The 56,072-nt window shown below is 60.4% G+C and carries 60 protein-coding genes and 1 pseudogene (2 of these 61 cut by a window edge); 22 read left to right on the top strand and 39 right to left on the bottom strand.

The features are described 5' to 3' along the window. Together AC286M_RS00645 and AC286M_RS00640 are read right to left on the bottom strand one after the other, a co-directional pair. A protein-coding gene (locus AC286M_RS00645) for a hypothetical protein (protein WP_488202535.1) crosses the window boundary here: on the bottom strand, positions 1-198 show its 5' portion. 96 nt of this gene lie to the left of the window's left edge; 198 of the gene's 294 nt are visible here — the first part of the coding sequence; it begins with the start codon at positions 196-198; its stop codon lies beyond the left edge, outside the window. A gap of 36 nt (positions 199-234) precedes the next feature. Then, on the bottom strand, positions 235-837 hold the full coding sequence (locus AC286M_RS00640) for a hypothetical protein (protein WP_488202534.1): 603 nt from the start codon (positions 835-837) through the stop codon (positions 235-237). A gap of 152 nt (positions 838-989) precedes the next feature. Here AC286M_RS00640 and AC286M_RS00635 point away from each other — a divergent pair, with 152 nt between their 5' ends. Next, positions 990-1,751: a hypothetical protein gene (locus tag AC286M_RS00635; RefSeq protein ID WP_488202533.1), complete on the top strand. Its 762-nt coding sequence runs from the start codon at positions 990-992 to the stop codon at positions 1,749-1,751. On the opposite strand, the gene AC286M_RS00630 is transcribed toward AC286M_RS00635, so the two are convergent. The 8 genes and pseudogenes from AC286M_RS00630 to AC286M_RS00595 form a co-directional block, all read right to left on the bottom strand. Further along, the gene (locus AC286M_RS00630; protein WP_488202532.1) at positions 1,711-2,055 is read right to left on the bottom strand and encodes a hypothetical protein; all 345 of its coding nucleotides are present in this window, start codon (positions 2,053-2,055) and stop codon (positions 1,711-1,713) included. The genes AC286M_RS00635 and AC286M_RS00630 overlap by 41 nt on opposite strands. A gap of 11 nt (positions 2,056-2,066) precedes the next feature. Next, the gene (locus AC286M_RS00625; protein WP_488202531.1) at positions 2,067-2,639 is read right to left on the bottom strand and encodes a DUF7146 domain-containing protein; all 573 of its coding nucleotides are present in this window, start codon (positions 2,637-2,639) and stop codon (positions 2,067-2,069) included. A 61-nt stretch (positions 2,640-2,700) separates the two neighbouring features. Then, positions 2,701-2,796: pseudogene (locus tag AC286M_RS00620) on the bottom strand (primase-helicase zinc-binding domain-containing protein); the annotation flags it as partial. 314 nt (positions 2,797-3,110) lie between these two features. Then, on the bottom strand, positions 3,111-3,782 hold the full coding sequence (locus AC286M_RS00615; protein WP_488202550.1) for a VWA domain-containing protein: 672 nt from the start codon (positions 3,780-3,782) through the stop codon (positions 3,111-3,113). Between the two features lie 31 nt (positions 3,783-3,813). Then, positions 3,814-3,987: a hypothetical protein gene (locus tag AC286M_RS00610; protein ID WP_488202530.1), complete on the bottom strand. Its 174-nt coding sequence runs from the start codon at positions 3,985-3,987 to the stop codon at positions 3,814-3,816. A gap of 133 nt (positions 3,988-4,120) precedes the next feature. Next, positions 4,121-5,263: a hypothetical protein gene (locus AC286M_RS00605; RefSeq protein WP_488202529.1), complete on the bottom strand. Its 1,143-nt coding sequence runs from the start codon at positions 5,261-5,263 to the stop codon at positions 4,121-4,123. 48 nt (positions 5,264-5,311) lie between these two features. Beyond that, the gene (locus AC286M_RS00600) at positions 5,312-5,773 is read right to left on the bottom strand and encodes a DUF3150 domain-containing protein (RefSeq protein WP_488202528.1); all 462 of its coding nucleotides are present in this window, start codon (positions 5,771-5,773) and stop codon (positions 5,312-5,314) included. A gap of 150 nt (positions 5,774-5,923) precedes the next feature. Further along, a complete protein-coding gene (locus AC286M_RS00595) occupies positions 5,924-6,427 on the bottom strand; it encodes a DUF3150 domain-containing protein (protein ID WP_488202527.1) in 504 nt (167 codons plus the stop codon). A 424-nt stretch (positions 6,428-6,851) separates the two neighbouring features. On the opposite strand from AC286M_RS00595, the gene AC286M_RS00590 reads away from it, so the two are divergent. After that, positions 6,852-7,130 (top strand): type II toxin-antitoxin system ParD family antitoxin, encoded by a 279-nt coding sequence (locus AC286M_RS00590; protein WP_488202526.1) that lies wholly within the window; start codon positions 6,852-6,854, stop codon positions 7,128-7,130. Between the two features lie 90 nt (positions 7,131-7,220). Further along, positions 7,221-7,412 carry a type II toxin-antitoxin system RelE/ParE family toxin gene (locus AC286M_RS00585; protein ID WP_488202525.1) on the top strand — a complete coding sequence of 64 codons (192 nt, stop codon included), beginning with the start codon at positions 7,221-7,223 and terminating at the stop codon, positions 7,410-7,412. A gap of 210 nt (positions 7,413-7,622) precedes the next feature. On the opposite strand, the gene AC286M_RS00580 is transcribed toward AC286M_RS00585, so the two are convergent. From AC286M_RS00580 to AC286M_RS00545, 8 genes are all read right to left on the bottom strand, one after another. Next, positions 7,623-8,135, bottom strand: coding sequence for a single stranded DNA-binding domain-containing protein (locus AC286M_RS00580; protein WP_488202524.1), 513 nt, complete (start codon positions 8,133-8,135; stop codon positions 7,623-7,625). 212 nt (positions 8,136-8,347) lie between these two features. Further along, the gene (locus tag AC286M_RS00575; RefSeq protein ID WP_488202523.1) at positions 8,348-9,223 is read right to left on the bottom strand and encodes a hypothetical protein; all 876 of its coding nucleotides are present in this window, start codon (positions 9,221-9,223) and stop codon (positions 8,348-8,350) included. Positions 9,224-9,234: 11 nt separating this feature from the next. Continuing rightward, positions 9,235-9,486 carry a hypothetical protein gene (locus tag AC286M_RS00570; protein ID WP_488202522.1) on the bottom strand — a complete coding sequence of 84 codons (252 nt, stop codon included), beginning with the start codon at positions 9,484-9,486 and terminating at the stop codon, positions 9,235-9,237. A 793-nt stretch (positions 9,487-10,279) separates the two neighbouring features. Then, on the bottom strand, positions 10,280-10,900 hold the full coding sequence (locus AC286M_RS00565; RefSeq protein WP_488202521.1) for an AAA family ATPase: 621 nt from the start codon (positions 10,898-10,900) through the stop codon (positions 10,280-10,282). Positions 10,901-10,959: 59 nt separating this feature from the next. Then, complete coding sequence (locus AC286M_RS00560) at positions 10,960-11,604, bottom strand: hypothetical protein (RefSeq protein ID WP_488202520.1); 645 nt, start codon at positions 11,602-11,604, stop codon at positions 10,960-10,962. Positions 11,605-11,904: 300 nt separating this feature from the next. Continuing rightward, positions 11,905-12,039, bottom strand: coding sequence for a hypothetical protein (locus AC286M_RS00555; protein ID WP_268894769.1), 135 nt, complete (start codon positions 12,037-12,039; stop codon positions 11,905-11,907). A 426-nt stretch (positions 12,040-12,465) separates the two neighbouring features. Continuing rightward, on the bottom strand, positions 12,466-12,828 hold the full coding sequence (locus tag AC286M_RS00550; protein WP_488202519.1) for a hypothetical protein: 363 nt from the start codon (positions 12,826-12,828) through the stop codon (positions 12,466-12,468). Positions 12,829-12,833: 5 nt separating this feature from the next. After that, positions 12,834-13,496 (bottom strand): hypothetical protein, encoded by a 663-nt coding sequence (locus AC286M_RS00545; protein ID WP_488202518.1) that lies wholly within the window; start codon positions 13,494-13,496, stop codon positions 12,834-12,836. A gap of 448 nt (positions 13,497-13,944) precedes the next feature. On the opposite strand from AC286M_RS00545, the gene AC286M_RS00540 reads away from it, so the two are divergent. The 4 genes from AC286M_RS00540 (at position 13,945) to AC286M_RS00525 (ending at position 16,924) form a co-directional block, all read left to right on the top strand. Then, a complete protein-coding gene (locus AC286M_RS00540) occupies positions 13,945-14,817 on the top strand; it encodes a hypothetical protein (RefSeq protein WP_488202517.1) in 873 nt (290 codons plus the stop codon). A gap of 109 nt (positions 14,818-14,926) precedes the next feature. Further along, entirely contained in the window at positions 14,927-16,378 is a 1,452-nt protein-coding gene (locus AC286M_RS00535) for a UvrD-helicase domain-containing protein (RefSeq protein ID WP_488202516.1), read from the top strand. A 34-nt stretch (positions 16,379-16,412) separates the two neighbouring features. Continuing rightward, positions 16,413-16,709 (top strand): 3'-5' exonuclease, encoded by a 297-nt coding sequence (locus tag AC286M_RS00530; RefSeq protein ID WP_488202515.1) that lies wholly within the window; start codon positions 16,413-16,415, stop codon positions 16,707-16,709. A gap of 53 nt (positions 16,710-16,762) precedes the next feature. Further along, positions 16,763-16,924 (top strand): SRPBCC family protein, encoded by a 162-nt coding sequence (locus AC286M_RS00525; protein WP_159597394.1) that lies wholly within the window; start codon positions 16,763-16,765, stop codon positions 16,922-16,924. Positions 16,925-17,031: 107 nt separating this feature from the next. On the opposite strand, the gene AC286M_RS00520 is transcribed toward AC286M_RS00525, so the two are convergent. The 15 genes from AC286M_RS00520 to AC286M_RS00450 form a co-directional block, all read right to left on the bottom strand. Beyond that, positions 17,032-18,480, bottom strand: a complete 1,449-nt coding sequence (locus tag AC286M_RS00520; RefSeq protein WP_488202549.1) for a PRTRC system ThiF family protein — start codon at positions 18,478-18,480, stop codon at positions 17,032-17,034. Between the two features lie 110 nt (positions 18,481-18,590). Then, on the bottom strand, positions 18,591-19,310 hold the full coding sequence (locus tag AC286M_RS00515) for a PRTRC system protein B (RefSeq protein WP_488202514.1): 720 nt from the start codon (positions 19,308-19,310) through the stop codon (positions 18,591-18,593). Continuing rightward, a complete protein-coding gene (locus AC286M_RS00510) occupies positions 19,297-20,073 on the bottom strand; it encodes a PRTRC system protein F (RefSeq protein ID WP_488202548.1) in 777 nt (258 codons plus the stop codon). The genes AC286M_RS00515 and AC286M_RS00510 overlap by 14 nt, the downstream gene beginning before the upstream one ends. 24 nt (positions 20,074-20,097) lie before the next feature. Further along, positions 20,098-20,427 (bottom strand): hypothetical protein, encoded by a 330-nt coding sequence (locus AC286M_RS00505; RefSeq protein ID WP_488202513.1) that lies wholly within the window; start codon positions 20,425-20,427, stop codon positions 20,098-20,100. Between the two features lie 564 nt (positions 20,428-20,991). Next, entirely contained in the window at positions 20,992-21,321 is a 330-nt protein-coding gene (locus AC286M_RS00500) for a PRTRC system protein C (RefSeq protein ID WP_488202512.1), read from the bottom strand. Between the two features lie 11 nt (positions 21,322-21,332). Then, positions 21,333-21,710: a PRTRC system protein E gene (locus tag AC286M_RS00495; RefSeq protein WP_488202511.1), complete on the bottom strand. Its 378-nt coding sequence runs from the start codon at positions 21,708-21,710 to the stop codon at positions 21,333-21,335. A 95-nt stretch (positions 21,711-21,805) separates the two neighbouring features. Then, positions 21,806-22,261 carry a hypothetical protein gene (locus AC286M_RS00490; RefSeq protein WP_488202510.1) on the bottom strand — a complete coding sequence of 152 codons (456 nt, stop codon included), beginning with the start codon at positions 22,259-22,261 and terminating at the stop codon, positions 21,806-21,808. Then, complete coding sequence (locus tag AC286M_RS00485) at positions 22,212-23,108, bottom strand: hypothetical protein (RefSeq protein ID WP_488202509.1); 897 nt, start codon at positions 23,106-23,108, stop codon at positions 22,212-22,214. Before AC286M_RS00485 ends, AC286M_RS00490 begins: the two co-directional genes overlap by 50 nt. Further along, positions 23,080-23,550, bottom strand: coding sequence for a ParB N-terminal domain-containing protein (locus AC286M_RS00480; RefSeq protein WP_488202508.1), 471 nt, complete (start codon positions 23,548-23,550; stop codon positions 23,080-23,082). The genes AC286M_RS00485 and AC286M_RS00480 overlap by 29 nt, the downstream gene beginning before the upstream one ends. Positions 23,551-23,978: 428 nt before the next feature. After that, positions 23,979-25,073 carry a carbon-nitrogen hydrolase family protein gene (locus tag AC286M_RS00475; protein ID WP_488202507.1) on the bottom strand — a complete coding sequence of 365 codons (1,095 nt, stop codon included), beginning with the start codon at positions 25,071-25,073 and terminating at the stop codon, positions 23,979-23,981. 46 nt (positions 25,074-25,119) lie between these two features. Then, on the bottom strand, positions 25,120-25,575 hold the full coding sequence (locus AC286M_RS00470; protein ID WP_488202506.1) for a hypothetical protein: 456 nt from the start codon (positions 25,573-25,575) through the stop codon (positions 25,120-25,122). A gap of 751 nt (positions 25,576-26,326) precedes the next feature. Beyond that, positions 26,327-26,776 carry a bactofilin family protein gene (locus AC286M_RS00465; protein ID WP_488202505.1) on the bottom strand — a complete coding sequence of 150 codons (450 nt, stop codon included), beginning with the start codon at positions 26,774-26,776 and terminating at the stop codon, positions 26,327-26,329. Beyond that, positions 26,769-26,996 (bottom strand): hypothetical protein, encoded by a 228-nt coding sequence (locus AC286M_RS00460; RefSeq protein ID WP_488202504.1) that lies wholly within the window; start codon positions 26,994-26,996, stop codon positions 26,769-26,771. Before AC286M_RS00460 ends, AC286M_RS00465 begins: the two co-directional genes overlap by 8 nt. Positions 26,997-27,765: 769 nt before the next feature. Continuing rightward, entirely contained in the window at positions 27,766-28,767 is a 1,002-nt protein-coding gene (locus tag AC286M_RS00455; protein WP_488202503.1) for a recombination directionality factor, read from the bottom strand. A 63-nt stretch (positions 28,768-28,830) separates the two neighbouring features. Continuing rightward, on the bottom strand, positions 28,831-29,781 hold the full coding sequence (locus AC286M_RS00450) for a hypothetical protein (protein WP_488202502.1): 951 nt from the start codon (positions 29,779-29,781) through the stop codon (positions 28,831-28,833). Positions 29,782-30,078: 297 nt separating this feature from the next. Here AC286M_RS00450 and AC286M_RS00445 point away from each other — a divergent pair, with 297 nt between their 5' ends. Then, a complete protein-coding gene (locus AC286M_RS00445) occupies positions 30,079-31,005 on the top strand; it encodes a PD-(D/E)XK nuclease-like domain-containing protein (protein ID WP_488202501.1) in 927 nt (308 codons plus the stop codon). Positions 31,006-31,008: 3 nt separating this feature from the next. Here the strand turns inward: AC286M_RS00445 and AC286M_RS00440 are convergent, their stop codons facing one another. Beyond that, positions 31,009-31,134 (bottom strand): hypothetical protein, encoded by a 126-nt coding sequence (locus AC286M_RS00440; protein WP_488202500.1) that lies wholly within the window; start codon positions 31,132-31,134, stop codon positions 31,009-31,011. 152 nt (positions 31,135-31,286) lie between these two features. Beyond that, positions 31,287-32,636, bottom strand: coding sequence for a RepB family plasmid replication initiator protein (locus AC286M_RS00435; protein WP_488202499.1), 1,350 nt, complete (start codon positions 32,634-32,636; stop codon positions 31,287-31,289). Positions 32,637-33,460: 824 nt separating this feature from the next. Here AC286M_RS00435 and AC286M_RS00430 point away from each other — a divergent pair. From AC286M_RS00430 to AC286M_RS00415, 4 genes are all read left to right on the top strand, one after another. Further along, positions 33,461-33,823, top strand: a complete 363-nt coding sequence (locus tag AC286M_RS00430; protein ID WP_488202498.1) for a ParA family protein — start codon at positions 33,461-33,463, stop codon at positions 33,821-33,823. Between the two features lie 4 nt (positions 33,824-33,827). Next, positions 33,828-34,415 (top strand): ParA family protein, encoded by a 588-nt coding sequence (locus AC286M_RS00425; protein WP_488202497.1) that lies wholly within the window; start codon positions 33,828-33,830, stop codon positions 34,413-34,415. Between the two features lie 124 nt (positions 34,416-34,539). Continuing rightward, positions 34,540-35,202, top strand: a complete 663-nt coding sequence (locus AC286M_RS00420; protein WP_488202496.1) for a ParB/RepB/Spo0J family partition protein — start codon at positions 34,540-34,542, stop codon at positions 35,200-35,202. 25 nt (positions 35,203-35,227) lie between these two features. Next, entirely contained in the window at positions 35,228-35,446 is a 219-nt protein-coding gene (locus tag AC286M_RS00415; RefSeq protein ID WP_488202495.1) for a hypothetical protein, read from the top strand. Positions 35,447-35,482: 36 nt separating this feature from the next. Here AC286M_RS00415 and AC286M_RS00410 read toward each other — a convergent pair whose 3' ends face one another. The 3 genes from AC286M_RS00410 to AC286M_RS00400 all read right to left on the bottom strand — a co-directional run bounded on the left by AC286M_RS00410 (position 35,483) and on the right by AC286M_RS00400 (position 38,128). Further along, the gene (locus tag AC286M_RS00410; protein WP_488202494.1) at positions 35,483-35,668 is read right to left on the bottom strand and encodes a hypothetical protein; all 186 of its coding nucleotides are present in this window, start codon (positions 35,666-35,668) and stop codon (positions 35,483-35,485) included. A 73-nt stretch (positions 35,669-35,741) separates the two neighbouring features. Beyond that, positions 35,742-37,631, bottom strand: coding sequence for a site-specific integrase (locus AC286M_RS00405; RefSeq protein ID WP_488202493.1), 1,890 nt, complete (start codon positions 37,629-37,631; stop codon positions 35,742-35,744). After that, the gene (locus AC286M_RS00400) at positions 37,628-38,128 is read right to left on the bottom strand and encodes a hypothetical protein (RefSeq protein ID WP_488202492.1); all 501 of its coding nucleotides are present in this window, start codon (positions 38,126-38,128) and stop codon (positions 37,628-37,630) included. The genes AC286M_RS00405 and AC286M_RS00400 overlap by 4 nt, the downstream gene beginning before the upstream one ends. Before the next feature lie 397 nt (positions 38,129-38,525). Between AC286M_RS00400 and AC286M_RS00395 the strand changes: the two genes are divergently transcribed. After that, positions 38,526-38,795: a hypothetical protein gene (locus AC286M_RS00395; protein ID WP_488202491.1), complete on the top strand. Its 270-nt coding sequence runs from the start codon at positions 38,526-38,528 to the stop codon at positions 38,793-38,795. A gap of 135 nt (positions 38,796-38,930) precedes the next feature. Here the strand turns inward: AC286M_RS00395 and AC286M_RS00390 are convergent, their stop codons facing one another. Then, complete coding sequence (locus tag AC286M_RS00390) at positions 38,931-39,332, bottom strand: transposase (protein WP_488202490.1); 402 nt, start codon at positions 39,330-39,332, stop codon at positions 38,931-38,933. A gap of 228 nt (positions 39,333-39,560) precedes the next feature. Between AC286M_RS00390 and AC286M_RS00385 the strand changes: the two genes are divergently transcribed. The 9 genes from AC286M_RS00385 to AC286M_RS00345 form a co-directional block, all read left to right on the top strand. Continuing rightward, the gene (locus AC286M_RS00385; protein ID WP_488202489.1) at positions 39,561-39,788 is read left to right on the top strand and encodes a hypothetical protein; all 228 of its coding nucleotides are present in this window, start codon (positions 39,561-39,563) and stop codon (positions 39,786-39,788) included. Between the two features lie 217 nt (positions 39,789-40,005). Further along, positions 40,006-43,419: a type I secretion system permease/ATPase gene (locus tag AC286M_RS00380; protein WP_488202488.1), complete on the top strand. Its 3,414-nt coding sequence runs from the start codon at positions 40,006-40,008 to the stop codon at positions 43,417-43,419. Position 43,420: 1 nt separating this feature from the next. Continuing rightward, positions 43,421-43,645: a beta-barrel domain-containing protein gene (locus tag AC286M_RS00375; protein ID WP_488202487.1), complete on the top strand. Its 225-nt coding sequence runs from the start codon at positions 43,421-43,423 to the stop codon at positions 43,643-43,645. 133 nt (positions 43,646-43,778) lie between these two features. Continuing rightward, entirely contained in the window at positions 43,779-44,237 is a 459-nt protein-coding gene (locus AC286M_RS00370) for a toxin-activating lysine-acyltransferase (protein WP_488202486.1), read from the top strand. A gap of 1,134 nt (positions 44,238-45,371) precedes the next feature. Further along, entirely contained in the window at positions 45,372-46,088 is a 717-nt protein-coding gene (locus tag AC286M_RS00365) for a hypothetical protein (RefSeq protein ID WP_488202485.1), read from the top strand. 134 nt (positions 46,089-46,222) lie between these two features. Next, entirely contained in the window at positions 46,223-48,247 is a 2,025-nt protein-coding gene (locus AC286M_RS00360) for a hypothetical protein (protein ID WP_488202484.1), read from the top strand. Positions 48,248-48,500: 253 nt separating this feature from the next. Next, the gene (locus tag AC286M_RS00355) at positions 48,501-52,835 is read left to right on the top strand and encodes a hypothetical protein (protein WP_488202483.1); all 4,335 of its coding nucleotides are present in this window, start codon (positions 48,501-48,503) and stop codon (positions 52,833-52,835) included. Next, the gene (locus tag AC286M_RS00350) at positions 52,778-55,366 is read left to right on the top strand and encodes a hypothetical protein (RefSeq protein WP_488202482.1); all 2,589 of its coding nucleotides are present in this window, start codon (positions 52,778-52,780) and stop codon (positions 55,364-55,366) included. The genes AC286M_RS00355 and AC286M_RS00350 overlap by 58 nt, the downstream gene beginning before the upstream one ends. Before the next feature lie 488 nt (positions 55,367-55,854). Continuing rightward, on the top strand, positions 55,855-56,072 hold the start of the coding sequence (locus AC286M_RS00345; RefSeq protein ID WP_488202481.1) for an autotransporter-associated beta strand repeat-containing protein. 7,426 nt of this gene lie beyond the right edge of the window; only the first 218 of its 7,644 coding nucleotides appear in the window; it begins with the start codon at positions 55,855-55,857; the stop codon falls past the right edge of the window.

Raw genomic sequence — 56,072 nt, 5'->3', positions numbered from 1 at the left:
GCCGCGGGCAGCCAAGCGCCGATTCATCTCTTCCTTCAGGCGCGGCTCGTGCACGTTGGTGCCGGTCAATTCGTAGATGAGCTTCGTTCGGGTGGTCAGCTCCATGAGAACGTCGAAGCGATCATCCCAAGCAGGGTCTTCGAACAAAACCTTGCGGTTTCCAGAGGTTACGAGTGCGCGACCGGTGAACTTATCCATGATGCTTGCTTGTGGTTGTAGAGCTTTGATAGGGAGTCAGAGCACGCCGGCTTTCGAACGCTTGGACATTCCCATGTACATGGTGCGTTTGGCAGAACTCATGTCGCGCGAGGCGGCCACGGTGAAAAATTTGTCGGCGGCTGCAGGGAGCAGCACCAGAGCAGGGTTTGCCGCCAGATCCCAAAGATCATGGGGAGCCATGCGAGCGAGATAGTTTGCCTCTGCCGAACCCAGGTCAAAGAGCACACAGCCCTGTTCGTGTGAGGTGCGCAATGCATCGAGCCGGACGGAAAGCGCCATGAAGGCCTCTTGCAGATTGGCGACCTCAAGTTCGCCTGGCTGAACCAGCGCCGCCGCCGTGGACGGCTTCAGCCCCTCGTGCAGCACCATGGTGAACAGAGGCGCCCTGGTGTCCGCGATGCGAAGCACTTCCTCTTCGCTCAGGACCGCGAGCAGCTCCAGAAGCGCATCCTGCTCGGGAAACCAACGGGCTACTACACGGGCGTCCATGTCTGCAGTACTGCGCGCGATCTGCCAACGGCGCATCAGCGCCTTGTAGTTCTCGGCGATGATGGAGCGTGTGTAGTTGGGCAAACGCCAGTCGCCAAAGAGCTGCGAGTTCAATTTGGCCGTAAGCATTTCTTCTCTCGTCGTATATTCGTCAAGTTCATCCTCCCTCAGTGCCGTCCACGTTAAAGTTTCCGCTCCCGCTCCCCGATATGCTGAGCTGAGCAAAGGTCCTGCGTTCACATTTGATCCTGCCATGGCTCGCGCCCGAGGCATGCCCCTCCATGTCTGCTATCGACATCCTTCCGCAGCGCTTTAGGGCCCGATTGCGAATTTCTCTCGATGAGCTAGGGTTTCCCCCGACTTTGCGAGACAGAAGTCGTGCATTGGCAGTCTCGCTGGGCGTTCACGAGAGCGTCACCAGCGAGTTCTTGGCCTTCAACGCCACGGCGCTCCCGGATCTGGACCTGCTGGCGAAGATTTCGGAATTGACCCGCAAGCCCATGGGCTGGTTTCTGGACGCTGACGGCAGTAGTTTCCCGGCGAGCACGCGGCTCGTCCACTCACTTGGCTCAGGTCCGGACTTGGCACTTTCACTTCCGGACGATCTCGGCAGCATTGCCGTCGACGCCGACGACTCGCTGTACTACCTCCGCGCTACCCGCGACATGGGCTTCGGCGTCCAGAGCGGCGACTACTTGATCACGATCGAGGTGCTCGTCCATCCGATGAACATGACGCGCAATCAGATCTACCTGATCGGCGCGAGTGCCGGCTTCGACTTACGCAATTGCGTGGCACAAAGCCCGCTGCGTGCAAGTTTCTCCAGCTTCGATGGCAAGCACACCCTAGTCTTGAAGCCAACCATCGCGGCCGCAGACCGCCGCGATTCGGATTTCGTGGAGAACGGCCTGGGTGAAGGCATGCATCATTTCTCACAGTTGGTGTGCGTACTCAAGGCGGGCAAGAACATCCCGCGTGATAGCAGCGCCTACCTGTTCTTTCTCATAGCCATCGGGGCGGAGCGCTCTGGCAAGCGCGAATAGAAAAAGCCACCCGTCCGTAGACGGGTGGCTTCCTTCTTCGTTCGCAATGGCTGTGGGCGCGCTCGTACTGCGCGGCCCACTGGTTGGCCATGTCCTGGCCTTGCGATGCTGCCTTGATGACGAGCACCCGAACGCCGTCCTTGCGGATGCGCTGAGCGAGCTGCTCGCCGTAGAAGCTGCCAGGGCGGCGAAACTTCTGCACTCCATCAACGACACCGACTCGCTTGCGCTCATCGTGGTCCGCAAAGATCACCAGGCGCCGGATTTGCGCCTTGAGGTCTTGGGGCAGCTCGAACTGCGCCATCGCTGGGCCGTTCAGGCAAGGCCATACAGGCACTCGGGCCGCATCGCTGCTGCAAGTCCGGTTTCGATGCCTTCGCACACCGCCAATGTGTCGCCCACGGGCTGCATCATGCGAATGGCGAAGGAGTTGATGCCCAGGCCATAGTCGGTCTTCTTGACCAACGGTACGGCTGCCTTGTGACCATCCATTGTGAGGAAGGTCTTGTGCAGCTGCACCACCTCACCCCTGGCGTCTTGCGCGAGCGCAAGCATCGCTGGGTACTTGCCAAGTGAAACCGGTCTGCCGCCCTCCGTCTCCGGTGGAGACCAGTACTCCAGGCCCGGGTGATAGCGCAGCATTTGCGGCTTCACGTCCAAACCGGGCACCCTGTTGCTCAGGTAGCGCGAGACCGGGTCGCCGGCGGTGATCTCGCGCGCTTCGCTCCAGAAACGCTGGATGCGCTGCAGGTTGCGCTGTGCTTGGTCGGGCGAGAGGTCGTTGGTCCTGGCCACACGCGCCTCGCGCGCAATGGCCTGGATCTGTGCCCCTGCACCGAAATAGCTTCGTACGTGGTCTGCCGCTTCGCGAAACGATGCGTATCCCATGTGTTCCATCAGCATTCGAAAGCCATTTGCGTAGCTTCCACCACGGTGCACTGATTCCAGAACCCCGCAGCCCGCCGTTCTTCTTCGCCCATCGGAACCGGTCAGTGCCTCCGCAGAAGGGGCACGGTCCAATTTCGCGGGCTGAAGAAACTCGCATCCATGCCTGCTGCCGTGAGGATGTCCGGCCAGCGATCGTAGACGAGGTCCTCTGCTTTGATGTTCACGTCCCAATCTCCAAAGAAACTGAGGCATGCACCGTCCCAAGGGACAGGCTCGCCCCAGTGGGTGGTTGAATGCAGCGAGAAGGCTGCGATCTTCGCAACTGCGAAAACATGCCAATTCTCCAGGGCCAGAAACGCCCTGTCCAATGTCGTTGACCACGTCTGGCGCGAACGCCAGGGCTTGTTTCAGCCCTCGAGACAAGGACTGAAAAAAGCCCCCCTAATACGGGGAGCAAGGAGTTGATGAGCCTCAGGCCGCGAGTCTCAGAGCGAGCTTTTCGCGAAACAGGGCTTCCATCGCATCGGGTAGCTGTTCGGTACAGCTGATGCTCGTCGAGTTGGGAATGAAGGCTCGGATGCAACATCCGATCCCCACCCCAATTACCTCGACGTCGTTCTCGTAGGCCTCTTCAAGGGCCTTTGCCAGCAGATGAGGATCGTCCGGACCATCGTCGGTCACGACGACCAGCACGTGCTTTTCCTTTTTCTGCCGCAGCAAGTCTTGCAACTCACGCGCCACTGCAGCCCCCAGGGGCGTGCCCCCGGTCGCGACCAGGTTGGCGCAGCGCCGCACTGCCTGCTGGGCGGGTTGTCCAAAGGTCTGCAGTGACTCGGTGATATCGGTCTGGGCCGGGAACATCGCCACCGAAGTGGAGACGTTGCCGAGTCGCTGCATCGCCAGGCTGAACGCAAGCGTTGCCTCTGCGGCCGTTGGCAGCACCTTCGCCATGCTTCCCGAGCGATCGAGCAGCACCTTGACCGCGGCATCCACGCCGTTGCGCTTTGCCTTCACCCGAAACACTTTCGTGTCGCCGAGTGAGTTCAAACGCCAGAAGCGATTGACAGCCACCTGGCCACCAGCTCTGGCATACGACGTAGGCCTACGGCGCTTGTCCTGAAGCTCTCGCAACAAGACGCGCACCAGCCGCGACTGCACACCGTCCAAGCGAACGTCAGGACACTACGCCCAGGGGAACTGCAGCGGCGAGCGCCGTAGCACCTGGTGTTCCGTTGGCGACACCCGATTGCTTTGCGACGCCAGTCCGCTCCAGCTGCTGTATCGCAGCCTGCATCAGCTCCTCAAGGTCTTGGCCGTCCTCGCCGACATCTGCCAATCGCTTCGGCAAGCAGACGCAGCGTTTGCTCGTCCACCCGCGTCTCCTCCTGCATCTGTTGTTGCGGCTCCGGGATCTTGCCGTGCTGAGCCTTCGTAGGCCTCGCGGAGCATCTCTCCCAGGTCGTAGCTGCTCTTGGGTAGGGTCAGCGGCTGCTGCTCCTGCTTGGCGTCCAGGTCTGCGTCGGGCTGCGCGCAGCATTCTCCGCCTTCGCCTGCCTCACCGTTGGGTTTGTCCCCTGCAGGCTCGGATTCGCCAACCGAGTCGCTCGCTTCCGTTGCCGGTTGCCCTGGCGCCTCGCCCTCGTGGCTCCCTGACGATCCGCCAGAGGCTTTGGAGCCGCATGCATCCTCTGGCCCACTGGCGCCCTCGCCACTATCGGGTTGCTCGCTGCCTTCGCCATCCTGCGCTTCAGTCGTTTTGCCTTCTGCTTGCAGGGTACCCGCCGCCGATTGGCCGTCTTCGCCCGGGGCATCGTTGTTGTCGTCGGCGCCCTCGCCTTCGCCATCTTCCCCCTGCTGCAATTCGCTGCGGGGTTCGAGGGCCTGGCCATGCTCGCCGCTCTCCTGGTCTTCTTGGGCCTCGCCTTGGTTTTGCTGTTCCGATTCTTGGTCCTGGCCTTGATTCCCCCGTCTTCGGGTGGCATCTGTTCCTCGGGCGGCTGATCGCGCAGTTGGCGCTCAAGCCGCACAGCCAGGTCCTCGGTCTCAATGCTGGACGTGTGCGTTGCCAGTTCCGCAATCGCGGCGTCGATGACCTTTCGCTGATGCTCGCTGACCACTTGTGCCGCAAGCGCCTCGAAGGACTGCGCTCGTTCCTCAATCGCTGCGTACGGCGACAAGGCGCGCATACCGCGAATGATGACGTCGATCTGCAGCACCTTCGCGCGATCCTCCTCGCGCTGCAGGTCGATCCCATTGAGAATCGTGTCCAGCGCGTCATCGAAACCTCGCGCAAGGATCACGCCCGCACCGGGGAACAGCTTTCGCTGCTCCTTTTCCATTCGCGGGTCTTCCAGCAGGTTAAACACCCACTGTTGCTCGTTCGAAAGACGGTCAAAGCAGCCCACATCGGTGTGCAGCGCGTGTCCTGCCTCGTGTACCGCCATGCGCGTCAGCGCAGCGATCTGTGATTCCTCACCCGTGGTGGGTGTCGGTAGAGTGATGTCTCCATTCGCCAGCATGGATACGTGCTGCCCCCAAATGATGGTGGTGGCACGTCCCAGGATGAGCGACACGAAACCCGCAATGACCTTCTTGGCCGTTGCGACGTTGGTGTTGTTTTGCATGTTTGCTCCCAACGCCCTGGCGCGAGGCCAGGACGTCGTTGGATTGCGTTAGAACAGGCCGACGAACTCCGGCTGGAAGCCATCGTCATCGCCCTTCGGTTGCATAGGCGACGACGCATCCGTAGAAGCATCGACATCCACTTGCATTTCCTCCACGGGGGTGTTGTCGGGCTTGACGCCAATCAAGGCCTCGAGCGGGACTCTCGACTTGCTCGGGTGCGGTGCGCAGGATCGATTCGAACGCGTGCAGTTTGCGCCGCCCGTGTCCCTGACCAGCAATGCCGCCTGTTGCGCCGACGCGTTGTTCGACAGGGTCTTGGCCAACGTCCAGACGTGCATCAGGTGCACGCCCTCGATCGGGCCCTCATCCGGCAGCAATGCCAGCACGTGATCGACGATCTGTGCCAGCGGCTCCACGGTCGGGTCCAAGAAGCTGAAGCTCTTGAACTTCGCGCCGATTCGCTTGAGCGGGCCCAGCGTCTTCTGCGTGATCTTCTCGCGCTTGCGCACGGCACCGTAGAGCGTCCTTGCCCATCAGGTATTTCTCCATCAGGGTTTTGGCTTCTTCCGCTGCCTCAGGCAAACAACTCGCCTTTGAGGCCCGTCATCTGCTTGCCGAACTGCTGGTTGACCTCGCTGAACTCATCGCTGCTGGGCGCGCTAACGCGGCAGAGATCGGGACCCGAAGGAAAGGCGCCGCCCAGCCACGTATTCCGGGGTCGGAATGTCCGTGATCAAGTGCTCCCAGTCCTGGTTGTCGATACGCGAGCGCCACTGGCCGATACGCGCATCGAAGTCCTGGTACAGCTTCAGCGCCAGGTCATCGAACTTTTTCTTGATCTCGAGCAGACCACTGTGGACCAGATGGACCTTTCCCTCGGGGATACCGATGGTGCCCAGAAGCGGCAGTCCGTGCAGCCTGAGCAGCTTTTCGGCCTCGCGCTTGTACTTGAGAAACGGTGCCAGGTCTTCCGGGTCCGCAATCTTGATCGAGCCCAGCGTAGCCAGCGACTCCGGGGGGAGATGCGCCAGCTCGGGGTTCTTGGCCAGAAGGTTCTCCTTTCGGAGTCGCTTACGGCCAGACCAGAGGTGGATGTCCAGCGTGACGCACACGATACCGGTGGCGGTCGCCTGTTTGATGGTGGGAACGACTTGCGCGTTCATGTGGGTTGCTCCATGTAGAGCGGGAACCCACTTACCCCATGCGGGAAGTGAATTCCCGCGGGGATGTGATGATGAATGCAGGCGGTAAGACCTGCGTACGGCTATGCCGAACCCTTGCACTGTATGCTGCGGTGGCGGTGAGCGCAATCGACCTGGCCCACGCCATGAGCAGGCACGGGATGTTCGCCATGCACGCGCACACCCACCACCCTCGCACGTGCTATTTGGCACACTTGGGCGGTTGCGTCCCGCAATCGAACCCAGACCGTAGAACGGTCAGCTCAGATCGAGCTGCGCTGGCCGAATGCACAGCGCGGCGGCGAACTTCTCGCGCGAGGACTTGCGCAGGCTTTTGGCGGCAAGGAGCCTGGCCAAAGTTGCAAGCACTATCAATTTTTGATAGTCTTGGCTCAGAGGTTTTGCAATGCCATCCAGCTACGTTTTAGGAAATCACTTCGAAGGCTTTGTCCGTCAACAGATTGACTCGGGCCGCTACCAGAGCGCGAGCGAGGTCATCCGTGATGGGTTGCGCTTGCTCGAAGAGCAGACTGTCTTCAAGCGGGCAAAGCTGGAATCCCTTCGGGCCGAAATTCAGGCCGGTATCGTCAGTGGTCCTGGGCGGCCACTATCCGAGGTTCGTGCGGAGCTGAAAGCGCGCTACAAGGATCGGGGTAGCAAAGGCACACCGTCAAGTGCGGTGTGAGCTTTCGCCGCTGGCCGTCGCTGATCTGCGAGAGATCGGCGACTACAGTCGCAGGACAACCCGCGCCGTGCCGAAACCTTCGTCGATGAATTGATCGACCAGGCTGAGAAGATCACCAAAATGCCTAGTGGCTATACAGCGCGCGAGGATCTTGTTCCTGGCCTGCGCATGTGCTCCCATGGGCGATACATCCTTTTCTTCCGGATTATTGGATCTGTCGTCAGGGTCGAGCGTGTCTTGCACAGTAGCCGCGACATCGATACAGACGATTTCTCAGGTTGAAATAGGCAGTCTCGGAAGTTGTAGGCCCACGTCGGCCCAGCGACCCTCCTCCGTAATGACTGTCTAAAGACGCGGTTGTCTTCAGACAGTCCCCTCTTCGAGGGTCCTGCGAGGCCACCGACCAGTAGCCCCAAGTTGGGTTTAACTCCGAAAGCATCCCCAGCCGGGGGTGTCCCAGGCCAGGGGCTGATTTCGCTTAGACGAACCCAGTCACGTCATCAAAATCGGCAAAGCCGTCATTGCCGGAGCTGGATTCACCCGCGCCGGGGTGGCTGGCGCGCCGCTCTTGCGAGTGGGGATGCGCCTTGCGTCTCGGCCTTGTTGCGGGGGCCGCGTGCTCTGCTGCCCCTGTGCGAAGCCAGAACGGCTCGCGCCTGCTCCATTCATTCGCGTGTTGCCCGCTGCCTGTCTGCCAGCGCCGTAGCGATCACTTGTTGGTCGCTGCGAGCCAGTACCGTCCGAGCCTTGTGCGACAGGATGCGAGCTGCGAGGCCGTGCACCCTTGGCGTGCCAGGTCATCCGGTACTTGGTGAAGGATTTTTTCACCCCTGCGGCGTCGGTGTAAGACGACGTCTCCTGGGTGCCGCTGGCCGAGATGAGTTGCCCCTTCTCGGCCGTTTCGCAGAACTTCTCGGCCTCGCCGTCGAAGCAGAAGAATGTCACCGCTTCGGTGACTTCTTCGCCCTTCGCGAAGCGAGAACTCAGCAGGGCGGGAACTCGCACACCGCGCCGCCATTCCCGAGAATTTTCAGCTCGGGTTGATGAGCCAGTCGGCCATGCACATTGATCACGATCATCAGTTCACCTTCAGGTTCTCGACTTTGTAGAGGTTCTTGCTTCCTTGGCCGCCGTTGGCCAGCGAGACGGGAACCTTGCCCATGGGCGTGATCGACACTCGCTTACCAACTTCGCATCCTGCTGCCTCCAGCTCTCGCTCAGAGTTCAGCACCGCGCAGAGGAAGCTCTGCGCCGTTTTCCAGCAGGATGACCGCCTGAAAGACTTCGTAGGCATCCCGATCTCTTGGCGTCACGCGATGAGAGCCCGCCTGCAACAGCGTTCCAACGTAGGTAATGCCCACCGTTGGCAAAGGCGTAAACAGCTTCTTCTCCGTTGCGCCTTGCGCCGCGCGTACAGCGTTTGATGCATCCACCTTCACTGCGACCCTTTCGGGCGCAGCTGGGGCTTGAGCAACCGCATTCGTCTTGGCCTTCTGCTTGGTCTCGGCTTTCGCCACAACCTTTGCAGCCGGCGCCGACGAGCTTTGGCTGATCTCCGCTTTGCGTTGCTCCTTGCTTGGCTTGAGGCCTTTCAACCGAGCGTTACCCACCCGGTTGATCAGTTCCTCGGCCAATAGCACCGTTTCCTCCTTCACTTCCTCGATGTCAGCCTTCGGATCGAAGGTGGCATCGGCGAAAGTGAATCGGCGACCCTTCATGATCGCGCGCAGCAGCGGCTCGTTGATGATCAAGTCGCGCTTGACCGTCTTCGTCGCCTTGTACACGCGCAGGTTGAGAACGCCCACAGGGGGCTCCAGGCGAATCGAAATGATCCGGTCTGCAACCGTGAAGTCGGCCGACTGGAGCGGCTGCCCCAAACTCGGCACATTGCGCATTGGCTGCAGCTGACCCGCATCCTCGTTTTCGACCTGCACTCGTGCGGGCTTCTGCGAAGGAGCGGTGTTGATGTTGATCCCTTTGGCCGTCCTTCTGGCGGCCAAATCGATCGCGATTACCATCGGTCTCAGTACCCAGATGCCCGCTCGCAAGAGCGACATCAGCAGGTAGCCGAACAAGTTGATGAAATCTCGCATGTTGCTTCCTCTTAAAAGGCTGCCAGGCCCGCCTCGGCAATCCATCCTTGGGCGTCACCTGATTCGTTGATGTTTTCCGGCTGGCGCATCACTGGGGCCAGCATTGCGTCGCGGAGCGACCAACTGAGCTGTTCCATTGCGCGTTGAACCGTTTCTTCTTTGAACCACTCGCTGAGGAATTTCTTCCAGGCCAGCGGGTCGTTCATCGGTTTGGTTGTTGGCACCGCTCCCTTTTGACAGAGGACGAGTTGCTTGTTCTCCATCGCCCAGTCGGCAAGCACCAGCGCGAAGGCTGGGTGCGTTGCATGCAGCGGTGAAGATGCTGTTTCGCAAGTTCCTGGCGTTTGAGCCAGACTGCGGCTTGCCCACTGAGCACACTGACCATTTGCAGCTTCGTTTCCCAGGCTGCCGTCAGCGCGCTCAGGTCGTCTGAAAGCGACTTGGTCGCCATCGGCGCCAGTTCGCTGCCGTCCGGGCTCGGCGCGTCACGATGAGGACCTCACTGAACTCTCCGTAGACGTCGCCTTCCGGCGTCAGCGTCTGGTCCAGGTACTTGGTACGCGTTGCCCAGCACGTCAGCCCATGCGGACACGTTTCGTCGGAGGAGGCCAGCCGAGGGTGATGGCCTCCACGCGATCGAGTTTCAACGCCTTTCCGGGCTTGATCTCTGCCGTCCAGACCCTCCGGGGCCGCTTGCGCTGAAGCCCCACTGCCCTTTCGCGCTGTGTGTGTATACGTGGAGGACAGACTCTCATCTTCGACCTCAGCTGACCAGGTTCTCGTCGTAGCCGGCGGTACCAGCGTGATGGTCTCGCGGACCGCTCTGGACATGACCGGGCTCATGCGCACCGCCTGGCGGATTGCGAAGTGCAGCCCGCTTCGACCTTGCGTTTCGCATGACGCCCTGGTACATCACCGTGTACTTGGCCCACCGCAACACCGCTCGGGTGGAACAGGGGTTTGTTCCACGCCTGCAGCGTCGGCGGCCGGAAAGCCTCGCGCACCTTGTCGCCGGCGACCAGGACGCAGACCTTGGCGATCGGCTCGGCCACGGCCTTATCGACCCGGCCGGCGAGCAGGTGGCGAAGCACCAGGGCTTCTTCCAACTCGGGCTTGAGGTAATCGACCTCCGTGTAGGAGAACCGGATCATCGTCGGCCACGTCCTGCACGTTTCGTCCAGCGACTGCGGCCCGGCTGTCCACCGCGTTCTGCGTCGCGAAAAACCGCGTGCGCGGATGCGGTTTGATGGTTTCACCCGTTTCCGGGATCGTCCACGAATAGCCTTCCAGCAGCATGTTCAGCGCGGTTGCTTCGCCCGGATCCAGCGTGTTGTACTCATCGAGGAGCACCGAAGTGCCCTCACGACAGGCCGTCACCACAGGTCCGTCCTTCCACTGCAATCGACCTTCTTCGGTCGGAAGCAGCTGACCGATAAAGCGATAGCTCTCGGTCGTGGGCGAGCACGGGACCTTGTACAGCGGCACGTTCAAGCGAGCGTGCCACTGCTCGACCAGCGAGGTTTTTCCAGCTGCGGGGTCGCCCTCGATCAGCAGCGCTTTGAAGCCGCCGACCCAGAACATCGTGAGCTGGCGCATTCGATCCGCGTCGAAGACATAGGTCGCATCGCTGGGCGGCACACCCTTCATGCCAGGCTCAAGGCCTGGGATTTCAGGCATGCTCAGGTGCTTCCATCAACCCGAAAGTCGTTCGCACGTTGTACTTTCGGATCGCGGTGTTATTGGTTTCCATCGAAAAGTTCCTTAAAGACATTTCCAAGGCCAATCTCTTTGAGAACGGGGACTAAGCCGTCCTGCAAACGCTCAGTGCTGTAGCCGCAGATGCGGCAGCACTGCTCGAATGAGAAAGGTGTTGCGGATTGAGGCAGGATTGCCTCGACTGGCTGCATGCGATCGTCCTGGAGGAAGGCAACCATGGTGTTGGGAGCGAAGATCCACTGCAGGACCTCCTTCTTCTCTGCTCCGTTGCCGCGCGCTTGGAGTAACTTCAGCGAGTAGTGCAAGACTGCCTCGTGAAGCTCCTCAATGGCGGCATCGGACCACTCTTCGGACGTCTGAAATGCTTCGATCTGTTCAATGACATCGGCCCTCACGGGATCGACGTCACAGTTCAGCTCGTTACCTTCATTCGTGCCTCCAATTGGCATGTCCAGTAGACGGTCATCGATCGCATCGAAAAGACCCTGCTTTGCGGACTGCGCTCGAACCTGAAAGGTCCTAGCCGTTTCCCGCATCTGTGCTTTTTCTTTGCGTTCCGAATACGTCTTCCAGACTTGTTCAACAGCCTCGATTTCGTGGCTGAGGAACATCGGCAGGTGAAGCTGTCGGTACTGCTGCGTGGAGTCATACGCCGCGGCGCTCATAGGATTTCTCCCAGATGCCGGCGATGAGTGTGTCCATCGAGCCTCCAGCTCTTTAGCCGGAAAGCGCCCCTACCGGGGAGCTTGTCCCGGCGGGGTGGATGAGTGCGGCAACGCCGCTTGGTGATTGCTGGCACGAAGGCCAGCGCTACTCGATTTGCATCGAGAAGTGCTCATGGCAATGGCGCAGGCCAATGCCTTCAGCAGTTCTCACGCTGACATGCGAGGTGCGATTGAGGTTGGGGAGATTGGTGAGAACAAGGAAGGGCCAACGCCCTTCCTTTCCTCAGCGTGCGCGGCTGATCATTTGCCAGCTTCATCCAGAATCTTCTCGATTTGAGAATGACGATCCTGAACCTTGGAGGATGCGGTAGCACCCGTACCAATGGCGAAGTAAGCGACCAGCGACACAGCGACAACCAGCAGAACTGCTTTCATGGAGATCTCCAAACAAGGAAGCCCCAAGTAGCAATCCGCACCCAACGGGCAAAGGAATTGCCCAGTTGGGAAGTTGTGATGCGATGAGCCCACCGGAGTAGGAACATCAGTTGATGGCGTGCAGGTGGCACGCAACGCAGCTTTGCAGCTCCGTTCTTTTTCGACTACGTCGAGGAAGACGTCACGACTCGATCCACAAGCCGTCACGACTTTCCCGTGCGTCAATTCTACCTAGAGGGCATGAGCAAGGGGCCGAAGCCCCTGCCACGCGAGGCGCTCCGCGCCCCGTCATCTTTCTGTTGCTCTTTGGAGCGGCCCTCAGTGATCTCCCGAGCGCAGTTACTGATCGGAAGGTTCAAGTGTCCCATCTGCACCGCCACTGGAAACCAGACAGCAATGCCATTGTTGGCGTTGCTCGCTGACAGGTCAATCAACCTGGCTCACCATGTTCACGGCCATCAGGTGGGGCGTCTTCAGGAGCATGGCCACCGCCTTGAAGTGCTTGGCCTGTACACGCTGACCCAGGCCCTCGCCGGACTCTGCCGAGGAAGTCGCCAGCAGCATTGCATCGGCGGGGCGCGCCAACTGCCTTCCCAGCTGAAGTCCAGCCAACAACACCTCCTCACCCAGCAGCACGCGCATCGACTGCTTCGGCGCCAGGGACCCGCCGTAGGGGATCAGGTGTTCCCCGCGGGCACAAACGTGCTCAGACGAAGCACCGCCCCCAGCGAAATCCGGTTTGCGCCATCCGTGGGCACAGAACAGCACCGGCTCCCGGTCGTTGCGCACAACCGCTAGTGCCGGTACCGCATCGCCCGAACCGGCTGAACTGCCGCCTTGTGTGTCGATTTTGACGCGCATACCCAGGCCCACAGGAATTGCGCCAGCGTGAGCTTGACGGCGACTTCTCTTGCGAACGCCTCTGCCTCTGCCTGCGATTTCACGCCGAACGCGCCCACGCCGGTGATGAGCAGATCCGCGATGGCGGGTTGCCCACCCGGGTCTGCAAGTTGGCCGGCTGCGTTTTGCACCCTCTGCAGGCGTTGCTCCAGCGGCAGTGCTGCAGCCTCGCCGAGCTGGCCCCAATAACTGTTCAGCGCAACCGCCCGCGCCGCCTGAGTTGGCACTGCCGTGTGATCGCCGGCCCCCTTGGCTACCAGGATCACGCACAGGAGCATGCTCAGGCTGCGCGGCGACTCCAGGACCAGCCATCGCCTTGCTCGCGGCGATCTCGCTCCCTGCGTATCGCAGAAGACGAGCCCAGCGGTCATCACCGGCGCCACAACCAGTGTGACGACCCCCATGAAGCCGTCCCCTGCGCAATCGACGCAACCCCACAGCGGATGGGCCATCCCCATGAGACCGAGCGGAGTGGCGAGAGCGATGAACCAGACGAGCACGAGGCGAATTGCGGTGTGCGCCGCGCGACCTTTGCGATGGACCGGGCGAGTGCCCACAGCCCTGCGGCCACCGCCGACCCCAGGAGCCACGCGGCAAACATCTCAGTTGTGTGCCCCAGGCCGCGCTGCTGCTGCAAGGCTGCAACCGGCACGAAGCACAGAGCCCCGAGGTAGTAGGCCCATGCAAAGCCGAACGCCTGGCGTCGTTGTTCACTGATCCCAACGAGGAACGCAAAAGCAATGCAGAGTCCGGTCGCCCAAGGCAGCGCCACCCATGCAAGCGCCCAGAGGCGCCGGTGGCAGGCCATAGGAGCCATGACAGGCCCAATGCCGTTCTTTTGGCAGCCTGAGTTTTCGACTGGGTGTTCATCTGCCGGTGAACTTATCACGTCGAATCGCGGGTTCAAGGACCCAATCCACGTTCTTTGGGGCCATATGGGCTCGTTGGCCGGGGTCTTGGAAGTCGTTACGACACCTAAAGTCAGCTACGACATTTTTCAACCAGTTGGAGAGCCCCTCATGTCCCAAGCCCCGAGTCCCGGCCGAACTGGCCGCCCTCAACGAAGTCTCTGCGAAGCGCCAGCGTTCACTCCTGGATGTCTTCGGCAACGCTTTCGCCCACACCTTCCAGAGCCCCGTGGTCTTTCTGGACAACGAGCAGCTGCAGTCGCCCGTTTCCGTCCGCTTCTACAGGAAGGACTTCGCCTACCTGTCCAAGCAGCTGTACCTGGAGTACCAGTACCGCAGCTGGCGTGGCTTCAACGCCGAAACCCTGGAGCGCTACAACGAGGTGATCACCAAGAAGCTGGTCAACATCAACATCCTGATGACCAACACGATCAATCGTTTGGAGAAGCTGCTGCTACAGAACGGCGCAACTCTGGAGAGTTCACTGTTCCCGAATCCCCAGGCCCTGACCGTGCCGGTGATCGCCGCCCATGCCCGCTCCTACTTCCAGCTCCTGCGCGACCTTGACCGGGTGAACTTGCTGGCCGGCACTGCCAACCTGCTTGGCGTGATCGATTCTCAGCAGCGATCCGAGGCCGAGTTCATCTGCAAGAAGGCCGTGCGCGCTTTCCGATCGATCCTGCAAACTGAGGTGAGCAAGCTCTACCGAGAGGCGGACCGCATCATCCAGGAACAAGCCGCCGGCGGCAAGGTGAACGAAGCCATGTCGGCGATCGTCGCCGAACAGGGCAAAGAGATCGCAGCGTTCGCAGCATCGGCCAATGACGGCGCCGATGCCGACCGCGCGCTCGAGCTGGGCCCCACCGACGCCTCCCAACTCATCGACGACGCTGCCGCCGCATCGGTCGCTGCAACTGCCGCGAGCAAGGGCCGCAAGAAATCCGCAGCCACTGAGACGCCCGCCCCCTGACGACCTGGCAACCTTGTTTCGTCCAATCTTTTGACCCATTTCTGTTGGGGCCGTGGAGAACGCGGCCCCATTTTTTTTGCCCACAGTGCTTCCCTCCTGAGGTTTTGCGATGTCCTTCACCCCTCAACAGCAACAAGCCATTGACCATGACGGGCATTTGCTGATCGTCGCCGGGCCTGGCTCGGGGAAGACAACGACCTCGGTGGCCAAGGCGATGCGCATCCTTGCGGATCCCAATCGCCGCCTGATCATGGTGACCTTCACCAAAGAGGGAGCGGTCGAGATGCGCCGGCGCCTGGACGCGGCCCAGCAGAAAGCCGGTGGACGCCCCTTCAGCGAAGATCGTCTGATCATCTCGACGTTTCACAGCATTGCGATCAAACACCTGTTCCGCCACACGCCGCGCCAGAAGGTGTTGAGCCCCGCCCAGCAAAACATTCTGCTCAACGACGCCATCGGCTCGTTCATACCTCCCGGGGAGGAGCAAAAGCTTGCGCGCCAGATGTTCGAGTCCTACATGTATGCGGTTGACCGCTCCGTACTGACGCTCCCTGAGGCCGTCACACGGGTGATCGACCGCTACACGACTCGGCTTCGCGATAGCGGGCACACCGATCTTTACTCGATCATGCGCGACTGTGCGCTGCGGGTTCACTCGGGCACCATTCCGCCCCTGCCCTTCACCGACCTGCTCGTCGATGAGGGTCAGGACACCGATGACCTGCAGAAGCACTGGATCTTTGCGCACGCCAAGGCTGGGTGCAATGTGACCATTGTGGGCGATGACGATCAGTCCATCTACGAGTGGCGCCAGGCTCTGGGCTACGCCGGCATGAAGTCCTTCTTGGACACGTTTAGAGCCAAGCGCATCGAGCTCGGCGACAACTTCCGCTGCCGATCGGAGATCCTGTCGCACGCTGTGATGCTGGTGGGGCTCAACAAGTCCCGCTTGGACAAGACGCTGATGGCGCGCCGCGGCAAGGGGGGGAGCATCGGGGCGTACAACACCGCGAGCGCCGAACGCCAGGCTCTTGAGCTTGCCGGCCTGGTCTCCTCCACACCGCAACAGCACCAGAACGCCGTGGTGCTCGCCCGCAAGAACCGCTCGCTCGACCTGCTGGAGTTCGAACTTCGCGCCAACGGCGTCGAGTACATGCGCATAGGCAAAAGCATTTGGGACGATCCCAACATCGCCGGCTACCTGTCCTTCCTGCAGACCTTGCTGGACAACTCCCCCGTTGGCGTGCTCGGTGTTCTGCCGTACCACGGTATCAGCGAAGATCTCAAGGCCGAACTGTTGCGCTCCATGGATGGCAATGCTTCATCGTTCCTGGATGGCGTGGTACCCGACCTTGACCACGCGAGCGCCGCCGACCGCAAGTCCCTGCAGGGGTTGGCCAACAGCTGTTCGTACTGGCGAAAGCAGCTTCGAGCCTCACATATCGGGCTCAGCGGATCGGTTCGCGAGGTGATTCTGGAGGTGGGCGCCCTCTACGGTGGCTGGATGCCGCGACAGCAAACGGCCGACCTGGTCGACATCTGCGCTCGCATCCTGAGCTGACCTGAATGGCACGCTCTCCAGCCGCCTCAAGTTCGTGAGCACGAGATCCCGTGATCTCGGCAGCGTGCCCCTGGTACTCATGACCATGCACGGCTCCAAGGGCCTGGAGTTTGAGACTGTGCATGTGATCGATGCAAGCGCCGCAGACAGTGACTCGCACGTGGCCAACTACGAGGCCGAGCGCCGCCTGATGTACGTTGCCCTCACGCGGGCCAAGAATCGGTGCGTAGTGTGGTTCTCTGGCAAGCCTCACATGACGGTCACCGAGGCGCGCATTCCCGTGAAGCACCGCTACGATGACGTCAAAGCTCTTATTCTCGCCGGCAACTGATGCGCCGCATCCACGGTCCCCTTGAGATGAACTACGAAGGTAGGGATTGCCGCATGCTCGTCATCGAGGCTGACAGCCTCGAAGCGATGGATGAGGCGCGGCAGAACGCACGCGAGAAAGGGTGGACCGACTATCTGGACGGCCAGGTGCCCAGTAACGGCTGGTACAGCGCGTGGATGCTCAAACCGGCCGACACATCGCTCACACAAGGGTAAGCTGACAGCGCCCAAGCAGTTGCGCGCAGCTGAAGGTGTTGGCCAACGAAAAAGGCCCGAGCTGAGCTCGGGCCTTTTCTTTGATTCGCCTGTTGGCGTGCACCAGGTTAGGCCGTCACAGCCTCCTCCTGTTGTTCCTGTTGTACCTGTTGCTTCTTGCGTCGTTTGGCCACCATCGATGGCTGTTCGACTTTTCTGCGCTTGCCATCGCGAACGATGCCGAATCGCGCCCAGACCTCAGGATCAACCCGCAGAGGTGTCGCCATCATGCGGTTGAGGTTGATGAAGACCCCCTGAGTGTCCAGACGGCCCTCGGTGAAGAGCTTCCACAGAAGATTCGCTGCGAAGTCCGACACGGTGGGGTCGATGTATAGACTCTGTTTCTCAAGCGCTTCAGCAAGGGAACACGAAGGTGTGTTGTCCTTGTCTTCGGCCGACGCATCTATCAGGTCCGGGTAGAACTCGGCGATATGCGGCAGGCGCATCATGTCGTCATTGACCTTGCGACGCGAGGTGACCTGCCCAAGAACCACCTGCCCATCGGTGGCACGGTTACCCGTGTCCAGCCAGTAGCGGGTGCCACTCGCACAGTTCTCCAGGCCCCGCAGAATCGCAAGGCGCGCTGCTCGATTGTCAACGGCACCGATAACGAGGTCGAAGCGGTCCAGACTGGCTCGCGTCGACAGAATTGCCGGCTCGCTCTTCCAGATCACCCCCTCCAACGCCATGTTGGCCCGGTTGACCAGCACATCGCTCTTGAAGCGCCCCACATCGCCAGGGTAGAACGCCTGGCGCCCGATGTTGGCCGTGGATACCGTATCCGGGTCCACAACCGTCACATCCAGGCCCGCAGGGTGCCCCTTCGCGAGAAGTGCTCGATGCAGCGCGACGAGTTTTTCAAGCATTCGACTGCCCGTTCCACCCGCGCCCACCAGGAGCACGTTCACAGCGTTCGTCATGAGCTTTCCGTTGAGGACATGCATCTTGGTTCGGTTCAGCCATTGCACCTCCAGCTCGCCGGCCTTGTTCATCGACGCTTGCAGGTACAGCCCTGCCATGCACAACCGGATGGCTGAGCTTGGCGTGTCTCGGTCCAGGTTGCCCAGAACCGCGCTGAACTTCATCGCGCCACTGTCGTCTTGATCGTCGACACTGGAGAAGTAGGCCGCATGAAGTCCATGACTGTGCAAGTCGAGCACCAAGTGCTCATCGTCGACCAGCCGGACCTCCTCGAAGGCCACAAAGCTCGCATTTGCCCTCAAGCTCTTGCGCACCTCGTAGCGCCAGGCATCGCTCTCGCTGTTCCAGATCAGGGCTGCGGCCACCTCGTTGGGCAGCGCCGCTCGCGCGTCCGCAACGAACTGACGAATCAGGACAGCCGGTACTTTCGAACACAGAACCGACGCAGACTGATGTACCTCCCCATAGGGCAGGCGAAACCCTTCTGCGCACTGCGCCACCGGATGCACAAGGCGAATCCAGGGCAGGCTGATCTCGCGCATCAGTGCTTGGCATGAAGCCAGGAACCGGATGCCCGTATCGTCTCTTGCTTGCAGAGGCTCCAGCGTATTGGAGTCGCCACAAGGGGAAAGGCCTCAAGAATGGCCTTGTCCACGTCGTTCATCAGAACTCTCCTCGGGCCCGGTCATGCGGGCGCTCATAGAAATCAAGTGCCAACAGATCGTTGACCGTGAGGTTGATGTCCACCAGAACCCTCTCGGGGAAGGTCTTTGCTCGGTCGACTCAGTTGCTTCTTCCAGAACGCACACGGCTCCACCCCGAGGGTCAGCCGGTCCTTCTCGCGGAAGTTCGGGTGCGTGAAGTGCGACCCGAAGAAGAATCGCTCCCAGGCTTGAAGGTCTGTTCGCTGATCCTCCCCGGGCACCTTGGCGTTGCCCACGCAAACCTGCCCGCTGGACCACACGTTGAAGAACGGGGCCTGGTAGAGCTTGGTCTGCTTGGTCGGTACCACGTCGCCATTGAAGGCAAACACGTGCAGCGTGCGCTCGCCGGCCATGAAGACCAGCCCCGGCGTCGGGCAGCTTGCGCTTCCGCTGAACTGCACGACGCTATGGCTACTGGCCTGAAAAAACATCGCTCGCTTGCGCGGCGGCGTCCACCAGATCAGCCGGCCTAAGCCCTTGGCAAGGATTGCCGGGTCGTTCCATTCAATCGCAGGCCTGTCCTGGGGTTTGAGCCCCCCGATCAGGTCCTTGAAATCACCCTCGGTGAGGGGAGCGCCGGGGCGGATCATCGGGCTTCCGCTGATGACCTCGACACGGTGCTTGGTTGCATACGCCTGACGCGTCTCGCGCGACTCGTAGATGAGCAGCGCACTGGCCAGCCGATACTGATCCCCCACGCTTTGTGCTTCAAATTTCATCATCGTCTCCGTGGACGGGAAGGTGCAACATCAGCTCTTCGAGCAGATGCCACATGTTGAGAAAACCCTTGGTCTCGGTGACCAGATCAGCGAGTTGCTGATCGGTCAGCCCTTTGTCAAGGGGTATGGTCTTGCGTGCGAATGCCTCCATGACATCGCCACCGTTGTAGGCCAGCTCCTCGGCATGGCTTGCGGTTTCCCACAGCAGGTGCGGGTCATCCCACGCCACGAAGCACATCGCGCCGATCGACTCGACTTCGCTTCCGTTGGCGTTGCTGAAGAAGTTGAAGTCCGCAGCGTTGCGCTTCTTGCTCACCGCCGCTTTGAGAGCGACGGCGGCGTGCACGCACGCTGCCTGGGGATGCTGCGCATCGGCTCGAAGCCAGTGCTTGACCTTTGCCAGTGAAACGGGCGTGCCCTTGGCACGCTTGTCGCGTGCGGGTCGGTATGAAACGGTGCCCAGTAGGTGCTGGTGGCCGTCCACCGCTGCCAGGATGTCCGATGGCCAATGAACGTACTGCTCGCGCAGCGCCTCCATGGTCTCATCTGACACCGGCGTGCCCGGTTCGTAGTCGTGATCGCCCTCCTCCATGAGAACGGCCCGCGCGAAGCATTGATCCGTGAACTCGTCGAGTTCGGTCAGTCGGTAATCGAGGTGGTACGCCACCATCGGCATGTCGTAGCAGAACAGACCTTTGCTCTGCACCTGGTCTAGCACCGAGGTGATGAACCAGGCCGAGCCCGGGAAGTGCTGCCTCCAGAGGATCTACCACGGGTTTGAGGCGATCCGTCAGGATGTCCGCGGGCGTGCCCCGATGACAACTTGAAGTTGCTCGTCGGTCACCACAAAGGTGGGCGTGCCCTTCATTCCCTCTCCGGCGCGGGGGGTGAGCGCTTCGGTGTAGCTGGACCATTGCTGGGCCACCACTTCTTCCAACGTGTGCATCATCCCGCCTGGCAGCGCAAGGCCGCCAGCTTCTCCCGCCAGCGCTAGTCGGGCCAGAACGCGTTTGCGCTCTGTCGCTTGTTCCAAGGCGAAGGGGATTTCCTCGGAGAGCGCGGGAAGTGCGAAACAGCCCTGCACCGCAGACGGGGTAGGAGCGAGTTCCAAGGTTTCCATGGGGTCTCCAGGTATGGGAAACCCCACTTCCCCATTCGGGAAGCTGGTTCCCAATGGGTTGGTAATGGCGCGCCGGGTAACCGGTGCACGAGATCGCGTGATGCGATGACCGGAACGCACTCTCGCCGAGGGCGAAGCGCGCGTCAAAGCTTGTGGCTCACCACCGGCCCCGGTACGTCCTCAATTCGCCGCGGCGAGGGCAAGAGAAACCCGCCGTGGCTTGTGGCCAGGGCGGGATGTCGACTTTTTCACGTCAACGGGTTGTAGATGAGACGCCCATCGGAAGAACCATGGACGCCTCGTGGTTGCAGCTCATCAGCCCCAGATGCCGAAGGCACTGGAAGGCGTGCTGATCGCCTTGCCGCGCCGCTGGGAAGCAGTGAGCACAGCAGAGAGTCGGCCGGCGACTGCGTCTGAGCCGTCGAGCCTCGCTTGAGGCAGCGCAGCGCTGTTGCCGGCGCCGCTGGTACACAGCGCCTTCTCGATCAGCGCGCGGGCCTCCAGGGCGGGGCTGGCAGTTACCTCCTCGCGCCCCTTCGCGCCGGCGGCACGAATGAGAACTCCTCAGGTGGCCAAACCGTTCTCGGTCACAGGTCCCTCGATCACCGCGTTGTTGAGTTCGGGGAACTGCGTCGCGTTGAGAACTCGACGAACCTGATCCGGGGTCATCGCCTCGTTCGGGTCCGGCAGCGTCAGCGAGTTGTAGCGGTACTTACGGGTCAGGTTGATCACTTCCATGGTCGACCTCCCCCACAACAGCGATGCGTCAAGCGAACCGGAAGTAGCGGTGGCAACACCATCGCCACCAGCGCCCACCCGTTGCCCGGCTTCTTGGGTCGAACCTGATGGTCGGGCAGCTTCCCCGTCTTCCTGTTCGTCATCGTCACCCGTCATGAGCCCTGCGCTCATATCGCGCGGCTTCTTGGCCGGCGCGCTCGGAATGACACCCGGCTTGGTTGCCGTCTTGCCCGCCGCCGCTGCCTTCGCCTGATCGGCGAGAGCCTTGGCCGCGTCTCGCTGCCTTGAGTTCGGCCTGATACTGTTCGATCAGCCCGCTGATCGTCAGCTGCGTTGCCAGGTAGCTCTCCAGGAAAGCCGGCAGTTCGCGCATCCAGCTCGGCCGCAGTAGCGACCAGCGCCTTGGGCGTGAGCGTGATGCCTGCCTTGTTTTCCTTGGCCACCGGGATCAGGTCCAGCTGCATGTTCTGGCCGTTCGCCGAGAGTTTCATCTGGATCGTCACGCCAGCGGCAACGAGGGGAGCAAATTGTTGAAAAAGGTTCATGTCGTTTCTCGAAAGAGATGTGACAGGCCCCTTCCCACGACGGGAAGGGGTTCCCGTCGGGAGTTGTTGTTGAGACTTCCTCTGGTGAGGCGGACTTAGTTGCCCCAGCGCATCAGCGCCGGAACGGCACCCACGTACTGGAAGCCTTCGACGGCCAGCATGGCTTTGACGAAGTCCTTCTTCGGCCCGTTCTTGAGCCGGTCGTAGTGCTTACCCGCGGCATCTGCCAGTCCGATCTCGCTGCACACGGCATCGATTTCCGTCTTGGTCAGGATGTCCAGGAAGGTCTCGTTGAGCTTCCAGTACTGCTCGATCTTGATGTCCAGCGCCTTGAGGTAGCCGGTGACGTCGCTCATCGGCGCATTCGAACTCACGTTGGCCGCCAGGTGCTGCAGCGCCGTTGCCAGCGCGTTCTGCTCCAGGCCCAGGATCGAGGACAACAACGCGTGCGTGTTGGTCTCGGTCTTCAGCTTGATGCCCAGCGCCTTCTCGATGGCCCCGCTACTTGCGATTCGGTCCATGTCGGACGGGCGATGCAGCGCGAGGGTCATCAGAGCAGTGCTCGGTTTTGAAGCACGGGAAGCTTTTCAGCCGCTCGTTTGAACACCGCACGCCAGATGGTCTCGGCGTCCCTCCTTCCACCGCGCCACGGGGCTCGGCGCTTGCCACCACTTTCTTGGGTTGCGTCGTCGAGTTCCCGGCCTTGGGCTTCGCCGCGCTCGCAATGGTCGCCTGTGAGGCTTCCTTGGATTGCGGGTTCGCTGTCGGCTCTTGGGCGGCATTGGCTGCGTCCTGCTCGTCCTTGAGGGCTTTGGCGTTGGCCGTCACCTTCTCGTCGTTGCAGGTTGTTGAAGCAGCACGTCCTTGTAGACGAGGCCCAGCTTGTCCGGAACTGCGGAAACGCACGCGCCGAAGTAGCCCACCACAGGTGCGGCACGCTTTCGCTTGAGCTTCGCCGACGCCCTTCGTACCATCGGCTCGCAGGGGCTCCAGTGTCGCGTTCTCTCCCGGACGCACGATGCGCACAACCTGGTAGGTTTCGGTCAACGCCTTGGCGCGCGCTTGCAGCTCGGCCTCGGTCTTGCCCTGGTAACACTCCTCGTTCGTGCACAGCGTGAGCCACTGAACGAGGTCTCGAACATCGCTTGCTGCATGCCCGTGTTGCACTGACAGGAGCCGCACTCGGTGCGGTCGAAAATGGCCGCATTCAGGCTCTGCAGGGAGACCTCGGCCATGGCCTTGAGCTCCTCCACCGTGACCTTTCTGGTCCGCCTTGAGAAGTGCAGCGATCACCCGCTCCTGCACCTCCTTGCGAAGGGCAGCCAGGATCTCGACGTGGCCCACCATGATCTTGTCATTCAGGTAGGCGTCACGCACCTCTTGCGTTGCGTTCATCACCGCAAGTCGGCGATCGAGCTTGGCGCGGCTCCAGCCCAGGCGGCGTGCGGCTTCTTCGTCGATCGCCCTTGCACAACCCGAGCATGCGAGAGGCGCCTTCGGCGTCTTCGATGATCGAGGGATCCTCGCGCTCGTTGTTCTCCGCCAGCATGGCCGCCGTCGCCTCGGCGTCGGCCATGACCTTCACTTCGGCCTTGATCTTCGCTTCGGGGCCGAACTCTGCCACCACCGCCTTGAAGCGGCGGCCGCCAGCGATCAGCTGGAAGCTGTCGTCGGCGAGCTGTCGAAGCACCACGGGCTGGATCAGTCCTTGCACCTTGATGCTTTCCCGCAGGCTGGCCATCTTCTCCGGGTTGTACCGGCGGCGATAGTTGAAGCCCTCCATCACCTGCGACACAGGGATGAGGCGGCTTTGCGCATCAGGGGTATTGGTAACTTCCATGGAATCTCCAAAAAAAGGGATTCCACGGCCCGCTAAGGGACTCGAAGAATCCCAGAGAGGGTTGGTTTGTTGCGCACGCGAAGCGCGCGGTCCTCACAAAAGCGAGGGGTTGCGGCCATTCTAGGACCACCGGCCAGGCGGCGCTATCGACCTGGCTCAGCACGCACCGAGCTGGCGGTGCCGCGCCGGCGCGCGCAACCTACGATGGGCGCGGCGCCGGCTGGGGGCGGTTCTCTGCCCTGACGTACGCCCGTCCAAAAAGCTGGGCCATAGCCATGGAATGCCGGCTTTGGATTGCCGAGGCGTCTTCACCGCCTACGGCGGTATCGGCCACCGCGACGTACACCTCGACCGCCGCACGCGCCTCGCTCAACAGGCTCAGCCAGGGCTGAAACTCCTCGTGACCGAACAGCACAGCCGCGCGCGCCTTAGGGCTCAGCGCCAGCACATTGCCGCGCCCTGCGTGCTCCGATACGCTTTCCACTGCCTGACCAAGATTCCATTGGCTCCAAGGTGCGGTCTGTCGCGCTTTGGCACGCGCCGACCTGCCATCGGGGTAGAAGGCCACCAGGGCGTTCTCCTGCAGCCCATGCGGCCCTTGCAGGCGCATTCCGATGACGTGGGTCTGACCGCTCCTGCGAGCCGTCAAGAAGCATTGCATCGAGTTGGGGGTAGAGCGCCGGGCTGTACGTCCCCACGGCTGCAGCAGGCCACACAACGGTGTCCGGGCCGGCCTGCACGGTCAGATCCTGCGCAAGCTGCCCCATGCTCGCCATGCGGCGACGTATGGCCTCATCTGCCGTCTGTTCGCCCCACTCGGTTGTCACGCCCACCACGCCCACTGCATCCCCGTTCGAATTCCCATCGCGCGCGATCCCTATCGCTCCCAGCACCAGGCTCAGCACCAGTAAGGTGACGAGCAGCTGCATCGGGGCGGGCTGCTGGCGTGCGATCAAGTACACCATGCTCGCGGGCACGGCCACAGACAGCACCACTCCGAGCCAGGACGATCCGGGAAGGATGCTGGCCCAAGCGATCAACGGGTGCATTGGCAACACGACGGCTGCGGGCGGCAGCAACGCCACCAGCCAGGCAATCACGACTGCCAGGGCCATACGCCAGGGTTTTGCCGATCTGCTCCATCCCAGCGACCAGACTGCGCCTGCTATGGCTGCATACACGATGATGCTGGCCACCCCGAAGGCCACGCCTTCGCGCAGCCACTCGATAACGAACGAGGGCGGATGGCGCATGATGGCCAGCGAATACCCGGCGCCGAGCATGAATGCCTGCGCGCGGGTACGGCACAGCGCGAGCAGCAGCGGCAGCAGCGCCGCCATTGCCGGTGCCCGGCCCTGACCCCACGCCAGCGCGCTCAGCGCGGCCCCGATGAAAGCCGCGGCGACAAGCGCCGTCACTGTCATCTGCAATCCGCCGCCTGTGCCTTGTGCTCCGGTACGGAACAACCACCTGATGACCCCGTTCGGAACCGGATCAAAGGTCTCCTGAAACTGGCTACTCACGCCGATCCAACTCACGCGTGCGTGCTATCGAGGGGCTCGCAAGGCATCAGGCGCGCCTTGTTTGCCTTGCCATTCCGGGTCCTTGCCCCTTCAGTGCACCCAGCAGCCACATTTCATCGGTCATTCGAAAGCCGGTGACCTTGTAGCTCTTGCCAGTCACGAACCCGACCGTGACGCCTTCAAACTCTGCATTGATGGTGTAGCTGCACTTCGCGTAGCTCGAAATCGCCTCATCCGCATTGCTGCCGAGGGCCTTGTAGCCAGCCTTGATCCGCTCGATCTCTTCCTTGGGTGCCTTGGCACAGCTGAGATCGGTGACCTCATAAGAGGTGATCTTGTGCGCCATCTGTGTCCCGTTCTTCATGCGCCATGCCTTCACTTGTTCGATGCTCGGCGCCGGGGTGCTACTGCCAGGGAATTCGCATCCAGCGAGCAACGCGCTGGCAATGACTGCGGCACCGGCAAATGCACGGGCCATGTTGGTTTTGGTATGGATCTTCATAACGTCTTTCGTTTATTCGTTGGTGCAACGTGCATTGCACCGGTCCGTTTCAGGATCTCAAGAATGCTCGCGCTGTCAAGGTCGGTTTGATTCTTTAGCGCCGTCAGCACGATCACCGACCACTGTATACATCGGCCGGCTCCACGGCAATCGCAATGGCGCGCACGCCCTTTCGTACTTCACGAACAAGCGACCGCCCTGCTGTCGCAACTCCAGTCGTTTGTCCTGTTCTGGTCCGTGGTTCGCGAAGGTCAGTGCATCCCCGGCGCAGCCCATCAGCATCGCGCCCAACAGTGGCAACTCGCGCCGCGTGAACTGAAACCCTATCTTGTTGACCCAGTCGAAAGCGCGTGCACCCTTCGCCTCGGGAACTCCAGCTGAACCGTGAACTGCCCGCCATCGGGTTGGTCTTCCCTGCGCTGTTCAAGCTCGATCTTGAACGCCGCCTTTTCCAACCGCATGCACACCAGCGTCGTACCACCATGGTCCTGACCGCTCTCTCGATTGCGCTCCTGCACGCTCTGCCCGGATTGCTTTCCCGACCTGGCTGACAGCGCGCGGCGCGGGCGCGGGCGCTTGCAGCGTGTCTTTCGTCACTCGATTGGCATGGCTTGCTAACCGGATGAGCGCGAGCAACGAGTCAATCTCCCCCGCGCTCTCTCACGCCACCTTCGATGCGCCGAAGCTTTGCGAATAGGGCCTGCGCTGCACCACATCCGCATCCAGGCTATCGGCGTACGCCGCGCACGCCTCAACTGAAGTCGTCATCACCCCCCGGTCCGCGAACACCTGCTTCATCCATCTCGGAGAGATCAACGCCATGGTCCCTCGCTCGACTCAGTCGCGCTTCACCCTCTTCGACGCGCCCATCCACTCGCGGAACCTTCGAAGGTCTTGAACGCGCCGGCCGTGATATTGGCCTTTGCATTGACGGTCTCGGTGAGGAAGACCGCACCGAAAGCGTCCAGACTCGCTCGCGCACTCCACCGGGCTCAGCCTCAATGGTCCCGAACAGATAGGCATCGCCGTCGCACGCGAGCATGCCGCGCGCAACACCACCTGGCATGAGAACCAGGGGGCCGCCCTTCACCGAGAGCGTGCCGCTGACGATGCCTTCGACGACGACGCCGCCTTCACACTCCAGCGTTCCTTCGTACTTGGAACCCGGCGCGATGCTTTCATTGTTGGACTGGTTACGCAAGGCTGCACTCCTTCGCGCCGGCGAAGACCTTGCCCTGCTTGACATCGATGCTCTTGATCGTGTCGCCGCTGGGCAGCTTGTCGCCAATCTTGAATTGCTTGGGCAGGCGAGTTTCCGCGTCGGTGAACACAGCGGACTTTCCGTCCGGCGTGCCATCGGGCTGAGCAGCCCCCTGCCTGTAGTGGTTTTGTTGCGCTGGCGCTGCCTTCGGATCGCCCAATGAGGGCGGCGCCGATTTGGCACCTGCGGGGGCACTGAGGTTGCTGGCCCGCCTGGCTTGTGAGCCCTCTCTTCCGTCACATCCAGGATCACGGCTGGAGGCTTTGGTTCGTTGGACGCCTTGGCTGCCTCCTTGGTCGCCTTTGGGGGCTCGCTACTCGGTGTCTTCGCGCTTTGCGCAACTGGGTCTGCTCGCTTGTTTGAAGGCAACGGCGATGGCTCGGACTTGGGCAGCCCAATCGGCAAGGCCGCGACCTGGTCGGGCTGCGCAGCCGCCGCGGGCACGCCGATCGGCAGGCCTGCGCTATTTGCTTGGGGCACCGGCCCTTCGTGGGTCTGGATGACCAGCAGCTTGTCTTGCCCATTGGGCTGGAACGGCTCGTCCAGCGTGCGCACGCCTTCGCCCATCTTGACCACTGGCAACGCCGCCGGCTCGTGTTGATTTGCGGGGAAAGCGATGCCTGGGCGGGCTCTTCCTGGCGCAACAGCACCCCAATCGCGATGCCAGCCAGCGCGAGCGCCACCGCAGCGCATGCAAGGGTAGTGACGCGGGTCGTTACCGGCTTGGTGCCGCGTGCCTTGAGCACCAGCAGCCTGGAGTGCTTCTTCGGGCTGATGCGGCTCAACAGCGTTGTGGTGCCTTGCCACTTTCCATCTCGCCACTGCAGCGTCTTGGTGAGGTCAGGACGCGCTCGTGCCCTGTCCCACAGCCTTGCCCAGGTTCAACGTAAACGCCTCGCCCACGACGAGACGGGTGATATTTGCTTGGCTCATGGTTCGACGCTTTCGGGTTCGCTCGTTTTTGCTCGGCTCTCGCTGGCGCGGCGCACCGCATCCGCGATCACGCTACCCGCTGACTCTTTCGCGGCCTCTGTCGTTGTTGCTGATTCACTCTGCCGCTGCGCCACTCGCCGCGTGACACGTGTGGGTTCGTAGAAGTCGCTGACCAGCTGGAAGTCGTCGCTCAGCGTTTCAATCGGGTCTTGCTCGCCCGCAGCGCCCGCAAAGACTTCATCGAACTCGTCAATCAGGCCTTGTGCGCTGGCAGCATCACGGGCCTGCTTGACCAATGTCATTGCATCGGCGTCACTCGCGGCGTTGATCGCAAGCCGCAGCAGATCGAACGGCTGATAGTTGCTGGCCACACTGCTCGCCTTCCACATCTGCAGCTTCAGCGGGACGTGCCGCAGGCCAGCGAAGCGAAGCTCGATCATTCGCAGTTGCGCGGTGAGCGTGCGAAAGTTGTTGATCGAGGAAGACCGCACTTCGAAGACGCTGAGCAGATCGTCCTGGCCGTCAATCTGCACGACCATCTTTACTTGCCGCCTGCAGGCGTTGCTTGCCGCCTGGGCGAACGCGCAGCGATCTGGCCCGGGACAAGGCACTTGGGTGATGGTCTGCGTGGAGTCGCCCGCCTCGCTCTGGCGCCTTGCATTCTTGCCATCACCTGTGCACAGCGGTGCGCCGGTGCCGGTGTCATAGGCCCGGTAGTTCGCGGTGATGGCGTTGTCGGTCTTGTTGAAAAACATCTTCACCGGCACTTCCACGATGGCGTTGGCTTCCCGGTTCGCCTCGCGCTCCATCAGTCGGTCCTGGATCGGGTGCTTGGCAAGCGCAGGAGCCACCGCCCCCGATTCGCTCGCTTCGTGATGGCGCGCGCAGACGACCATCCCAGGTCGAGTCCGGATCGTGCCGGGTTCATCGCCGCCTTCGCAGTCGACCTTGATGATGCCTTGGGCGAAGGGGGTGATGGCGATGGTCTTGAGGTTCATGTGGACGGGCCTTCGGTGGTTCCTGAATCGGTTCGATCCATGAAAGCACGAAAGCCTGCTCTGTCAATGGCGCTTGCCGAGGTCCCGGGGTGGCTGCTTGCCGTCGCACGGCACATCCAAGACCGGCGCCAGCGAGGCCAGCACCTGCAGAACATCGTTCACACCGCGCAAGCCAATCTGGTGTTTTCGTAACGTGAACTGGGTAAGAGGCACCTTCTCGCGGTCGAGACGCAAGGCGATCTTGATGACATCGGCAGAAGTAGCGATGGGTGCAGCGCTCCAGCCAAGAATCTTGTTCGTTTGATCAAGTTCTGAAAGCCAAAGGCATACACCATCCACCACGGCGAACTGAACTCTATCGGGCGTGAGCACCAATGGCGGTGCCGAGTGCTGCGTGTGCTGCAGCGCGAATCCCACCACGTCGCGAAGGCGTTTGTCTGCGATGGTGCTTGGGGCAGGCAGCGCCGGCCAGCCGAGTTGACTCATCAGCACCATGCACAGAAAGCCCAGGCGCGGTGCCGAATCCGGATAGTCGATCGCCTCGGTAATTGTTGTCAGCTTGGCCTGGTCGTTGCCTGGCAGCGTGCGGTGCAAGTGGCTGCGCAAGACTTCAGGTCGCCAGGTTCCCACCCAGTCGAAGGGACGAATGCCGTTGAAGACAGTCTTGGTTACCTTCTTGGGAAGCCATCCGTCCAAAGCCTCACCAATGGCAAAGCTCGCCGCCTTCCAGTTCTTCTCGTTGGAGATCACATCCCCCGCTGCGGGTTCGATGACGGGCAGCAAGAACATCTCTGCGAAGCGCGCACGACCGTCGACCCGATAGGCAAGTCGAGAGACAAGCGTGGCCATCGCCTCCTGCGCCTTCTCCTGGTCATCCTGGCGCGCGACCACATCCCACATGCCTGCGTCATCGTTGCGCCGGATGGCGTAGTCAAGCTCCACTTGCCATTTGGCTTGGACAAGAACTGGGTGTGTGTGCATTCCTGTTGTCTGTGCGTTGCTGGGTACGTTCATTTAGGGCTTTCCTCCCATTGAAGGTATCACGCGGCAGCGACCATTCAAGCCCTCCTTTTGGGCCTGAATCGTCTCGTTGAGCGTGCTCCGTTGTACTTTTCTCCACGTGTCGTTTTGCAATCTGGAGGTACGAATCCACCTCCAGTTGCACGCATGCTACGGATGCTTCCTTTTGAGCATCTCAATCTGAAGTTGAGTCCCATGGCTGCTCGGACGAGTGAGCATGTACTCGGCGCTTCGGCTTGACTTTCGTGGTTCCCGTGTTTTCATGGTGAAAAGACTTTCTACCCTTGCCACATGGAAACCTTCACCGATTTCAGCACCGCTCTTGATCTTGTTGCCGCGGCCACCGAGGAGGCTCGCCCCCTGCCCGGCTTCGCGCAGGACTGCCTTTTGTTCAAAGATCTGCCAGCGCATCTCTACCACTCTGACCGGGACGCACTCAGCTGTTCGCTGCTCAAGCCCCTGCTCGTCTCTCCCGCCCATTTCCAGACTGCACTGACCGCCACGCACAGCGACAGCGACGCCAAGGACTTCGGCACCTTGCTGCATTTGCTTCTCTTGCAGCCCCATCTCGCGGGCCAGGAAGTGGCTGTGTACCCCGAGATAGTCCACCCCACGACCAAGGCCTACCGCGAATTCGTGGAAACCAACGCGCTCAAACTGGTGGTGGACGAGCCGACGTTCTCGGCGGCGCGGCAGTTGGCCGACAAGGTGCGTGAGACACCCTACAAGGGTCGCCCGCTGGGCCGCTTCATTGAGGAGTCGATGACCGAGGTGAGCATCTATTTCACTGAGCCCACTACCGGCCTGCGGCTGCGTATGCGCCACGACATCTATCACCCGGATATGGCGTTCGACCTGAAATCCACTCGCCATGCCAGCGTGAACATGTTCAGCCGCGATGCCGTCAAATTCGACTACGACCTGCAGGCCTTCATGTATTCACTTGGCCGCTCCCTATACGAGGGTACGAGCGACACCAAGCCGTTCGTGTTCATCGCTGCCGAAAGCAACGAGCCGTTTTCGGTGCACACGCTATCTGCCACTAACTCCTTTCTCACCAACGGTGCGAAGAAGTTCCAGGAATGCCTCGCGGTCTACAAGGCCTGTGCCGCCACCGGGCACTGGCCCGACCTCAGCAGCGACGGCGAGATCGAGATCGAGCACTGGCAACAGTTCACGCCCACGCGCGCCTGGGTGGCCGGGCATTCGGCAATTTGAGAATCAGCGAGCACGCTTAGCCATAGCATCAGCATTGCCTGGTGCGCCAGTGGCTTTTCCTTCTGTCGCGCCCTCTTCGTGCCGATCGCGGCTTTCTGGGACGTCGCGGAAGCGAAAGCGCGGCATCACCTAAATCGACTCGTGTCCGCGCTTGCGGATGAGCAGCTTCAAGCCCTGCTCCAAGAGCATTTGCACCGAACTGCCATCTTCACTGCGGCAGTGACTCTCATGGTTCGATCAACTGGGCCGGCGTCGAGGCCTCAAGGTGCCGCCTGGTCATCTCACCGAGCAGCACACCGGCAAGCGGCCCGCCGCCGAGGTATTTCCCGAACGCTTGCGCGACTGACGCTGTCGCAATCCCCCTTTCTTTTCATGCGCTCAAAGGCTACTTTGGCCAACGCGACCTGTTCATCTCGAGGAAGTGCTTCGACTTGGCGCCGTGCAACCGACTGCAGTGTCTCAACGGCGTCGACGATCTTGGTCTCGGACATCGAATGCAGCAGTTTGGGAAAGGATGATTGCTCCGTTGCGCGAGGCATCGATGTCGGCGACGTTTGGGGGTCACTTGCCACGATCTCATCCAACTCACCGAGGATGGTCTTCAAGTAAGCCGTGACATTTGAGAGCGGGGTCAGGTCTTCACGAGCCACGCGGTCCGCCAGCTTCGTGATCGCTGCCCTGAGAACATCATGGCCCCCGCGCACTGCTCGGGCAATCGTGGCGATGTCAGAGACGGAAACGCCCAGACCGGTGGCTTTTTCAAGGATGTCTGGCGGGACGCCTTCACCAGGTGGCAGCGCCCTCCTCTTCCTGCGGACCGCGAACTGAACCTCGGCGACGGCCTTGCCTGCGCGCTTCTCGATCAACTCGATCTCTAGGTCCGTTTTGGTGTTGATCTCTTCGATGGCATCGATAACTGACTCGGATTTCACTTTGCGCCACTCGCGCTTGGGCTTTGCCTCCTGCTCTGCAAGCGCGCTGTTCTTTCCACGGGACTTCTGAGGTGCGGAACGCACACTTCGCGCGGTCAACGCTTCTACCCACCAGTCGGGTGGTTGAGAGCAAGTGAGGCCAGTGGGGTTCGTCTTGTAGCGCGAACAGATCTCATAGAGAGCGATGGCGGCATAGCTGCGAAGAGCCCCGAGCACCTCGAGATCGAGCCGGGTGAAGAACGCGGGGTCCTTCAGGGCGCCGAGAACACGTGGAGGAAAGGCCCAGCTCACATGCAGCGCCCTTCCCTTCTTGATGATGGACGCTTCTGAAAGCAAGTTCATCGCGCCCCACTCCGCAGTGTCCGAATTTCGGTCAATGGACTGCCAGACAACCTCGGTGCGCAGCATTTCGAGCAGATGTGCACTCGCGTTGCTAGACCAGTCCGACGCATCGCCCGGCAGATGAGCGACCAGATCACTCAGCCTAGCTTCGAACGTCTCCTCAGCGAGCATTGGCGCCCCGGATTGCAAGCGCTGACGATATACATCGCCACCGTTAAGTAGAAGCGCATTGAAGAGCTTGCGCGAGACAGGGCTGAGCTTGCCGGCAATTGGCACCATCACCAGAAGCTCATTCGGCTTAGTGAGTGTGGTTTCCAACCGCTGGCGGTTTTCCAATGTGTCCGATATGTTTGCCATAGCTGGACAGATGATATCCTCAAAACCTTCTCCGGGTATCCCACGAAGGACGGACAGCGCGGACACTTGAATCGAGTTGGGCCCGATTCACCTTTCTGCAGTGGACGGATAACGCGGACACTTGGCGAAGTTTCAGCGTTCCACGTTGCCTGGACAAGGCCAGAAAGGGCGTTCTTTTCCGATATCGGCAAGGATTTCCCGACTTCGCTTGCTCAGCGTGGGCGCGTTCTAGCTGATGCCCTCGAAGACGGACAGCCCGGACACTTGAACGTATGGAGCGGACACTTGGACGGATAGCCCGGACAGTTAGACGGATAGCCCGGACACATCATCAAAAAAAACCTATATAAATCAATAACTTATATAGGTTTTCCACAGCCTTAATGTATTCAAGACTTATCTCAAGACTTCCTCAAGACGGGTGACCTTGAAATAGTTGAACAAGTCAGTTGTGGATAAGTGGCTTGCGTGGCGGTGCTTGAAACACCCATTTGGATGCTTGGCTCTGCTTTTCAGCACGTCAGTGAGATTCACCGAAAAATAGTGATTTCCTGATAAAGTTGCTGAATGAACAAAACACACTCGCTTATTCCGGAAATCGGCATTTCAGAACTTGACGCCGTTAGTGCAAACGCGTTGCACGTGGTCAGCCAGGTGAGGACCGCCATGCTCGCCCCTGAGGCACGCAAAAGCGCGCCAACCTACAACAGCACGCAGCTAGCCGAGCTGTGTGGCGTGGACAAGAACCGCCTGCAGTACCTGGTGCGCAAGGGTGATCTGTCCGGGGGCACAAAGGACGACAGCCCGCTCGTCGCGAGTGGACTTTGGCCGAGGCCCGCGAATGTATCAAGTCCTTCCGCGTAGAGAGCCTGAGGGACGCTGCCAAAGCGCCTGGCGCGGTGATCACCGTGGCCAACTTCAAGGGTGGCGTGTCGAAGACGACCACCGCTGCAGCGCTGGCGCAAGGCCTCTCGCTGCGGGGCCATAAAGTGCTGGTAATCGACTGTGACCCCCAAGGCTCACTCACCACGCTTTTCGGCGTGCTTCCCGACACCGAAGTCGAAGAGACAGACACCATCCTCCCGCTCTGCGCAGGCGATGCCGACTCTGTCATGCCAGCGATCCAGAAAACTTACTGGGATGGGATCGACTTGGTGGCCTGCTGCCCCCCTCCTCTTCAATGCTGAGTTCTTGCTGCCATCGCGCCAGAAGTCCGAGCGCGGCTTCGCTTTCTGGCGTGTGCTCGATGACGGTCTGACTGCCGCGCGCGATGCGTACGACATCATCATCATCGACACCCCCCCGTCCCTCTCCTACATCACCATCAACGCACTGATCGCTGCAGATGGCGTGGTGATGCCTTTGCCACCGAATGCGCTGGACTTCGCCAGCTCGGCTCAATTTTGGAACCTCTTCACCGAAGTGTGCGGAGGGCTGTTCAAGGCTGGTGGCGACGACAAGAAGTTTTCCTTCGTTGACGTGGTCCTCTCACGCGTCGATCGCGCCGACGCGGTAAGCGTCGCGGTTCGCCAGTGGATTGGGTCTGCTTACGGCCGGCATGTCATCCCGGTCGAGATCCCGAAGACCTCGGTCGCTGCCAGCGCAAGCGCCGAGTTCGGTACTGTCTACGACCTCGGCCCTTCGTCCGTCCAAGCAAAGACACTCAAACGCGCTCGTGATGCCTATGAGAGCCTGGTCGACTATGTCGAGCAGCAGGTGGCAGGCGTCTGGGCTCATTCCGCGGACGTTGTCTCCGCGGTCATCAAAAAGGAGGGCTGAGTCCATGTCTCAGAAGAAGCCAAACCTCAGGGATCGCGCTTTGGCAGCGATCGGGCCTGCGGGTTCTGCGCCGGCGCCGGCACCAGTAACGGCTCCTACGCCGCGCACCGGCCCCGGTGCTCTGATGGTTCATCTGGCGCGCGAGTCGGATGCGCAACGTGAGAACGATCGTCTTCGCGACGAGCTGAACCAGTGGGAGGGCGCAAAGGCGACGCGGCTCCTGGACCCGAAGTTGGTCGGCTGGAGTACGTGGGCCAATCGCGACCAAGCCAACTTCACCGGTGCGGACTTCCTGGAGCTCGAGCAGGAGATCGCTTCAGCCGGCGGCAATGTCCAGCCGATCAAGGTCCGAGTGAATAAGCCGGGGGGTGAGTACGAGTTCGAGATCGTCTTCGGCCACCGACGTCACCGAGCATGCCTGGAACTTGGTCTGCCGGTGCTTGCGGTGATCGACAACCTCGGCGAAGTCGATCTTTTCGTGCAGATGGATAGGGAGAACCGCAGCCGAAAAAATCTCAGCGCCTGGGAGCAGGGGATGATGTACCAGCGTGCGCTGGAGAAGGGGCTTTTCCCCTCGAGTCGCAAACTTGCAGAACAGGTCGGTGTCGACCTGGGTCAGGTGGGCAAGGCCATCTCGTTGGCCAAGCTTCCACGCGAGGTTGTAGATGCGTTTGCATCGCCGCTCGATCTTCAATTTCGCTGGGCGAAGCCTCTGGCTGACTCCCTGGAGCGCGATCTATCGGGACTTGTCCGCGCGGGCAAATATGGCGAAGGCTCTCGGTGCTAACCGGTCAGCGAAAGACGTCCTCGAGATGCTGCTTGCTGCCGAAGGTGAGGGGGGTGGAACGGTTCAACCCCCCCCGATCGTCATCCAGCGTAACGGCAAGGAAGCTGCCTCGATCGCGCTTGACGGAAAGGGGAGGGCGACCGTTTCGTTCGCCGCAACCGTCGTTGGGCCTGATCAGTTGAAGGCCTTGAGCGAACTGGTTGATGCGTTTATCGCCACAACACTGCCAAAGGCGACAAAGTAGGGCGTCGAACCTAGATAGGAAAGGGGGTTGAACCGTTCAACCCCCTTTTTTTTTGGCCAAGGAGGCATCGACCTTCATGGTGTCGGCGGGAATCATTTGCCGAGCAGGAGGGGTTGAACGGTTCAACCCCTCCTGACCTTCGGCAGGACCAGCCGGATTTTCTTTGCCTATGCCAAGATGAATTGGAGAGCTTTGCCAGCTTTCAAAGCTGTGGTCAGCCATTGGCGGCGACGAGCCCAATGATCAGGGGCGGGCAGGTTCTGGACAGAACGAACTCGGTGTCGGGGAAGAGGGGTTATTCAGTAACCTTCGCCCATGCCCGCTGTAGCTCTGCAGCGCGACGCTGCAGCGGCGCGCGACTATAAATGGACATCGTGGTATCGATGCGCGAGTGTCCGAGCTGTTGCTGGACAACGTCGTAGGGTGTGCCCAGCGCCACCGAGGTCGTCCCGAAGGTGTGCCGCAGCCAATGTGCTGATGCGCCTGGCAGGCGGCTTTGCTCTGCTGCCGATAGGGCAGAGCTGGCTATTGCGCGAGTGAGCCAGGTGCGGGTGGTCTTGTAAAGGGTCTGGTAGCTCACCGGCTTCATCGGGTCGGGCAGACTGGCCAGCACTGGAGCATTGCCAGGCGCAACATCAAGACTCTCCAGGCCGCGGCTGGCCAAATAGTCGTCTAGCACGTTGAGCGCCACATCGACCAGCATCACGTCGCGCGCTTTCTTTCCCTTGCTCACCACCCGCAAGAAAACCCCTTCAGGCTCCACCCGGATGTCGGAGATCTTCGCGGCCAGCAGCTCGGCGCTGCGCAGGCCCGTGGTTGACAGGAAGGCGACCACGAACCGAGCACGAGCGCGGGCAGGGGAGGGCGGCTGGCGCTCGATGAAGGCTCCGATCTCACCCATGGCCTTGAGTGATATCGCTTTGGTGTTGAGCGCACGGCTGTCTTGGGTCGAAGCCGTGCTCTGACCGGTCTTCTTCACGAGCTTCCACGGGTTGGCGCGCAAGTACTCGGCGTTGCACAGCCAATCGAACCAGCTCGCGAGGATGGTCATCGCTTGCCGCTGGCTCGCGGCGCTCAGCTGCCCTTTAAAGGGCGTCCAGCCTTCTTGGCCAGGAGACGCCTTGGCGCGAGAAATCCATCCCTCTGGCACATACGCGAGAAAGGTCCGGTAGGCCTGGGCGTCGTCGAGTTTGAAGTCCGCCAGGCGGCGTCCCGCACGCTCGATCTGCAGCCACAGCAGCAGCCGGCGGCCTTCGCGAAGGTAGGATTTACGGGTGGCTTGCGAGCCCGCGCAGGCCTCTGCCCAGGTGGCCAGCGCTTGCGGGTCGGTACGGATGGCGCCGATGTTGTCCGCGCGCCAGGCGGTGTTCAAATCGGAAGAGGGCGGGAGCAGGGCGTTTTCCGATGGGGTCTCTGGTTGGCTGCCAGGTCGGATTTGGGCTCGGTTTTCGGGTCGATCCACTACCGCTTTCGTGCGGCTTCCGTGCGAACCGATCAACGCCTGCGTCGGCGCCGCAAAGCCCATCGAGCGCCGGCGCGTGCTGCCCGGCAGGATGGCTTCGAGCTGCTGTGCAATGTGAACGGCCTTCGTGCGGCCCACGGCCGTGATCCCGCTGTACCACTGCCCACCCTGCCGCACACGATCGGCCAGCTGCTGCAAGTTGACGTAGCCCGCGCGCACCAGGCGCTGCGCCAGGTGATCCGCAAACCAGGCATCGACTTCATCGGTCGGGCGCGGCTGCGCCGTGGTGCGCCCGTCGACTTCCAGGCGGCGAAGGATTTCAACCACGCGCTGGCGGCTGCGCTCGCGCCGCTGCAGCTGCGCCTGCGCGGTTGAAGTTTGCTGCGTCGGCGGGTACTCGGCCTCGTACAACTCAAGTTGTTCGGCCTCGCTCCAGCCGTCCAGGTCTCGTGCCTCGATGAACTCGGACAGGCTAGGGCGCTTGGCCTGGCTGGGTGCCTGGCGGGCCTTCTCGCGGATACGAATGCCGATGAGCCGGTGGTGGCGCTCGCCGGCTTGTTTGGCCGCCAGGCGCAGCTGGGCGCTGAGCTCGTTGTGGGCGATGTGCGCCTCGCGCGGATCCTCGATGCCCAGGTAGGTGCGCGCGCAGGCCAGCACCTCCAGGCCGTCGGCGACGGCGCGCAAATACGCCAGGTGGTGGGGGCCGATGCGCGCACGGCTCATTTGAGATTGGCCTTTTCGGCGCGGCGGTGCGCGACGTAGGCATCAAAAATGTCGCGCCCGATCATGGCCATGGACTCGCCACTGGCGCGCTCGTAGCGGCTGCTGCGCGCGTCGATGGAAATGATGCAGTGGGCTGTGTTGGTGCGCTCGTCGGCCCCATCCAGGCGTGTGGACCGGTACCCGCTCAGCATGAAGTTCTGAGGCTTCACGTCGGCAAAACGCGGGTAGTTTTTCAGGACGAACAACCCGAGTTTTTCGCCGCCGATGAGGCTGTGGCACTCGTCCATGAGTTGTCGGTCGAGCTGGTGCGCCGCGGCGTCATCGCCCCAACGTGCCTGGGCCAACGCCTGCGCGCTCGCGGTGTCTTCCTCGAGCCGGCGCTGGTCGCTGAAGACCTTGTATTGATCGGCCCAGCGCGCGAACACGCCCAGATCTTCGGCCTGCCGATCCAGCACCTGGGCGGCCCGCTGCAGGGCCTGAAGATCGGCCGCGCTCACGGTGTCTTTGAGCTCGTCTGCGGTCTTGCGCAGCGTCGTCGCCGTGCGCTGGCGGCCGAGGCTTTGGACTTGAAAGAGGCGCCTCCATGGTATTTGGCGGTGGTGGCATGGCGCTCCACCAGGTCGACGCTGGGCTTGTGGCGCGACTTGAAGTCGGCGGGGACGCCAGGGTAAGTGCTTGTCGCCATTGGAGATTTTCGGGTCGGGGGGTTGGAATCGGTGTCTGACGCGGATTCGGACTGCACGATTTGAGGTAGAGATTATGCAAATAATCTTTACTTACTGCCGCACTAGTTCGCGGTCGGGTGAGATGGCCCGCCCCTTCAACTAATCGTATGTGATACCGCAATAAATATTGAAACTAAGCTGCAGCGCGGCCGAGACAACCTACGAAGGTATGCCGATTCGCGGCATTGAGCAACAAGGCGTGTCCGGCGCAGCGACCGGCCGGCGGCATGCCACAAAAACAACCGGGGTGATTGTTCAGTGCCGACTCGGGATGGACGAATACCTTCAGGTCCAGCAAGGAAGGCGTCGTACCTGGATTGAAGGCTCGCACAACTCCAGGCGTCGCCACAGCGGCCTGGGCTACCTCTCACCCCTGAACTTTGAAAGGAGCAACGAAGCCCTGTTTGGTGTTGTCGTGGATGTCGCGACACCACCCTAAACGGTTTGAGAATCAAACCAGTACCCGTCCACCGAAGTGGGTCAACTCCAACTCCAGGCCTCTTTTTAGCCGTTCATTGGCCTTCTTCAAGAGATCGCGTTCGAGCTGCAGTTGCCGGATGTCGCGGTGCAGGGATTAGAGCTGTTGCTCCAGATCCGCTCGTTCAGGTGATGGTGGTGAGGGGTTCCGGCGTTTCATGGATGCGGGCGCCTCGCGGCCGAGTAGCTGGTTCTTCCAGTTGTACAGCGTCGGCCTACATACGCCCAGTTTTTCTGCCACGGCTTGCGCACCTTCCTGCCGCGTGCAGAGCTCCATGACGCCCGCCTGTTTCAATGTCTCGGAATATCTTCGCCGGCCGGCGGTGCCAACGTCGACTCTCCTGCTCTCAGGAAGTGCGTCGCGAATCCAGGCGGTCAACGTACCCCGGCCTGGGTATCCCAATGCCCTCATCGTTGCAGCAATGCAGCGATCATGCGCAAGGTAGTGCGCAGTAGCCGCCTGCTTCTGATCCTGCGAGTACTTCGGAGGCCGGCCCATAGCCCTCAGGCAGAGCCGAACGTCGTTCGTACTCACGGTGCCAGCTCTTCAGGGCATTCTTGGTTGGGTAAACGAGGTGACGGATGGTTGCCCTGATGTGCTTGCCCAGCTTGATGTAGAGCTGGACCGCTCGAATTCTGTCTTTGTACGAATGCATGAACTACCTCCTGGTAGTCCAAGATTTCATCCGCACCCCCACTGGGTCAGTTTTCAGTGGAACACAACAAGATGGGTGCGCTCATGCGCGCTAATGGAATCGGCCATCGCCTTTGGGCCAAATCAGTCAGCGATCGTCGCAGACCACTAGCTAAGGGACCGTCTGAAAAAGGATCTTGCGCCGCTAAGCAGATCGGCGACAGCGCTGACGCAAAAGCGGTCAGCCGCAGTGCGATAGGTGTCAAAAAGGATGCGTCTGAGGGTGCCAAGACGACAATTCGTTCCCATTTTGCCCGTTGAAACGGCAATCCTCACATACTTGTCTCGCTAATGAAGTGGTGGGGACCACCCACACCAGTACGGGTGCGGTTTTTGCCCGCTCTAGCGATGGGGCGGGTTTTCTTTGACCGACAGAGCCTGCCACGTAGGCGGGTACCGCTCAGGATCACAAAAAGGCCGTTCTTTAGGTAGAACAATCCGCGTGCTGCCAAAAGGCAGGACGCCAGATGGGACGCAGATGACTCAAGCATCGCCGGGGCAGATTGCGCTGAATGCGCTGTGCATGATTGCACGTTTGCATCAGGTCGCAGCCGATCCGGCGGTACTGGCGCATCAGTTGAACCTGTCAGAAGGGGATCCTGTACGCAGTCGGGACCTGCTTCTGGGGGCAAGGAGACTCGGCCTGAAGGCGAAGCTCACTCACACCTCTACCGATCGTCTGGAGCTCAGTCCGCTGCCAGCACTTGCTCTCATGATAGATGGGAGCGTGGTGGTGCTTGCAAAATGTGATGGTCAACGAGTTCTCGTGCAAGACGGGGAAAATGCGCGTCCGGTGATCGACACCGTGGAAGCCTTTGGTGCCCGGTGGACTGGCGCGCTCATTCTCATCACGAGTCGGGCCAGCTTGGTGGGGGAGCTCGCCAAGTTTGACTTCAGCTGGTTCATCCCAAGCCTGGTCAAGCATCGCAAACTGCTCAGCGAAGTGTTGTTCATCAGCTTCATACTGCAGCTGTTCGCACTGGTCAGTCCACTGTTCTTTCAGGTGGTGATGGACAAGGTTCTGGTGCACCGGGGAGTGACGACACTGGACGTGTTAATCATCGGACTGGTGGTGATCGTGGTGTTCGAGAGTGTGCTCAGTGGCTTGCGAGCGTATGTCTTCAGCCACACAACGAGCCGCATTGACGTGGAGCTAGGTGCCCGGCTCTTCCGTCACCTCATCCAGCTACCACTTGCATACTTTCAGACTCGCCGGGTGGGCGACAGCGTCGCGCGCGTGCGTGAGCTTGAGAGCATCAGAGGTTTCCTTACAGGCAATGCCCTGACCGTCGTTCTCGACGTGGTGTTTTCGATTGTGTTCATCGCAATCATGCTTTTTTACAGCGTTACTCTGACGCTGATAGTTCTCGCCAGCCTGCCGCTTTATTTTGGCCTCAGCCTGGGGGTGATCCCCATCCTCCGGCAGCGCCTCGACGTGAAGTTTGCCAGGGGTGCTGAGAACCAGGCCATGCTGGTGGAGAGTGTCACCGGCATTCAGACGGTCAAGGCCTCAGCGCTTGAGCCGGCTTTCGCGCAGCGCTGGGACAACCAGTTGGCGGCCTACGTGTCGGCAAGCTTCAAAACTCAGAATCTCGCAGGATGGGCCAATGAGGGCGTCAACCTGATCGGGAAGCTGGTGAATGCGGCCACATTGTGGTGGGGCGCGCACCTGGTCATGGATAACCAGCTGACAGTCGGTCAGTTCATCGCCTTCAACATGTTTGCTCAGCGCGTTGCTCAGCCTATCATGCGAATGGCCCAGCTATGGACGGAATTCCAGCAGGTGGGCATCTCGATGGCCCGCTTGGGTGACATCCTGAACACGCGAACTGAAGTACCGCCGACAAGCGCGGCGCAGTTGCCATCCGTGCGCGGCAGCATTGCGCTCGACGACGTGACGTTTCGGTATCGGCCAGAGGCGGCACCTGTACTTCATGCGGTGAAACTGGATGTGCGGGCTGGAGAGGTGCTGGGCATCGTGGGGCGGTCGGGATCGGGCAAGAGCACGCTGACCAAGCTAGTGCAGCGTCTCTATGTACCCGAGCAGGGCCGACTTCTTATCGACGGGATTGACATCAGTTTGATTGATGCCGCCCAGTTGCGCAGGCAGGTCGGCGTCGTGCTGCAAGAAAACCTGTTGTTCAACCGCAGCGTTCGCGAGAACATCGCAATCGCAGACCCTGCGGCGCCGATTGAAGCAGTGGTGAGAGTGGCCGAGCTTGCGGGTGCACACGAGTTCATCAGTGAGTTGCCTGAAGGCTATGACACGGTGGTCGGTGAGCAGGGCAGTGGGCTTTCCGGCGGACAGCGACAGAGAATCGCAATCGCAAGAGCGCTCTTCAGCAATCCTAGAATCCTCATTTTTGATGAGGCTACCAGCGCGCTCGACTATGAGAGCGAGGCAATCATTCAGAAGAACATGGCTCGGATCTGCCAAGGCCGCACCGTGCTGATCATTGCTCATCGACTCAGCGCGGTGCGCAATGCAGATCGGATCATTGTGATGGACAAGGGCCGAATTCTCGAAGAGGGGAGTCATGATGTTCTTCTTCGGCGGCCTCAGGGGCTGTATGCACGTCTATGGCGCATGCAGGACGGGTATCAGCATGGTGGGGGGCATAGCGTGAATCATTCTGCGTCCTCCAATGACGACGGCGTGATCGACGTCGCTCCCAAGGGCGATTCGGTGGCGCCAAATCTAGAGCGGCCAAGGCATCCTTTCATGGAGCTGCTCGGGCGATACTGGGCAATCCTGCGTGCCTCGTGGGATGTTCGAAATCAGTTGGCCGGGCCAACCAGGCTGGCGGACGAGGCGGCATTTCTTCCCTCGGCATTGAGCCTTCAGGAAACCCCGGTACACCCTTCACCCCGCCGTCTGGCTTGGACGTTGATCGTCTTGTTCGTCATCGCGCTGGCTTGGTCCATCCTTGGGAAAGTGGACATAGTGGCCGTGGCTTCGGGCCGCATCATTGTCAGCGAGCGCACCAAGGTGATTCAGGCGCTTGAGACCAGCGTTATCCAGCAGGTTCTGGTACGCGATGGCGACCGCGTCAAAGCGGGCCAGTTGTTGGTGGAGCTCGATCCGACCATGGCTACGGCAGATCGCTCCAATGTGAACGAGCGGCTTGCGTTCGCTTTAAGCGAGAGCATGAGGTCCGAAGCTTTGCTGAAGAGCCTCGTTTCAGGGCGGGCTCCCAAAGTGGGACCCCCGCCAAGGGATGTCGAGGGATGGGAATTGGTTCAAAGCCAGCTTGCGACGGAGTGGCAGGACCTGCGTGCAAAAGAGGCTCAATTTGAGGCGCAGATTCAGCGCCGGCAGGCCGGAATCGTGACGGTGCGCGAGACTATCTCTAAGCTCGAGGCGACCTTACCGATGTTGAAGACACGGGAACAGGACTTCAAGAGGTTGGCCGAACGCGGCTTTACCTCTGGTCATGCCACCCAGGACAAAACGCGTGAGCGAGTGGAGCTCGAGCTCGATATCGCGCTTCAGCGATCGCGAATGATTGAGGCTCAGTCGGCTCTCGCGGAAACTCGCCGGTCAGCGGAATCATGGAGAGCCGAGACACGCAACTCGCTCCAGCGCCGGCTGGCAGAGGCACACACCACCGCTCAGCAATTGGCTCAGGATCAAGCCAAAGCAGTACAAAGGGAGAAGCTTACGCATCTGAGAGCTCCCGTGAGTGGAGTGGTGCAGCAGCTGGCGGTACATACGGCCGGCGGCGTTGCGACGGAGGCACAGCCTTTGATGGTGATCGTGCCCGATGACGCTGAAGTCATCGCAGAGGTGACGCTGGAGAACAAAGACATCGGTTATGTCTACGAAGGACAGGGCGCCGAGCATCAAACTGGAGACGTTTCCGTACACGCGCTATGGAACGGTGCCCGCTAGGGTGAAGTGGGTAACACCGGACGCCGTGAATGACGAGAAGCGCGGCGCAATCTTCCCTGTGACGCTGACGATTGATCGAGCCGCAATCGATGTGGATGGCAAGCAGATGCGCATTTCGCCAGGCATGAGTCTTACTGCTGAGATTAAAACGGGGCAACGGCGGGTAATCGAATACTTGCTCAGCCCGATTGAACGGGCTGGGACTGAAAGTTTGCGGGAGAGATGATTATGTCGACCGAGAGTCTTGAGATGGGAAGCCATGCACCGGTAGAGTTCTTGGATGGTGGAGCAGGCACAGACAAGTTCCGTGCCTTGGGCATGATGAGCTGGTTGTGGATGAGCTCCCCGATGCATAGGACTTGGAATGCCGATCTTCGAAAGCACTCCTCCTTCTCCCGGTTGAACTGAATCAATATGTGATTGCGCACCGGGATGGCATCCCGTTCGCGTTCTGCACTTGGGCGCTCTTGGACAAGAAGGCGGAGCTGGCATACCTGCTGGACGCCTCCTCCATCCCCCTGGTTTCCTGGAACTGTGGCGACAGGCTTTGGTTTGTAGACTGGATCGCTCCGTTCGATGCGAGAGGCTCATGGGTGCTCAAGCGTTACCTAGCGCGCAGGTTTTCTCATGAAGTCGCCCGCGCGTTGCGCGTGAAACCGCCCTCGACGAGGGCGCGTGTGATGGAGTTTATGGGCCCCGGAGTCGAGCGCGTCGCCGGTCGCCAGCGTCTGGATGTATACCTCTCTGACACCCTGAACGGCTTGCAGGGTTTGACCAAAAGGACGGATGCGCGTGCCAATCCCCACGGGTCGGAGTGAGAGAGCGACAGTACGCTGACGTACGGCCTGCTACCGTGAAAGTGTTGCCGGTTAGATAGCACGCACTCGGACGAATAGAGCATCCAGTCACCGCTGTCGCCATATCCGCGGAGTCGTGCCAGCCGGAACGACTCGGTGCGCTTTGCCTCGTCCATCCAGGGACACTGCGCGGATCATGGGCCTTCTTCTGCCTCCCGCGGAAATCGAAAAAGAGGCACGTTGACGCTGTTTCCGCGGCGCAATTGCCGTATGGAGCGACGGGTCAAATTCCGCCCGTTCCATAAAACTGCGCGCTCGTTCTGTAACAGGTCGTGTTGGTGTATCTCTTTTCTGTCAAGTAACCACCAGCGGCAACATTACTCACCCCGAAATGATGCTGCTGCCTGCGTGATTGAGGCAACTGGTCAGAAGATCCATCGAAAGGGACTTCAGCGGGACGTGCAAGGCTGAACTTCAAGGACCAAATGATGTACCAACTCGACTCTCCAATGCCGGCCCGCCGTTGTGGTGGCTTGCGCTTTGTCCATCAACTTGTGACGCTGGCGCTCGTGTGCGCGACCGCATTTCTCGCGTCTGCCCACGCTGCAGAGGAAGAGGTGCAGGGCCCGGTCAAGATCGTTCTCACGCAATCACGTGTGGTGGTGGAAGCCGGGAAAGAGAAAACTGTGGACGCGCCGTCAGTGAAGCCTGGCGACGTGCTTGAGTACCGCGCGGTTTACACGAACACCTCAGATAAGTCTGTGCGGGATCTGGAGGCGAGCCTGCCGGTGCCCGAGGGACTGAGTACCTCCCTCGCAGCGCGAAATCTGAACCCAAGCACGCAGTGCGCGCTGTGTCGCGTGATGGCACGGCTGGTGCTGAACCTCTGTTGGGTGTGCAAAACGGCAAGAAGGTGGAACTGCCGTATTCCGACTATCGTTCCCTGCGTTGGCAGGTGGGCTCCTTGCCGGCTGGTCGAAGCGTCGCAGTCACTTTGCGTGCGCGTGTCAACTCTGCCGCGCCTTCTGTGTCTCCCGCGACGCCTTCCGGCGCAGCCGATACCACTCCGCAGCGCTGAATGCGGCGTGCTTTTCTTGCCCGGGTCCCGTTCACGTGGTCCGGATCAGCATTTAACAAACCCTCTAAGGATTCTCTATGAGTACGTTCTCCACGCGCCCAAGGCGCTGGGCGTTGCGTGCGGCCGCGTCATGCGTGGTGGTATCGCAACTGGTGGCACCGTTCGGCTCCATCGCCCAGGCTCAGTCGACGCCAAAGGCCAGCGAAAAAATTACATCGCAGGCCATTGCAACGTTTGTCAACGCGGATGGCGAGGCAAAAGCTGCGCAATCCAACCTCGTTGAAACGACGGTGCAGCAGGTCGGCGCGTTCACCCTCTCTCCCAATGGCACCGCGTATGCGGCTCCCGGGTCTGAGGTGACGGTTTCCCATTACATCAAGAACGAAGGCAATGGAGCTGATCAGTTCGTGATCAAGGTGCAAGATCCGCGCAGCGGCAGCGCCCCTTATCTCAGCAGCATCGACGTCTTCCCAGGTGAGGGAAAGGCTAACACCGGTGCTCCGTCGCTGCTGGCCACCCCTGGTGTTGGCCCAGTTTCCAACGGAACGGAGTACGCAACCGCCCCTATCACCATTGAGGCGGGCGCGACCTTCCATTACGTGGTGATCTACAAGGTCCCTGCGAATGCGCCGACGAGTCCTACTCCTTGGAGCGGTACTGGTAACGTCAGCGTCACCGCGGCCAACACGGCCATTGACTACGCGAGTCAGACGCTCACAAGACGTGGACACGGTCCATGTGTCGACTGCTGCAGCATTCAATTCGACGCTGTCGGCAGCGCCCAACAGCGGTAAGGTTGACTCCACTGCAACCTACACACTTAGCTACGATATACAAGTCGGGCGTGGCCGCTGGCAATGTCTACATGCGAGCGCAGCTTCCTGCCGGTTTGGCTTACGTCCCAGGCAGCGTCAGGTGGGCTGGCTCAGTGGTGCCAAACGAGGATGGCTCCCCCAACAGTGCACCGGCTGACAAGATTTTTTTCAACGTGACTGGCAACGTTGTCGAAGCGTTGGTCAAGGATGTGGCTGTAAACATTGAAAGCAGCATCACTTTCCAGGTCAAGGTGGACACCAGTGCGGCTCTTGGTCTGCACAACGGTGAATACAAATACAGCCAGCTATCCTGCGCAGTTGCTGATCTAGCGGCTGCCAGTAATGGCACGGGTTGCGCCACCATGAGCACCGCCGCAGCGTTGCCCTTCACGATTCTGCCCACCAGCGACGTACAGATTGGAAGCATTGACGATCCCGCAAGTCTGACGGACGTGGTGGTAACGCCCCGCGGCATGCCAGGTGGCGTTGTTGCTTTCGAGATCGACATCGCAAACCAGGGCAACGCGACGGATACGTTCGAGCTGACTATCGACAACACCGGCGCGACGCCGTTCCCCGCGGGAACCACGTTCAGCTGGGTGGATAGTGACAAGCTCTCGCCGCTGCAAAACACCACGGGCGTTTCCACGCCTAGCAACCCAGGTACCGACACGGGTCCGATGCTCAAGAGCACGACCAAGAAGATCTACCTGCTTGCTAAGCTGCCGGCTAACACCCCTGTGGCCACTGGCGTGAACTACCAAGTTAAGGTGACGGCGGCTTCCGTGAGTGATGGCACCGAATCGGATACCGCATTCTTGCGCCTCACCGATGTCGTCGCAGGCTATGTGGATTTGACCTCCACGCTGGCCGGTACGGCTGCTGATATTGGTCCTGGTGCCAACCTGAGCACGGGCAACGTGTCACAGACGCTCTCGATCGTCGCAGGTGGTACGGCTTACACGTCGTCTGATGCCGCCAATGCGGCAGCTGGCCATGCAGTGTTTGACTTGTACGTTCGCAACAACGACAGCGCCACAGCGACGTTCGATTTCAGCCACAGCACGACGACCACCTTCCCTGGCAACCTGCCAGCTGGCTACTCGGTGAAGTATTACGCGTATGACACCAGCGTGGTGCAGTCGATTGCTGGTGCCGAGTTGACGCAGATCACTGTTGATCCTGGATCGTATCGCCGTGCCATCGCGGTCGTGACCCCGCCAGTGTCGGCCCCGGCTGCAGCTGCTCAGGAAATTTACTTCCGCGTGCGTGGTACTGCGAACTCGGTCCTTGGCGGTTCGATCGCAAGTGACTACATCAAGACGGCGCTTTCCGTCTCCACTGCGGCCACCAAGAGCTTTAGCTTTGGCCCGACTGGCGGTACGAAGCAGGTTGGTCCTGGCAATCCGGCTGATTTCCTGCATACCATGACCAACACTGGTAGCCAGTCCTGCGGCGCTTCCACGGGTCTGATCGTGACCCCCGGGATGTCGTCTGCTGCGCTCGCGGCCGGTTGGTCGATGGTTGTGTATGAGGACAAGGGCACACTGAACCAGTTCGACAACAGCGACGTGCTGATTGCGCGCTACAACGCGACCGACGGCCTGGTTCCTGGCTCCATTGCTGGGGGCCTCGTTTCGGCTGCATCCAAACCGTTGCTGGTTCGCGTGTTTGCGCCGAGCAATGCGTCGGATGGCGCTAGTGCGAGCTTTGAACTGAAGATCGAGGACACGGACGGCACGCCGAATTGCGGCAGCCAAACCGTCATCAACGCAGTGACGGTGAGTACCAGCCAACTGAGTCTTATCAAGCACCAGTCCCTGGATACCGCTTGCAGCGCATCCGGCACGCCGACCTCATCGGCGAATTTGCAGGTCAAGCCTGGTCAGTGCATTTGGTACGAGACCACGGTGACGAACAACGGCGCCGCAGCTGTCGCGAATGTGATGCTTAAGGACATCGTGCCTACACACACCACGCTGCAGCCGGGCACTGGCACCTGCTCGTCCAACATGTTGAATCCCGTTGCCGCTCTGGATGAGTCCGAAACCGGTGTTGTTCGCTGCGGTGGCGCTGCCAACGCTTTGAGCTCCACCGGCACCATCACCTTGAAATTCCAGGTGAAGGTCAATCAGTGATTCTCTGACGTCAGGGATCAATCCGATGACACCAGCGGTGTCATCGGTGGAGGTGAGGCCGCTCATCTCCCCTTTCCGAAGCCGCCGGACATGGCGCTTTCGGAAAGGGACTGGGAATAACTAATGCGATTCGACCATGTTTGTGACACCCGTTTGTTTAGCGCGCCATGCGGCGAGATGCGCCCTCATGCGATTCGCAAGTAGGTTCCCGTTTGACCTTGTTGCAAGGTCAAGTAGGTATCTGGCCATTCTTTTGACGCTGCTGGTGGCCTGTGGTACGGCTTCAGCGGGTGTCCCCGCCGGCACAGCCATCGATGCACAGGCCCGTGCTACTTACCGCATGGCGGGAATCGTTCAGCCCATTACTGCGCTGTCGCAGGTCACGCGGGTCATCGTGGACAGCGTTGAGGCGCTCACGGTTAGTGGCGCTACGGAAGTGCGCACAGCGCCTGGTGCTGAGCTGGTGGCGAACTACGTCCTCACGAACACGGGGAACACGAAATCGGATTACCGTTTTGCGTTGAACAACAGCGGTTGTAGCGGTAGCTTTGCATATGCGTTGAGCGGGCTTCGCCTCGTTATCGACGCGAACAACAATGGCGTACCAGACGCAGGAGAGTTCGTTCCTTTGGGAAGCCCGGTAATCAGCCTGGCAGCTGGCGCGAGCGCCAACCTCCTCGCAGTTGGCCACGTTCCTTCTCCCGCCTCTGGACAGGCGTGCCTGTCTCTTACGGCGACCACATCTTCCCAAAGCCAGACTGCAACCAAGATGTCATTGGTGCAGGCGGGTGCGAGCGCAGCCATCTCAATGCGCCAGACTGTGCGCTACGCAGATAGCACTTTGTTTCCCGGATCGAGTGTCATCCAGTTGGACCTGACTGCGACCAACACGGGCGGTGAATCCGCCATGCCGACAGCCACGGCAGGTCCATCGACCTCGCAAGTTATCGTGGATGGCGTTCCCACTCCTCTTGTCTTGTTGCGCAACGTGACGCCGGCTGGGACCCGTGTGGTGCCGGGATCATTGCGCTCCTCATGGCCCAGCCCAAAACTGTTGTATCGCTTACCTGGCGATCCGCCTTACAGCTACCGCACCAACGGGGATGTGATGGCGGAGGAAGTGGCAATTGGACTCACGGGATTACCGCCGCATCAGGTGGTCTCAATGGGATTGGACGTGAAACTGACCGATGAGCCGGGAAATCGGCCCAGTGAAGTCATTAACGTATTCGAGGCAGAGTTTAGGGACAGCTCAGGCACTGTTTCTGCCCGCAGCAATGCAGTTGTGGTGCCCGTCGATGACAGCCGCATTGGTGTGGCTCTTCAGGCGGTCTCTATGGTTCCGCAGACCAGTGCCGCAGGAGTCAACGACGGTACGGCGGTGGTGACCTTCCGGGCGCTTCTGCGCAACTACAGCCACGTTCCCGTTCGTCAGGCTCAAATCCGTCATCTTCTTGAGGGAGGTGACATGCAACATGCGTTCGGTTCGTTCTCGGCTGCGCCAACTCCTGCCGCAGGCCACTATAGCGTGGTGGCAGGTAGTGTTCGCGTGGTGAGCTCTTCGCCATCGGCGTTTAACGTGAGCCCTTCGACGGATTTCACCGGCCGCAGCGGATCGGACAAACTGCTTCTTGACGGTGCAGTTCTCCCGGTGGGTGGTGAAGTGTTGGTCGAGTACAGCATCCGGGTCAATTTTGTCGGCCGCTCAGGCACGATCTTGACCTATGCGAATGGTCAGGCCTCTCGCGGCGTGGGCGGAGACCTTACCGATCGTTCCGTCGATGGATCTGAACCGGATCCCGCAGGATCAGGTCGTCCTGACACTCAGGCGTCTTCCACGGCGGTTGGAGCTCCCCCACTGCTCAGCCTGTCGCAAGTGGCTTCTTTGCCACGGCGTATCGGCACGGATCAATTCGAGATCGACTACACAGTGACAGCGACAAACAACGGGGCGGTACCTGCCCATTCGGTGCGAGTCTTCGACAATCTTGACTGTGCCTTGCGGCAAAAGAACAACGGCGCAGTGACGCATTGGCAGATCGTCACAGCGCCCGTGGCCAGGAACGGACGTCTAGTGGTCAATTCCAGATTCACAGGCTCGGCCCCTTGCAATGACATCGTCGACCCAAATAGCGGAGCTCCCGTACGCGACGCGCTTTCATTGACAGATGGAAGCGGATCCCTGGGTTCAGGTGAGTCCGAAGTGATCAGCTTCACGGTCAAGGTGACGCTGGCGCGTGCGCAGGGGATGCGCGCGGTCGTCGACAACAAAGTCTGGGTGGTGTCTTACGACGCGTCGGCAGATCAGACAGTGTCGGGTATTAACGGGTTGTTGTCCCTGCTCTTACTGATCGACCCTCAGGGCGTCGTATACGACTCGGTGGAACGAACTCCCGTTGAAGGAGCCGTGGTGCGCGTGAGACGTATGAGCTGCCAGAATGGCGCCGTCACCCCCATCACACCGGCTGACATTTTCAATGGCACCTCCAGTGCCTTCACCTATTATGCTGACGGCAGCGCAAGTATGAAGACGGGCGTTGATGGTGAGTACCAGTTCTTCTGGCGCTCCCCTCCGGTGTCTGACCTGTGTACTTACAGTTTGATCGCTGAGCCGCCGGCAGGTAGTCTTTACCGCCCTTCTACGACCATCGCGCCTCAGCCAGGCGTGCATACAGCGTGCACGCCAGTGGTAGCCAATAGTGGTGCTCCGCAAAGTGGCGATCCGACTTCCTACTTCGGCCAGGTGGTCTCGGGTCTCAACCGGTTGGATAACAGCATCTGTGAGGTATTGCACAACCATATCCCCCTGGATCCGGCCACTTCGCGCGCTAACGCTATCTTTCTGGAGATTAGTGCCAACCGCAAGGAGATTGAGCTGGGCGACTTCGTTGACTACAAGCTCACGCTCACCAATCGCAGCGGGCTTGACCTGACCGGCATTCAATTCAGCGGCACCCTTCCTATAGGATTCACCCTTGTACCAGGCAGCGCTGTTTTCAAAGGGGCCCGCACAGCAGATTCGAGCATCGCTACAGGACGCAATCTTCTCTTTACCTTTCCAGCTTACACCGTGGCCAATGGCGCCAGTGTGAGCGTTCAGTACCGCGTGAAAGCAGGCCCTGGTGTGTCCACATCGGAGCCTGCCGTTCACCGCGCGCTGGCCACGAGCAACGGCCTTACCTCTAATGAAGCCACGTGGAGTATCAAGGTGGGCGGTGGCGTGTTTGCCGATGATGCATATGCCTTTGGCAAGGTCTGGCTGGACTGCAACCGGAACGGCGAACAAGACGGTGACAACGAGCTAGGTGTGCCGGGTGTGCGCCTATTTCTGGAAAACGGCAGCTCGGTAATCACCGATGGGCAAGGGCGCTGGAGCCTGTACGGGCTAAAGCCGGTGACACACGTCATGAAGGTTGATGCTCGCAGCCTGCCTGCAGGCGCCCAACTGGAGGCATGGGACAACCGCAACTCCGGCAGTTCTGACAGCCGCTTTGTGGACGTCAAGAAGGGCGAGTTGGCCAAGGCCAACTTTCCCATTGTGAACTGCGAAGCACGGGAGATGGTGGAAGCAGTCAACGTGCGCCGCGCTGGCGCCAAATCGAACGTTGAGCTCGACACTGCTGTCAAGACCAAACTTTCTCCGACCATGGCCACCCGCAATGTGGCTGGCCCGGGAAGCGCCTCTTCCGCACAACAAGGTGGAATGGGCGCCTCCAATGCATTGATCGCTCTGCCCTCGCGTGCCGAGAACGGCGCGCCCGGGAGTGGCATGTCTACGCAGGAGCTGACCTCTAACCCAGCATCGCTACTAGGGCCGCTGCTTCTGGCCACACCGGTTGAACTCGAAGCGCTGCTGCCAGGCCTGGACAGTCAGCCCGGTTTCCTGGATATCAAGGAAGGTGACACCTTGTTGTCTCGAAGTCTTAACGTTCGTGTAAAGGGCACCCGAGGCGCAGAGCTGCGCCTCAACGTGAACGGTACGGAACTCAGCGAACGTCGGATTGGCAAGAAGGTTTCGCTGGAGCGCACATCCGTCTCCGCGTGGGAGTACATTGGCGTCTCTCTTCAGTCAGGCCGCAACCGCTTGGAACTCATCGTCATGGACTCGATGGGCAACGTACGCGGGACCGCGGTGGTGAACGTCACCGCACCCGACGACCTGAGCAAACTAGAGATAGGCACGGCGTCTGACGTAGTTTATGCCGACCCGCTCACCCCAATCGAGTTCGTCATCAAACTTTCGGACAAAGCTGGCGTACCTGTGACTGCACGGACAGCGGTGACGATGAACGCGGATCGCGGCACTTTTGACGACATCGATCTCAATGAGACGGAGCCCGGCGTGCAAATGTTCGTGGAAGGTGGCGTTGGTCGCGTCAAGCTCACACCTCCTGCTGAACCAGGCCCTTTGCGTCTGCGCTTGACCGCAGGTGCAATCGTTCTAGAAAAGACTTTTACGCTTCTGCCCCATTTGCAGCCGATGAGTGGCGTTGGCATTGTGGAGGGGGTTTCTCTCGCAGCAGTAGGGGCGTGCCGGATGGTGCGGAGGGACATGTCAGTGCCTTCGAAGCTGAGCTCAGCGGCCTAGCGCGTGAACGTGGCAGTAGCAGAGCTTCTGGCAGAAGCGCGTTCTATTTTAAGGGAGCAGTCAAGGGCTCTTACCTGCTGACTGCAGCCTATGACTCGGACAAGACAACCAAGGATCGCTTATTCCGCGACATCCGACCCGAGGAGTACTATCCTGTCTATGGCGACGACTCCGTGCGGGGGTTTGATGCGCAGAGCGTGGGCAAGCTGTATGTGCGTATCGACAAGGAGCGCTCCTACCTGCTCTATGGCGACTTTGTGACCAGCTCCAGCGCAGAGGTCCGCCGCTTGAGTCAGGTGAATCGCTCCCTCAATGGGGTGAAGCACCAGTACGAGACGGACAAAGCACGGATAACCAGCTTTGCAAGTAACACGTCGAGCAAGCAGCAAGTTGAAGAGCTTCCTGCCAATGGACTGTCGTTCTACTTCCTCACGGGTGTTGGTGACATTGTGCCCAATAGTGAGCAGGTTGAGCTTGTTGTGCGCAGTCGCACACAACCTCAAATGGTACTTAGCAGCCGCCAACTAGTGCGCAACACCGACTACGCGCTGGAACCTTTAACGCGTCGGCTGATGCTGCTCAGTCCGCTGGCTTCGCTCGATCCCAATCTGAATCCACAGTCGCTGCGGGTCAGCTATGACGTCGACCAAGGGGGGCCAGAATTTCTGACAGCTGGGGTCGATGCACAGTTCAAGGTGGGCGAACGCGTCCAAGTGGGTGTGGTTGCTGCTAAGGACGACAACCCGGAAAACAACCGCCGGGGTTTGCAAGCCGTCACAGTGTTGGGTCGCGTGGGCGAGTCTACCGTCGTCGCTGCAGAAGTGGCGCGCACGGAATCCGATTTCGCAGGAGTGGGTGAGGGCAAACGGGTGGAATTGCGGCATGCAGAGGGCAACTTCAAGCTGGACGCCGAGGTCACCAAGACCGACGCAGCGTTCGAGAATCCAGGCGCGACGGTTACCGCTGGCCGTACTGAGGGGGCAGCTCGCGCCGAGTGGACGCTCAACGAGAGTACGCGTCTGCGCGGTGAATTGATCTACAGCAAGGGCCAAAATGGGCTCGAAGGCGCCGAGACCAGCAGCCGGAATGCATCGATAGCCTTGCAGAAAAAGCTGGGTGAAAACGTTGCAGTCGAAGTCGGCTTGCGTGACGGCAATGCTGCGGGCACCCAGGCTGGCAGTTTTGAGTACGGCGCAGTGCCCGGCACCCAGTCCGCAGGCTCGATGTCGACGACGACCGCAAGGGCGACTTCCGATGCAGTTGATGCGACCACGGTGCGTGCGCGGGTTGCCGTGCGCCCGCCTATGCTCCTTTCGGCCGAGGTGTTCGGGGAAGTCGAACAGGACGTGCACGACCGTGACCGTCGCGCTGTAGCCGTCGGGGGCAGCTACTCACTCACAGCGGCGACCCGGGTTTACGGTCGACGCGAGTTCGACTCCAGCCTTTACGGAGGGACGGGCGAGGAAGCCAGCGGCACAATGGGTGGCCGAGTCACCTCCATCTTTGGCATCGACAGCACTTACATGGAGGGTGGACGGGTATTCAACGAGTACCGCGTTGGCACTCAGGGTGTGAACAATGGTGTTGGCTTGCGCAACAGCTTTGCCATAACCGAATCACTTCGTGCGACCGGCTCCATTGAACACACCAAACAGATGAGTGGCGCAGGCAGTGATGCTACCGCTGCCACGCTGGGGCTGGAATACAACGTCGGCTCCTGGCGCGCCAGTACTTCGATGGAAAAACGCGATGCGGCAGACGGTGGTTCATGGCTGTTTAACATCGCGGGAGCCTACCGACTCGATGACGATTGGTCGGTGCTCGCTCGCGCTGTGAACACTGGAACGCAGAGTGTCAGTGCAGGCTCGCGGCGTCTTGCTCGGCAGCAGCTGGGCCTGGCCTGGCGTCCGGCCGACACCGATGTTGTCAATGGGTTGCTGCGATATGAGCATCGTCAGGAAAACATCGCTGCAGGCAGCACCTCAGTAAGCCCCTATGCGCTGTTTGGCAGCAGCGGCGCGATGCTGCCAGGCGACTATGACACCCATCTCTTTGCCGGCGTTCTCAACTACAACCCTGCTCGTGGGCGAGTGTTGACCGGCCGATATGCGGTTCGTCTGAATCGGGTCGAAGATGAGATTAGTCGCAGCAGCACGCTCACTCAGCTTCTGCACCTGCGCTACACGCGTGACATCAACAAGGACTGGGATGTAGGTGTCCAGGCAGGAATGCTGTTCGCACGCGATGGCGGTCGGCAGCAAACTTACGGCGTAGAAGTTGGATATCAAGTCGTTCCAGGCCTCTGGCTGTCTGCAGGCTACAACATCCGCGGCCTGCGCGACCATGAACTTGCAGGTGCGAACTTCACCGACCGCGGGTGGTACCTGCGCGTGCGGTTGAAGTTCGATGAATCCAACTTCGGATTGGGCGCAGCATCGGCTCGTGCAACGTTGGCTTCCCCGGCTCGATCACAGTCTCCCGAAATGGAGGCTACGACGGCAAATACCCCCCCCCCCCTCAGTGGAAGATGATCGACTGGACCTTGAGCTGACCAGCGAACTCCATTGGAGCGACAAACTTTTGTTTGGCGAGGGCAAGGAACTAGCGCCTTACGGTCGCGCGCGGATCGAAAGGCTTGGGGCCAAGCTCAAGCAAGACAAGCGCTCTCAGGTCCAGCTGAGCGTGGGGCATGGCGTTAACAGAGACCAATTAGATTCATTGTGGTTGCCGCGATCCGTTGGGCTCAGAAATGCTCTGCGTAAAAGCTGCGGTTGCAATGTCTCCTGGAGCATAGATTCCCAACCACTTGAGCGCACGAGCTCAGCCAAAGGTGTGCCGTTGGATGTCCAGGCACATCCGTTTACGCTCTATGTCCATGCCCTGTCGGATACGTTAGCCGGCGCCCGCCGCTGACACCATTGCTAGCAACTAATTGAGTTTCAACGTGCGATTTCAAAAAATTTGGGCGATTTTTCGCTTGTACATCGATCGCTTTAGGGCGCGTAGAGTTCGTCGGGTTTTGCGTGCACCCTTGATCGGATTGAGTGCAGTTTTTGCCTTGCTTTTCCAAGTGGATGCTGAAGCACAGCAACAATATTGGTATTGGTCGCCTGGGACTACCAACTGTGCAAACGGGATCTACAACTCCACCAGTCAGGATGTCAACAACTGGAATTGGGAAACCGCTTATTGGTGTGCACCAGGAAGCAATTCAAGGCAGCCTTGGAGCAAACTTGC

The sequence above is a fragment of the Thainema salinarum CENA647 genome (genome assembly GCF_057732415.1).
This window is presented reverse-complemented; position numbering and strand designations above follow the sequence as displayed.

Excerpts from the sequence above, each read along its gene's own strand:
- AC286M_RS00640 (WP_488202534.1), bottom strand. The coding sequence starts at position 837 with ATGCTTACGGCCAAATTGAACTCGCAGCTCTTTGGCGACTGGCGTTTG.
- AC286M_RS00635 (WP_488202533.1), top strand. The coding sequence starts at position 990 with ATGTCTGCTATCGACATCCTTCCGCAGCGCTTTAGGGCCCGATTGCGA.
- AC286M_RS00630 (WP_488202532.1), bottom strand. The coding sequence starts at position 2,055 with ATGGCGCAGTTCGAGCTGCCCCAAGACCTCAAGGCGCAAATCCGGCGC.
- AC286M_RS00625 (WP_488202531.1), bottom strand. The coding sequence starts at position 2,639 with ATGGGATACGCATCGTTTCGCGAAGCGGCAGACCACGTACGAAGCTAT.
- AC286M_RS00605 (WP_488202529.1), bottom strand. The coding sequence starts at position 5,263 with ATGCAAAACAACACCAACGTCGCAACGGCCAAGAAGGTCATTGCGGGT.
- AC286M_RS00595 (WP_488202527.1), bottom strand. The coding sequence starts at position 6,427 with ATGAACGCGCAAGTCGTTCCCACCATCAAACAGGCGACCGCCACCGGT.
- AC286M_RS00590 (WP_488202526.1), top strand. The coding sequence starts at position 6,852 with ATGCCATCCAGCTACGTTTTAGGAAATCACTTCGAAGGCTTTGTCCGT.
- AC286M_RS00575 (WP_488202523.1), bottom strand. The coding sequence starts at position 9,223 with ATGCGAGATTTCATCAACTTGTTCGGCTACCTGCTGATGTCGCTCTTG.
- AC286M_RS00570 (WP_488202522.1), bottom strand. The coding sequence starts at position 9,486 with ATGGAGAACAAGCAACTCGTCCTCTGTCAAAAGGGAGCGGTGCCAACA.
- AC286M_RS00565 (WP_488202521.1), bottom strand. The coding sequence starts at position 10,900 with ATGCCTGAAATCCCAGGCCTTGAGCCTGGCATGAAGGGTGTGCCGCCC.
- AC286M_RS00560 (WP_488202520.1), bottom strand. The coding sequence starts at position 11,604 with ATGAGCGCCGCGGCGTATGACTCCACGCAGCAGTACCGACAGCTTCAC.
- AC286M_RS00555 (WP_268894769.1), bottom strand. The coding sequence starts at position 12,039 with ATGAAAGCAGTTCTGCTGGTTGTCGCTGTGTCGCTGGTCGCTTACTTC.
- AC286M_RS00535 (WP_488202516.1), top strand. The coding sequence starts at position 14,927 with ATGTCCTTCACCCCTCAACAGCAACAAGCCATTGACCATGACGGGCAT.
- AC286M_RS00525 (WP_159597394.1), top strand. The coding sequence starts at position 16,763 with ATGCTCGTCATCGAGGCTGACAGCCTCGAAGCGATGGATGAGGCGCGG.
- AC286M_RS00515 (WP_488202514.1), bottom strand. The coding sequence starts at position 19,310 with ATGATGAAATTTGAAGCACAAAGCGTGGGGGATCAGTATCGGCTGGCC.
- AC286M_RS00505 (WP_488202513.1), bottom strand. The coding sequence starts at position 20,427 with ATGGAAACCTTGGAACTCGCTCCTACCCCGTCTGCGGTGCAGGGCTGT.
- AC286M_RS00500 (WP_488202512.1), bottom strand. The coding sequence starts at position 21,321 with ATGACGGGTGACGATGACGAACAGGAAGACGGGGAAGCTGCCCGACCA.
- AC286M_RS00495 (WP_488202511.1), bottom strand. The coding sequence starts at position 21,710 with ATGAACCTTTTTCAACAATTTGCTCCCCTCGTTGCCGCTGGCGTGACG.
- AC286M_RS00490 (WP_488202510.1), bottom strand. The coding sequence starts at position 22,261 with ATGACCCTCGCGCTGCATCGCCCGTCCGACATGGACCGAATCGCAAGT.
- AC286M_RS00480 (WP_488202508.1), bottom strand. The coding sequence starts at position 23,550 with ATGGAAGTTACCAATACCCCTGATGCGCAAAGCCGCCTCATCCCTGTG.
- AC286M_RS00470 (WP_488202506.1), bottom strand. The coding sequence starts at position 25,575 with ATGAAGATCCATACCAAAACCAACATGGCCCGTGCATTTGCCGGTGCC.
- AC286M_RS00455 (WP_488202503.1), bottom strand. The coding sequence starts at position 28,767 with ATGAACCTCAAGACCATCGCCATCACCCCCTTCGCCCAAGGCATCATC.
- AC286M_RS00450 (WP_488202502.1), bottom strand. The coding sequence starts at position 29,781 with ATGAACGTACCCAGCAACGCACAGACAACAGGAATGCACACACACCCA.
- AC286M_RS00445 (WP_488202501.1), top strand. The coding sequence starts at position 30,079 with ATGGAAACCTTCACCGATTTCAGCACCGCTCTTGATCTTGTTGCCGCG.
- AC286M_RS00435 (WP_488202499.1), bottom strand. The coding sequence starts at position 32,636 with ATGGCAAACATATCGGACACATTGGAAAACCGCCAGCGGTTGGAAACC.
- AC286M_RS00420 (WP_488202496.1), top strand. The coding sequence starts at position 34,540 with ATGGTTCATCTGGCGCGCGAGTCGGATGCGCAACGTGAGAACGATCGT.
- AC286M_RS00415 (WP_488202495.1), top strand. The coding sequence starts at position 35,228 with ATGCTGCTTGCTGCCGAAGGTGAGGGGGGTGGAACGGTTCAACCCCCC.
- AC286M_RS00410 (WP_488202494.1), bottom strand. The coding sequence starts at position 35,668 with ATGGCTGACCACAGCTTTGAAAGCTGGCAAAGCTCTCCAATTCATCTT.
- AC286M_RS00405 (WP_488202493.1), bottom strand. The coding sequence starts at position 37,631 with ATGAGCCGTGCGCGCATCGGCCCCCACCACCTGGCGTATTTGCGCGCC.
- AC286M_RS00395 (WP_488202491.1), top strand. The coding sequence starts at position 38,526 with ATGCCGATTCGCGGCATTGAGCAACAAGGCGTGTCCGGCGCAGCGACC.
- AC286M_RS00390 (WP_488202490.1), bottom strand. The coding sequence starts at position 39,332 with ATGGGCCGGCCTCCGAAGTACTCGCAGGATCAGAAGCAGGCGGCTACT.
- AC286M_RS00385 (WP_488202489.1), top strand. The coding sequence starts at position 39,561 with ATGGGTGCGCTCATGCGCGCTAATGGAATCGGCCATCGCCTTTGGGCC.
- AC286M_RS00380 (WP_488202488.1), top strand. The coding sequence starts at position 40,006 with ATGACTCAAGCATCGCCGGGGCAGATTGCGCTGAATGCGCTGTGCATG.
- AC286M_RS00365 (WP_488202485.1), top strand. The coding sequence starts at position 45,372 with ATGAGTACGTTCTCCACGCGCCCAAGGCGCTGGGCGTTGCGTGCGGCC.